Genomic DNA, 56,897 nt, shown 5'->3' on the forward strand with positions numbered 1-56,897 from the left:
ATCCCGGCCTCGCGAAGGGCCACGCCCTCGTCGACGGTCGCGACCGCGAACTGGTCGGCACCGGCCGCGTGCATGATCTTGGCGCAGGGCACGGCCCCGTGGCCATAGGCATCGGCCTTGACGACCGCCATCATGCTCACACCGGGTTCGAGAAGCCCCTTGAGCGTGCGCGTGTTGCGGCGCAACGCCCCTTGGTCGATCTCGACCCAGCTCCAACGCGTGTCAGGACAGTCCTTCTGCGGCATGGCCGCGCCTCCTCGTTGAGGGTTCCTAGGCCTCGTTCTGCTCGTCGGCACCTGCCGCCACGAGGGTCGCGTGCTCCTCGAGGGCATCCACCGCGAGCCCGATGGCATCGATGATGTCACTCGCCATGGCGCCACGGCTCCCGCGCCGCTCGGCCGCGATGGAACCGGCATACCCATGGACCTCGCAGGCGAACGAGCACAGCAGCGGGATGTCCTCCGGGTCGACGGGACGGTGCGCGAGGAACGACGCGATGATGCCGCCCAGGACGTCACCGGAGCCTGCCGTGGCGAGGCTCGCGGGCCCGGGCTTGGGCAGGAGCGCGACCTCGACGCCCACGCAGGCCGTGGCGGTGCCCTTTGCGACGATGCAGAGCTCGCTGCCGCCGTCCGACCAGACGATGCGACGCGAGGCCTCGAGCGCGGACGTGAGCGAGTCGGGCGGCGTGTCGGGAAGTCCCATGAGGCGACCCAGCTCACGCCGGTGCGGCGTGAGCACGAGCGGCGCGGAGCGGCGGATGAGCTCGGGGAAGTTGTCAAGGCGGTTCGAGGTGAGCCGGGCGAGGCAGTTAAGCGCGTCGGCATCGAGGACCAGGGGGATCTTGGTCTCGAGCAAGGCCGACACGATCGAGACCGTGGAGGCGCAGACCCTCATGCCCGGCCCTGCCAGCGTCACGGCGGAGCGCTCCGCGAGCGCGATGAGGTCGGCACGTCCGTCGGGCGAGAAGACCCCCTCCTTCTCGGCGGGAAGCCCCACCACGGGGATCTCGAGGAGGTGGGCCCGTGCGATGGCGGCGACCGGCTCGGGGACGGCCAGGGTCACATAGCCCGCACCGGCACGTGCCGCCGCCTTGGCGGCCATGATGGCAGCCCCGGGGAAGCGGGTCGATCCGCCCACCACGAGGACGCTGCCCCGCGAGAACTTGTCGACGGCACAGGTCGGAGGCTCGATGATGCTCACATAGTCGGACGACTCGCAGCGCCAGGCCACGGGGTCGGCCTCGACCACGAGCTGCTCGGTCTGCTCGGCGAGCGGTGCCACCACGATGGCACCGCAGACGTCGCGTCCCTCGTCGGCCAGAAGGCCCGGCTTCAGGGCGAGCATCGTGAGGGTCTCGTCGGCGACGATGCATGACTGGGCGGCATGGCCGGTCTGGGCGGACAGCCCGCTCGGGACGTCCACCGAGATGACCCGCGTGCCCGAGAGGTTCACCGCATCGATCCAGTTGTCGAACGGGGCGGAAGGCTCGCCATGGAAGCCCGTGCCGAGGATGGCGTCCAGCACGACGTCCGAGCCGAGGAGAAGCTCGTCGAGGTCGTCGCGGGGAGGTGCCACCAGCACCGGCACGCCGGCCGCCACGGCACTCCGCGCCACGACGGGTGCGAGGTCGCCCTTGAGCTCGGCAGGGTCGATCGGTGTGATGACCGTCACATGGACGCCGGACTCGGCCAGGTTCTCGGCTGCGACCCAGCCGTCGCCGCCGTTGTTGCCCACGCCCACGAGCACGACGACACGCTCGACGCCCTCCATGCGAAGGGCCTCCTGCGCCGCCGAGATGCCCGCCCGGTGCATGAGCTCGGACGTGCTCACGCCCACATGGGTGAGCTCGCGCTCGACACGCTTGACATCCTCGATGTTCAGTACAGGCTGCATGTCGATCTACTCCTCATCGGACGTCATGGTGACATCCATTATGCCCTCGGACTCCACGTGGGAGCCCGTCTCCTTGGTCTGGACGCGTTCGAGCTCGTCGATCACCGAACGGGCCTCCTTGAACGAGGCCGCGAGCTCGGCACGCGGGTCCCGCTCCTCCTCAGCGCCGGGGGCGCGCGGCCTCCGTCACCGCGACGGCGTTGGCCACCGCCATCTCGGTCGTGCGCGAGAGCGAGATCTCGACCTCGATGACACCATGGTCCTCCGCGATCCTCGCGGCACGGCCGGCGAGCACGGCCTGGGGACGTCCGTCGGCATCACGCGTCACCGACACGTCACGCACGCCCACGCCCTGCCCGAAGCCACATCCCAGCGCCTTGAGCACGGCCTCCCGAGCAGCGAACCGGCAGGCATAGTGCTCGGCAGGCCGGGCGCTCCTCTCGCAGTAGGCACGCTCGTCGTCCGTGAAGACGCGTCGTGCGAACGACGGGGTCCTCTCGAGCACGCGCTCCATGCGGGCGATCTCAACGATGTCGACTCCCACGCCGGCGACTGCCATGTGACCTGCCCCTACTCCACCGTGACCGACTTGGCGAGGTTCCTGGGCTTGTCCACGTCGCAGCCACGCGCAAGGGCCACGTAGCGAGCGAGCATCTGCAGGTGGACGATGGCCACGATGGGAACGTAGAACTCGGGCGCAGGCGGGATCCAGAGCACGCGCTCCACCTGGGAGGCGATGGCCTCGTCACCATCGGTGGCCACGGCGATGCAGGTGGCTCCGCGAGCGATGACCTCCTGGATGTTCGAGACCGTCTTGTCATGGACGCGGTCGTCGGGGACGATGGCGACCACGGGGAACCCGGGCTCGAGAAGGGCGATGGGCCCGTGCTTCATCTCGCCGGCCGGATAGGCCTCGGCAGGCAGGTAGCTGATCTCCTTGAGCTTCAGGGCACCCTCGGCCGCCGTGGTCGAGTTGACGCCGCGCCCCAGGAACAGGGCAGCCGGGGCATGGACGAAGTCCTCGGCGGCGGCCTTGTCCTGCCAGCTGCGGTCGAGCACGGTGCGGATCATGTCGGGCAGCTTGAGCAGGTCGCGGAAGCGCCTCGAGACCTCGCCGGCACCGAGGGAGCCGTTGCTCTGGCCCAGGAACAGGGCGAGGAGCACCGCAGCCACCATCTGGGCCGTGTAGGCCTTGGTGGATGCCACCGCGATCTCGGGACCTGCCTGCACGTAGAGCACACCGTCGGACTCGCGCGCCGCGCTCGAACCCAGGACGTTGGTGATGGCGAACACCTTCGCTCCGGCCGCATGCATCTTACGGGCCGCCGTCAGGGTGTCAGCCGTCTCGCCCGACTGGGTGATGATGACGCAGAGGGTGTGGTCGCTGACGAGGACGTCCTCGTAGTTGAACTCGCTTGCGGGCTCCACCACCACGGGGATGCGCGCCCAGGTCTCGATGAGGGTACGCGCGATGAGCCCCACGTGGTAGCTCGTGCCGCAGGCGACCACGAAGATGCGGTCGATGGACGAGAGCTCCTCGTGGGTGAGGTCGAGCTCGTCCATGCGGATGCCATGCTCGCCCAGGCGGTCCTTGAGGAGGCGCTCGATGGCCTCGGGCTGCTCGGAGATCTCCTTGGCCATGAAGTCGGGGTAGCCGCCCATCGTGGCCGCGGAGGCGTCCCAGTCGATGTCGATGGTGGTCGGCGTGGCGACAGGCTTGCCCTCCTCGTCGACGACCTTGACGGAGCCATCGGGAGAGAGTCCCGCAAGCTGGCCGTTCTCGAGCTGGATGACGTGGGAGGTGACCCCGGCAAGCGCCGTGATGTCGCTTGCCGCATACGCACCGCCCTCGGTCGAGGCGATGACGAGGGGGCTGCCGTTGCGGGCGAGCGCGATGTGACCGGGGTCGTCGGCACTCGTGGCCGCGATGGACCATGAGCCACGCAGGCGCGAGCAGGCCTGGGTGAGGGCGGCGAGGATGTCGCCCTTGGCGCTCCCTGCCATGGCCTCCTCGACGAGGTGGGCGATGACCTCGGAGTCGGTGTCACTCACGAAGTCATGCCCACGCGAGAGGAGCTCCTCGCGCAGCGCCCTGAAGTTCTCGATGATGCCGTTGTGCACGATCGCGACGCGACCCGTGCAGTCGAGATGGGGATGCGCGTTGATGTCGTTCGGAGCACCATGGGTGGCCCAGCGCGTATGCGCGATGCCGCAGGTCGACGAGAGGTCCTTGTCGGCGCAGCGCTCGACCAGGGTGGCTACGCGACCGGCGCACTTCACGCCGCGAAGGTTGCCATCACGCCCCAGGACCTCGACCCCTGCGGAGTCATACCCGCGATACTCGAGGGTCTTGAGTCCGTCAAGCAGATAGGGAACGGCCTGGGAGCAACCGGTGTATCCAACGATTCCGCACATAGTGTCCTCTCTGTCTGTAAGATACGGCAGCCGTCGATTCTAGCAATGCGGTGTGGAGCCACCACGGTGGGGAGGTTGCCGTTCCGTATCGTGAGCCTAGGCCTTGTAGGGTTCGAGTGCCGCGAGCACGGGCGCGTTGGCCTTCTCGCAGAGCTCCTCCGAGGGGGCCTCGGCAAGCACGCGGACGAGCGGCTCGGTACCACTCGCCCGCACGAGCACGCGACCGTTGCCCTCGAGGACCTTCTCGGCCTCGACGACGGCCGCCTTGACCGGTGCGGCCTCCATGGCGGCCTCCTTGTCGGTCACGGCCACGTTCACGAGCTGCTGGGGGTAGAGGTGCACCGGGCGGCAGAGCTCCGAGAGCTTCTCGCGCTCGGCACGGACGACCTCCATGATGCGCAGGCTCGTCATGATGCCGTCACCCGTGGCCTCGAGGTCGCCGAAGATGATGTGGCCGCTCTGCTCGCCCCCGAGCGAGTAGCCGTTCTCGCGCATGCAGGCGTACACGTTCTTGTCGCCCACGGCGGTCTTCTCGCACTTGATGCCGATCTCGTCGAAGGCCTTGAACAGGCCGAAGTTGCTCATGACGGTGGGGACGACCGTGCTCGAGGCGAGTCGGCCGTGCTTGGCGAGGTACCTGCCGCAGACATAGAGGATGAGGTCGCCATCGACCACATGGCCGCGCTCGTCGACGGCAAGGCAGCGGTCGGCGTCACCGTCATAGGCGAAGCCCACGTCGAGCCCGTTCTCCACGACGAAGCGCTGGAGGCCCGTCATGTGGGTGCTCCCGCAGTTGACGTTGATGTTCAGGCCGTCGGGCGTGTTGTTCATGATGTGGACCTCGGCGCCGAGGGCGTCGAAGACGGGCTTCGCCACGCTCGAGGCGGCGCCGTTGGCGCAGTCGATGCCGATCTTGAACCCCTGGAGCGAGAAGTTCGCGTTGGCGATGAGGCTCGCGATATAGCGGTTGCGTCCCTGCATGTAGTCGACGGTGTAGCCGATGTCGGCGCCCGTGGCGAGCGGCACGTCCACGAGGCCGTCGATGTAGCCCTCGATCTTCTCGAGGACGTCCTCGTCCATCTTGTAGCCCTCGTGGTTCACGAGCTTGATGCCGTTGTCCGTGTAGGGGTTGTGGCTCGCCGTGATCATGATGCCGCAGTCGAAGCCGCCGTCGATCGTCTCGTAGCTCACGCCCGGCGTGGGGATGACGTGGACCATGTATGCCTCGGCACCGCTCGCCACGAGGCCAGCCACGATCGCAGACTCGAACATGTAGCTCGATCGACGCGTGTCCTTGCCGATGAGGATGCGGGCACGCTTGCCCGTGCGGGCGCCATAGTACCAACCCACGTAGCGGCCGATCTTGAAGGCGTGCTCCACGTCGAGACCCTCGTTTGCCTGGCCCCTGAAGCCGTCGGTACCAAAGTACTTCATGCCGCTTCTCCTTCGTCGGGATACGGTCTGGATGAGCAGATAGAGACGGGGCCTGCCGATACGATGTCGACAGGCCCCGTATGAGGAACGGTTGCCACGAAGCCGCGAGGCGTTCGACCTAGCGCTTCGAGAACTGCGGGCGCTTGCGGGCCTTCTTCAGGCCGTACTTCTTGCGCTCGACCGCGCGGGAGTCGCGCGTGAGGAACCCGGCGCTCTTGAGCTCGGCGCGGTACTCGCCGGCGTCGAGGAGGGCACGGGAGATGCCGAGGCGGAGCGCCCCGGACTGGCCGTTGATGCCGCCGCCGTCGCAGTTGGCGATGACGTCGAAGTGGTCGACGGTGTCCGTGACCTTGAAGGGTGCGCAGGCGTTGTCGACGAGCTGCTGGCGACCGAAGTAGTCGAGGGCATCGCGGCCGTTGACGGTGACCTTGCCGGTTCCGGGAACGAGACGGACGCGGGCGACGGCCTCCTTGCGGCGACCGGTGCCGGTGTAGATTGCGGATGTATCAGCCATCGGTTAAGCCTCCAGCTCAATCTTGGTGGGGTTCTGTGCGGCGTGCGGATGCTCGGGGCCTGCGTAGACCTTGAGCTTCATGAACTGCTGATGGCCGAGGGTGGTCTTGGGGATCATGCCACGGACGGCGTGCTCGATGACCCGCGTGGGATGCTTGGCCATGGCCTCCTGGAAGCTCTCCGACTTGCCGCCACCAAGGTAACCGGTGTAGTGCCAGTAGGACTTCTTGTCAGCCTTCATGCCGGTAAGCTGGACCTTAGCGGCGTTGATGACGATGACGTAGTCGCCGGTGTCGGTGTGGGGCGTGTACTGCGGCTTGTTCTTGCCGCGCAGAATCATGGCGACCTGCGTGGCCAGACGGCCGAGGGTGGCGCCGTCAGCATCGATGAGGACCCAGTTGCGGGTGACCTCTCCGGGCTTGGCGTACTGAGTCGACTTCATTTGACTCCTCCATGTGCTGTTTCACGTACGGATGCTTTTGCAAGGTTACGGGGCTCGCAAAGAAGCTTTCTGAGTGTACACCACCTAGGTGCCGAAGCTGCGAGAATGACGAATCTCCATGAGCCGGGCGCAGCGGGTGGCATGCCCTCCCCGCTCGGTCGCCCCTGACGGTAGCATCAACCTGCGAGGGCGGCCCGCACCTGCTCGACCGCTGCAAGACCGGCGGTACGTCCCTGCAGGTAGAGGGTCAGAAGTTCACCACCCTGAGACGGACGTCGCGCTGATGTCCACCGGCTCGGGCGGGGCGACGACCACGGCCGCGCCCTCCCGCTCGAGCTGCCAGATGTGCTCGCGCTGCTCCATGTAGCGCGGCGCCCGGTTGGCCAGCACCTCGAGGTAGTAGGGAAAGTCCGCGTAGCGGACCCTCGCGGCGGCCATGAGCTCGTAGGGTCCCTCCTTGACGTAGCCGCGGTCGCGCGTGAGCACCACGACGAGCCTGGTCGCACCGTCTGCCATGGCCCTCTCCACCGGGACGGAGTCGGTCGTGCCGCCGTCGAGGTAGCGATGCCCGTCGAGGTCCACGATCTTGGAGACCACCGGCAGCGAGGCCGAGGCGCGAACCTTGTCGATGTCCTCGGGGAGCTCGGCCACCTCGAGGTAGTCGGGCGTGCCGAAGGTCACATCGGAGACCACGGCCACCATCCGCATGGGGTTGGCCATGAAGGCATCGCTGTCGAAGGGGTCGAGCCGGTTCTGCACCTCGTCGTAGACGAAGTCCACGCCGGTGAGGTCACCCGTGGTGGCAAGCGAGTAGAGCGACATGAAGCGCTTGTCGTCGCGGTAGGCGAGCGTGTCGCGCATCATGCGACCGTTCTGGCCGGCCTTGAAGTCGGCCGCGTTGATGGCGCCGGCCGAGACCCCATAGGCCACGTCGAACCCCGTGAGCCCCTGCTCGAGGAACACGTCGAGCACGCCTGCCGTGAACTGTCCCCGAAGGCCGCCGCCCTCGAGCACCAACGCAACCTTGCCAGCCATGAGACCCCCTCGTCACGTGCCCGCACCCCTGCGCGAGCGTACACATCGAGCAGGGTTATACCCGAGAAGGGCCTTGAGGGCCTCGACACCGGGCCATATCCGTCAGGCCACGGGAACGACAGAAGGCCGCGAAGCGGTCCGGGTCGAGCCGGAACGTGAGCCCGTCATAACGCCTTCCGCGCACCAGGCGGAACCCTTGCTTGCGGCAGCACTCCACGAACCCCATCCGCTCGGCCACATGGACCATGCGCACGTTGCCCGACCACGTCTGCGTGAGGACGTCCCTCTCGCCCAGACCCATGAGATACCCGACGAATGCGGCAAGCGCCTGGTAGGAGTAGCCATGCCCACGCTCGACGAGCTCCGGGACGCAGATGCCGACGGCAGTCGTACCTGGCCCCTCGACGATGGAATAGTCCCCGTCTACGTGGTACGAGCCGACCCAGCCGATGTGACGGCCCGCCCTCGTGTCGATCTGGAGGTGCGAGCGCGTGACATCGTCCGCAAGCGTCGGGGCAGCCGCCACCCAACCGTTCATCCTCGCCACGTACCGCTCGAGGTCGTCGGCCCTCTCGGCCTCAGAGCGCCCCTCGTAGTCCCAGGGGCCGTCCCAGAGCTGCCACTCCGTCTCCACCGTCTCCCAGCGCACGAAGTCCGCGACGTCCGACTCACGGAAGTCGCGCAGCACGAGGTCGTTCGTCTCGATCGCGTATGGCACGGCGACTCCCCTCCTTCGCGGCCCGCCTCCATGGGAGGCCCTTGCTCGACCCCCGACGCTACCATATGTCCGAGGCGGACGCCCCATGACGAGCCGCATGACATGCCCGGCCGCGTTTGGGTACAATCACCTACGCTCGCAGCAGGCAGCGACTCGCCTGTGCGTCCATTGACAACTCGCATGGTGGCAGTGCCCCAAGCTCACCCGTGGGGGCGACTGGTTTCGACAGGGTGGCTCTGAGACGGGCAGCAGGCCGTGGTCTCCTCGCCACGTTAAACAGGGGTACCGTCAACTGAATTGACGACACTGAGTACAACGGGGCTTACGCCCTTGCTGCTTAACCGCTAAAGGTTGCAGCACGTCAAACCGGGGATTCTCCCGCCCCCGGGGCGACGTCATCTTAGGGAGACGCTCCTGCGGACGTAGCTGGTATGCCGTAGGCTAAGACCGAACCAACTGGGACGGAAGCGCGTGGGTCACCAGAGGCCCTCCGTCCGAGACCAACCTGGTGACTGAGCCTGGAGACACCTATCGGGGAGCCGCTTTGGACCGGAGTTCGATTCTCCGCGCCTCCACCATGTATGTTGCGAGACCCCCGCCGACATCCGTCGACGGGGGTCTCTTTTTCCATCGCGCCTGATCGGCCGCACGCATGCCCCCCAGCCGAGAAGAACGGGCTGGGTCGTAGCTCACAGGCCCCTAGACGGCGCCCTCGAGCTCGTGCATGAGTGCCGGCACCGTGGTCATCTCATGCAGCCGCCAGACGTTCTCGCCGCAGAAGAGCAGGGCCTTGTCCACGTCACCCCGTGCCGCCCGGATGAGCGCGTCGGTGATGCAGTACGGCGCCGTCGTGGGGTTGCAGTGCGTGAGGCAGTTGAAGCAGTGCTCGATGCGCGGACGCTCGCCGGCCGCCGCGAGCGCGTCCTGATGCCTCAGGAAGGCGTTGTCGATGGCACGTCCCGGCATGCCCACGGGGCTCTTGACGATGCGGATGTCATCCTTGGTGGCATCGAGGTAGGCCTGCTTGTAGCGCTGGTCGGCATCACATTCCTCGGTCACGACGAAGCGCGTGGCCATCTGCACGCCGGCACATCCCAGACCCAGGTAATGGCAGATGTCCTCATGCGTGAAGACGCCGCCGGCAAACACCACGGGGATCTTGCGGTCGTACTTCTCCTCGAAGACGTGGACGCGCTCCATGATGTCGGCGATCTGGGCGTCATAGGTGTCGCCCGTCGCAACGGCGTCCTCGGCCTCCTCCTTGCTGTAGCCCAGGTGTCCTCCTGCCGCCGGCCCCTCGATCACGACCATGTCGGCCGTGCGATGGGCATGGCGGTCCCAGAGCTTGAGCAGCGTCGAGACGGCCCGCGGCGGTGAGACGATGGGCGCTATCTTGATGTCCGACCCCTCGACCATCTTGGCGAGGTTCATAGGCAGGCCTGCCCCCGAGATGATGAGGTCGGCTCCGTTGTCGATGCAGCAGCGAACGTACTCCTCGTAGTGGGTGCAGGCGCACATGATGTTGACGCCCACCAGGCCGCCACAGCCCGCCGAGGCCGCCTTGGCCTCGCGGATGTACCTGCCGAGCGCACGCAGGTTCGCGCCGAACGGGTCGGTGCGGAAGTCCTCCTCGAGAAACCCTGGCTGGGCCGCCGAGATGATGCCGACGCCGCCCTCCTTGGCCACGGCTCCCGCCAGTGATGACAGGCTCACGCCCACGCCCATGCCGCCCTGGATGATGGGCACGCGCGCCGAGACGTCGCCGATCCTTAGCTCAGGTAGATCCATTGCAGGTTACCCCCTTGTCCGGCCCGCATCTCGCAGGCATGGGCATCGTCGTCGATATCGTGCATGGAGCCATCGCCCGCAGAGGCCGCCATGATGTCGGCCCGGCCCCGGCCCGGTGCGGGCCCGTCCGACGACCAGGTGAGGCTCACCGAACCCAGGCCCAGGTTCTTCGAGAGGACCGGGCCGCCGTCCTTCACGCGGACGGTGGCGTCGGGGAAGCGCCTGCGCACGGCATAGAACGTCTGGCGGGCCTCCTCGGAGCGGCTCCCGTAGTGCGTGAGGATGAAGTCATGGGCCCCGACCGGGGCCTGGCGGACCATCGCGCGCCCCATGCCGGCGGCCCCGCGCGCCACGCAGACGTCGCGGATGCCGCCCTCGAACAGGCCCATCACGGGATATCGGTCGAGCCAGGTGCCCACCGAGCGACGCATGGCACCGAGGCGCCCGCTCCGCCTGAGCACTGCCAGGTCGGGCACGGAGAAGTAGATCCGCTGCTGCTCGCGAACGTGCGTGAGCGCACCCACCACGCTCGTGAGCGACAGGCCGTCTGACGCGAGCGCCACAGCCGCACGCACCACGGCCTCGAGGCCTCCCGCCGTGCTCCACGAGTCGAACGCGATGACGCGCGGCATCGCGACGGTCGCCGCCGCAGTGCCCATCTCGGCATTGACCTCGGAGGCCGCCGCACTCGCGCTGCGGAACGTCCCCGAGAGCCGCCCCGATATGGTGATGGCGAGCACGTCATAGCCGGCGCGCACGGCGGTGCGGAAGACGTCGGCGAACGCCGAGGGGTAGACGGCCTCGGTCGTGACCACACGGGCAGAGCGGAACACCTGCTCGTAGTCGCCGTTCTCGCCGGTGAAGCCCTCGAGGTAGCGCACGCCGTCCACGAGGTAGCCCATGGGGACCACGGTGACGCCGAGCCTGGCCGCCTCCTCGCGTGAGAGCCCCGAGGTGGAGTCCGTCACGATCCTGAGCATATGTGGTCGCCCCCTATGGCCCTGAAACGCTGGTAGCGTGCCTCGACGAGGTCTGACGGCGAGAGCTCGGAGAGTCCTTCGAGCTCGGCCGAGACGCGCGTCCAGAGGGAGCGTGCGAGCTCGCCGAAGGTGAGGCCACCCTCGTCCACGACGCCATCGATGACGCCGAGCCGCATGAGGTCGGGAGCCGTGAGGCCCAGCGCGTCAGCCGCATCGGCCGCGCGGTCGGCCGTCTTCCAGAGGATCGAGGCGCATCCCTCCGGGCTCACGACCGAGTAGACCGCGCCCGAGAGCATGAGCACGCGGTCGGCCACGGCGAGCGCCAGGGCACCGCCCGAGCCGCCCTCGCCGATGACGCAGGTGACGAGAGGGACCGTGAGGCCCGACATGGCCATGAGGTTCTGCGCGATGGCAGAGCCCTGCCCGCGCTCCTCGGCCCCGATGCCGCAGTAGGCACCAGCCGTGTCCACGAGGCAGACCACGGGCCTGCCGAACCTCTCGGCCTGGCGCATGAGGCGGAGGGCCTTGCGATAGCCCTCGGGATGGGCCGAGCCGAAGTTCCTCTCGATGCGCTCCTTGGTGGAGCGGCCCCGCTCCGTCGCGATGACGGTGACCACGGTGCCGTCCTTCCAGGCGATGCCGCCCACGACGGCCGCGTCCTCGCCGAAGAGCCGGTCGCCATGCAGCTCGACGAACCCGTCGAAGGTTCGCTCGATGAGGTCGGCGGCCGTGGCGCGTGAGGTCGAGCGGGCCGACTTCACGACCTCGTAGGGCTCGGGGGCTGCTGGTGTGGGGTCGGCGTCCTGGTCCTCGTCGTCGCAGGCACCGGTGGTGCGCCGCACGGCTCGTGCGACCTCGCGCACGACCCGTGCGGCCGAGCGCTCGAGGCCGTGGTCGGCACGGGCGACCTCCGCCATGTGGGTCCGCTCGCGGCGGGCCGAGGCGCGGTCGACGAAGCAGACGTCGGGCGCGGAGGCATCGGGGGCCTTGCCCGCATGCAGCGAGAGGAGCTCCGCCAGCACGGGGCCGAGCTCGCCACGGGGCACGATGCGGTCCACGAAGCCGTGGTCGAGCAGGAACTCCGCACGCTGGAAGCCGGCGGGCAGGCGCTTGTGCGTGGTCTGCTCGACCACGCGCGGGCCCGCGAAGGCCACGAGGGCCCCGGGCTCGGCCAGGCAGACGTCGGCATCCATGGCGAAGCTCGCCGTGACGCCGCCGCTCGTGGGGTCGCACAGCACCACGAGGTAGGCGAGCGCCGCCTCGGAGTGCTTCCGGATGGCGCCCGAGACCTTGGCCATCTGCATGAGCGAGGTGGTGCCCTCCTGCATGCGCGCGCCACCCGAGATGGTGAAGCCCACCACGGGCAGGCCCTCCACGGTCGCGCGCTCGAAGCACCGGCAGATCTTCTCGCCCACCACGGCTCCCATCGAGCCCATCATGAACGAGCCGTCCATCACGAACAGGGCGCAAGGCTGGCCGCCGATGGTGGCACGCCCGCAGACCACGGCATCCGACTCGCCCGACGCACGTCGCGCGCGGTCGAGCTTGTCGGGGTATCCCGGGAAGTCGAGGAAGTCGGTGGCGGCAAGGCCTGCGTCCCACTCCTCGAAGGAGCCGGCGTCCACGGTGACCGAGAGACGCCTCCGGGCCCCGATGCGCAGGTGATGGCCACAGCGCGGGCAGACGTCGAGGTTATCGGCGATGAGCTGCGCGTCGACCACACGGCGGCAGGCCGGGCACCGCACGAGCAACGTGCGCTCGGGCACCTCCACGGGGACCTGCGTGACGGGTGCCTCGAGCACGTTCTCGCTCTTGGCACGCCGGGGATCGTTCCGGTCAGTCATAGAGATGCTCCATCAGGTCGGTGTGGTAGGACCCCGAGAGGAACTCGGGGTTCGCGAGGATGTCGAGCTGCAGCTCGGAGTTGTTGTCCACGCCCTCGATGGTGAGCTCGCCCAGGGCGGAGCGCATCTTGCGGATGGCCTCCTCGCGCGTCGCGGCGCGCACGATGAGCTTGCCGAGCATCGAGTCGTAGTACGGGGGCACCACATAGCCCTGGTAGAGGGCAGAGTCCCAACGTACCCAGGGGCCGTTGGGGACATGCAGGGTCGTGACCTCGCCACAGGAGGGCATGAACTCGGGCGTCTCGGCGTTGATGCGGCACTCGAGGGCATGGCCGGCCAGGCGGACGTCCTCCTGCGAGAAGGGCAGCTCGACCCCGGCCGCGACCCTGATCTGCCACTTCACGAGGTCGATGTCCGAGACGAACTCGGTCACCGGATGCTCGACCTGGAGCCGCGTGTTCATCTCCATGAACGAGAAGGTTCCGTCGTCGGCATAGAGGTACTCGATCGTGCCCACGCCCACATAGCCGACGGCACGAGCGAGGTCGCGGGCGGCAGATGCCATGTGCTCGCAGACCTCGTCCGACACGCACGGCGCCGGGCTCTCCTCGAGGAGCTTCTGGTTATGGCGCTGCACCGAGCACTCGCGCTCGCCGAGCGAGACCACATGCCCCTGCGCGTCGGCCAGGATCTGGGCCTCGACGTGGTGGGCGGGGTGGACGAACCGCTCCATGTAGCACTCGCCGTCACCGAAGGCAGCCTCCGCCTCGGACTTCGCGGCAAGGTATGCGGCTGCGGCGTCCTCGGGCGCCTCGACCTTGCGGATGCCGCGACCGCCGCCGCCGGCGCGCGCCTTGATGAGGACGGGGCATCCGATGCGCGTGGCCTCGGCCGTGGCCTGCTCGGGACCAGACAGCAGGTCGCAGCCCTCGACGATGGGGACACCTGCGTCACGGGCGGTGCGACGCGCCGCGTCCTTGTCGCCCATGCGCTCGATGACCTCAGGCGAGGGACCGATGAAGACGAGGCCGCAGTCGCGGCAGGCACGAGCGAAGTCAGCGCTCTCGGAGAGGAACCCGTAGCCAGGATGCACCGCGGTGGCCCCGCTCTCGAGCGCCACCGTGATGATGGCGTCCTGGTTGAGGTAGCTCTCCTGGGGGCGGGGACCACCGATGCAGTAGGCCTCGTCGGCGAGCGTCGCGTGGAGTGCGTCGGCATCGGCCGTGGAATAGACCGCCACGGTCTGGACGCCCATCTCCTTGCAGGCACGGATGACGCGCACGGCGACCTCGCCACGGTTGGCGATGAGGATCTTCTCGAACATGGGGTCTACGCCTTCCCCTCGGGCGGCACGAGCGCGAAGCTCATGTCGGCCTTCGCGCAGAGGTCGTCCCCGACGCGCGCCTCGCCGGTGGCGAAGCGGAAGGGACCGCGCGAGCGCGTGAGCTCGCAGGTGAGCTCCAAGGTGTCGCCGGGACGGACGGGATGCTTGAAGCGGACGTGGTCGAGGCTCGTGTAGTAGGGCGTGGCGCCCTTGGCGGCGGGGTCCTCGGCGAGCAGGACGCAGCAGTTCTGGGCGAGCATCTCACAGAGGATCACGCCGGGTACGACGGGGTTGCCGGGGAAGTGACCCTGGACGAACCACTCGTCGCCGCGCACGCGCACGATGCCGTGCGCCACGCCGTCGACCACCTCGGCCTCGTCGAGCAGCAGCATGGGATCGCGATGGGGAAGCAGGTTCTCGAGTTCCTTGTGATTCACGACAGTCCTTCCGTCCGTGCGCGAGCCGTGCGGCCTGCGCAGCAGGGTCTGAATGACAGGTCCGAGCGAGACAAGGTCCGACGAGCGAGCCCTAGTAGAGCTTCATGAGGCAGCAGCCGTACTCGACGAGCTCGCCGTCCTCGGCGCACACGTCCACGACCTCCCCGTCCGTCTCGGCCGTGACCTCGTTCATGAGCTTCATGGCCTCGATGACGCAGAGGGTGTCGCCGGCATGGACCTTGGAGCCCACGTGCACGAAGGGGTCGGCCCCCGGGCTCGGGGCCGCGTAGAAGACACCCACCATGGGTGCCGAGACGACCTGCACCTTGGCCATGTCGATGGGGGCACCGTCCGCCGAGACGAGCGCCGGCTCGGCAGGGGTCAGTGCGGGTGCCGCCGGGGCCGGGGCCGTGACGGGCGCGGCAGGCGCGGCCGCCGGTGGGGCAGGCGGCGCGGCGACGGGAGCCGACATGCGCTCGAGCTCCACCGCGGAACCGTCCTCGTCCTCCACGCGGATGCGCGAGAGGCCGTGATGCTCCATGAGGTCCGCGACCTCGTCGATGCGCGTGATGTCCATGGCTAGTCCTCCTGCCAGGCGCGGAAGACCAGCGCCGCGTTATGTCCGCCGAATCCGAGCGAGGTCGAGAGCGCCCACGTGAGAGGGACCTCCACGGCCGCACCCGGCGTGTAGTCGAGGTCGCACTCGGGGTCCGGCGTCGTGAGGCCGATGGTGGGCGGTACGACGTCCTCCTCGAGCGCACGGGCGCAGGCCATGGCCTCGACGGCACCCGTCGCCCCCAGCATGTGCCCCGTCATCGACTTGGTGGAGCTCACATGGGCGGCACGGGCCGCGTCCTCGCCAAGCCCCTGCTTGAGGCCACGCGTCTCGGAGCTGTCGTTGGCCTTGGTCGAGGTTCCGTGCGCGTTCACGTAGAGGCCCTGCGAGGCGTCGAGCGACGCCTCGTCGACGGCCAGGCGGATGGCACGGGTGATGCCTGACGCCTCGGGGTCGGGGCTCGTGATGTGGTAGGCGTCGGCCGTGTTGCCATAGCCCGCTACCTCGCAGTAGATGTGGGCACCGCGTGCCTGTGCATGGCCCAGCTCCTCGAGCACGAGGACACAGGCGCCCTCACCCATGACGAAGCCGTCGCGGTCCGCGTCGAAGGGACGGCAGGCCGAGGTGGGGTCAGGGTTTCGCGTGAGCGCGCGGCAGGCCGTGAACCCTGCGATCGACTCGGGTGTGATGGCCGCCTCGGTGCCACCGGCCAGGATGGCGTCGGCATAGCCGTGCCTGATCGCGTGGAAGGCCTCGCCCACGGTGTTCGACGAGGTGGCGCAGGCCGTGACCACGGGAAGCGTCGGACCCATGGCGTGGTGCCTGATCGAGACCCCGCCCGAGGCCATGTTGCCGATCATCATGGGGATCATGAAGGGGTTCGCCTTGCGGGGGCCACCCTCCGCGATGCGGTGGTCGTTGGTCGTGTAAGACTCGATGCCACCCACGCCGGAGCCGATGTAGACGCCCAGGCGCTCATGGTCGACGGCACCCTCCGCATCCAGGCCCGAGTCGGCCATGGCCTGGTCGGAGGCCACGAGCGCGAAGGCGACGTTGCGGTCGTTGCGACGCGCGTCGGCCCTGCCGAGGTAGCTCTCGGCGTCGAAGCCCTTGACCTCGGCCGCCACGCTGACCTTGAAGTCAGCGGTGTCGAAGCGCGTGATCGTGTCGATGCCACACGTGCCTGCCTTGAGGGCCGACCATGTGTCGTCCGCCGTGAGACCCACGGGCGTGACGGCGCCGAGCCCGGTGATGACCACCCTGCGATCCATGTGTTCGCTCCCAACTCGTAGCGTTCGGACCCTGGGCCCGGACGTGTGCCGTATCGACACCCGTTATCTGCAGATTCCGCCGTCCACCCGAATGACCTCGCCGGTCACGTAGCTTGCGCGGTCCGATGCCAGGAAGGCCACCACCTCGGCGACCTCCTCCGGCGCCGCCATGCGGCGCATCGGGATCTGTGCGTCATAGGAGGCACGGACCTTCTCGGGAAGGCCGGCCGTCATGTCCGTCTCGACGAAGCCCGGCGCGACCGCGTTGACCGTGATGCCACGCGGCGCGAGCTCGGCCGCGCACGACTTCGTGAGACCGATGAGACCGGCCTTCGACGCGGCATAGTTGGCCTGGCCGGCGTTGCCCATGATCCCCACGATCGAGCTCATGTTGACGATGCGGCCGCCCTTCTGGCGGAGGAACCCCCGCGTGAGGGCGCGCGTCATGTGGAAGGCACCCTTGAGGTTGACGTCGATCACACGGTCGAAGTCCTCGTCGGACATGCGGGCCATGAGGCCGTCGCGCGTGATGCCGGCATCGTTCACCAGGGCCCAGACGCTCCCCAGCTCGGAGGTCACCTGGTCGCAGCACGCCTTGGCCTCGTCCGAGGACGAGACGTCGCAGCGATACGCCCGTGCGGTGGCACCCGCAGCCTCGAGCGCCGCGACCGTGTCTGCCGCAGCCTCGGCATTGCCCGCATAGACGACGGCGATGTCGAAGCCGTCGCGCGCGAGCGCGAGCGACGAGGCGCGGCCTATCCCGCGTGAGCCTCCGGTGACGAGCGCGACCCGCCTGGTCTGGTCGCGCTCGATGGTACCTGACGCCTCTGCCATCACAGGTCAGTCCCCTCGTCGGTATCGAGCTCGGAGAGCACCTCTCCGAGCTGGTCCATGGTGCCGCAGGGCAGTGCGACCACGCCGTCGAGGGTATGGCGCACGAGCCCGGTCAGGGTGTGGCCCGGACCGACCTCGACGAACGTGTCGATGCCCGAGGCGCGCATGCCCGTGAGCGTGCGCGTCCAGCGGACCGGATGCGAGGCCTGCGCCGAGAGCACGTAGGCCAGGCGGGCTGGGGTGCCCTCGTAGGGGGCCGCCGTGGCGTTGGCCCAGACGGGCATCTCGGGCTGCGTGATGGGATGGTTGTCGAGGTATGCGGACAGGCTCGCCGACACCTCGGTCATGAGCGGGCTGTGGAAGGCGCCCGACACCTTCACGGGGAGGGAGCGGCCTTTCGCCTCGCGCACGAGCACGTCAAGACGGTCGAGCCCATCGGGAAGCCCCGCCACCACGGTCTGGGCTGGGCTGTTGTAGTTCACGGGCCAGCAGTCGCCCGCCTTGGCGGCGAGCTCCTCGACCTTGCCCTCGTCGAGCTTGAGCACGGCCCGCATGCCGCCCGGATGACGCGCCGAGACGTCATCCATGAGCTGTGCGCGCAGGCATACGAACGCCATGGCCTCCACGTCGCTCATCGCACCCGTGAACGCCAGGGCCGCGATCTCGCCGAGCGAGAAGCCCGCGCAGGCGACCGGGCTCACGCCATGTGCCGCCAGGGCACGGGCGCAGGCGAGGTCCGCCGCGAAGACGCAGGGTTGGGTGTTGCGCGTGAGCCTGAGCTCGTCGGCCGTGCCGTGGAGGCACTGCTCGGTGGTGCCGGGGCGCACGCTGTCGGCCATCTCGAAGACGGCGGCCGCGGCCGGCTCGGCCTCGATGAGGTCGGCGCACATGCCGGGCGCCTGGGCCCCCTGTCCTGCGAAGAGAAATGCTACCGCACCCATTGTCCCGCCTTCCCGAGGGTCTTCTCGGCGCCCTCCATGAGGTCGTCGACGATTCTGGCGGCCGGCTGCTCCTCGTGCACCATGCCAGCGACCTGGCCGCACATGTAGTAGCCACCCTCCACGTCGCCATCCTGGGCCGCACGGCGAAGGGCCCCCGAGGTGATGCCCTTGAGCTCGTCATCGGTAGCCGTGAGCTCGAGCTTCGCATAGCCCATGCTGAAGGGGCTCTTGAGCGAGCGCACGGGGTGGCCGTTGCGCCGGCCCGTGACGATGGTCGAGATGTCCTTCGCCTTGAGCACGCGGTCCTTGTAGGCCTGGCTCACGTTGCACTCCTTGGCCACCAGGAAGCGCGTGCCCACCTGGACGCCCTCGGCGCCCAGCATGAAGGCGGCGGCCACCTGACGACCGTCGGCGATGCCTCCCGCGGCGACCACGGGGATGTCCACGGCATCCACGACCTGGGGCACGAGGGCCATCGTCGTGAGGTCGCCCACATGGCCTCCCGACTCGCCACCCTCGGCCACCACGGCCGTGGCACCGGCACGCTCGACCATGCGCGCGAGCGCCACGGAGGCGACCACGGGCACGACCTTGATGCCGGCTGCGTTCCAGGCCCCCATGTACGGCATCGGGTTACCCGCACCCGTGACGGCCACGGGCACCTGCTCGTCGACGAGCAGCTGGGCGACCTCGGCCGCGAACGGGCTCATGAGCATGATGTTGACGCCGAAGGGCTTGTCCGTGCGACGGCGGCACTCATGGATCTGGTCACGCACCCAGGCGGCGTCGGCGTTCATGGCCGAGATGATGCCCAGCCCACCCGCCTCCGAGACGGCAGAGGCCAGGCTCGCGTCAGCGATCCATGCCATGCCGCCCTGGAAGACGGGCTTCTCTATGTCGAGCAGGTCACAGACGGGCGTGCGAATCATGGCTACTTCTCCTGGAGCAGCTTGTCGACCATGTCGACGAACTCGCCGACGGTCTGGGGGTTGGACTCTGCGTCGATCTCGATGTCGAACTCGTCCTCACAGGCCATGACCGCCTCGACGGTGGCCAGCGAGTCAAGACCCACCTCGGCGAGGTTGGTGTCGCGCGTGAGCTCGACGTCCTCGAGGCCGTCCTGGTCCTTGAGGATCTTCACGATGCGGTCGAACGTTGACTCTGCCATGGTGCTCTCCTTTTTCCGGCGCCCGCAGGCGCTGTTTACCAGCTGTTATATAAGCCCGCAGATGCGGGATGGTTCACTGTCAGGCACGCGCGGGCGCCGCTTCCCTCCCGGGTGGTCCCCAGCGCAGGAGGCAGCTCCCGACGTCCAGGCCTGCCCCGAAGCCTACGAGGGCCACGAGGTCGCCGTCAGCAAGCTCCCCCGCCGAGCTCAGCCGGTCGAGCGCGAGCGGGATGCAGGCGCTCGAGATGTTGCCCGTCTCGGCCAGGGTATGGGCCACACGCGCGCCATCGATGCCGAGGCGCGTCACGGCCGCGTCGAGAATCCGACGATTGGCCTGGTGGAAGACGAAGTGGTCGATGTCATCGAGCCCGATGCCGGCCTCCTCGGCCAGACCGCGCGTCGCGTCGACGATCGCGTTCACGCCGAACTTGAAGACGCGCCTCCCTGCCATCGAGAGGAACGGGTCCGTCGCAGGACCCTCGTAGAAGGGGCTCGTGCCGGCGAGCCCTGGCACGTCGAGGGCCGCAGCGTCACCGGAGGTGGCAAGCTTGAGCGCAAGCGGGCTCTCGCCGCCGGCCCCGAGCACCGCGGCCGCCGCGCCGTCGCCGAAGAGGACGCAGGTCGCGCGGTCGGACCAGTCAAGGTAGCGCGAGCAGCGCTCGGCCGAGACCACGAGGATCCGCTCGGCGCGCCCGCGGCAGAAGGTGCCGTCGGCGACATCGAGCGCGAAGACGAACCCCGCACAGGCCGCCGAGATGTCATAGGCAGGGCAGGTGGCCCCGATGCGCTCCTGGATGACGCAGGCCTCGGCCGGCATCAGGTGGTCAGCGCTCGTGGTCGAGCAGATGAGGAGGTCGAGGTCGGACGCCTCGACGCCGGCGTCGGCCAGCGCGCGCTCGGCGGCACCCACCGCGAGGTCGTCGAGGGTCTCTGTGGTGCAGACGCGACGCGCGTGGATGCCGGTGCGCTCGCGGATCCACTCGTCCGACGTGTCGAGGAAGGCCGAGAGCTCGTCGTTGGTGACGGAGCGCGCGGGAAGGTAGCTGCCGGTACCCATGATGTGGAACGACATCGCGCTATGCCTCCCTGGCTTCTGCATAGAAGTGCTCCAGGCGACGGATGCCCTCGAGCAGGATCTCGCGCTCCTCGGACGTCATGTCACCGGCCACGGCCTCGGCCATGTGCTGGTGGAAGATGGCGTGGAGCCTGAAGACCGCCTCGCCCGAGTGCGTGAGCGTGAGGTCGAAGCGACGCCCGTCATGGGCGCTGCGGTGCTTCTCGACCAGGCCCTTGGCGACCATGCGGTTGACCGCCGCGGTGGCCGAGGGGACCCTGATGTCGGCGGCCTCGGCAAGCTGCGAGACCGAGATGGTGCCCGCACCGTGCAGGGTGGCATGGCCGATGGCGTCGAGCAGGTGGCTCTCGCTCACCGAGACGTCGAGGCCGTGGCCACGGTTCAGGAGCTGGCCCTCGAGCACGTCGATCGAGCCATAGGTCGCGGCCAGCAGGTCGTTGAGCTCGGCGGCGAACGAGGGGGTCAGGGGGACTCCGGAGCGGGCACGCTGGGCCATGGCGGCACCGAGCGTGGGCTCCGCCGCCTCGCGACGGCCCCTCTCCTGCTGTCCTGCCATCTGCCCCTCCCCTCCTCGGACGCACGCGACGCGACCGTGCCTCTCGGCATGATTAGTTAGTTAGGCTAACTAACTATATGGACCTAGAGGGGCTTTGGCAAGGGGGAGACCATGCTCCATGGAGCGTTCACAGGAGGCTGTGGGATGTAACGGACCGCCCGGCATCCACGACCCGTGAGCTGCGGTGATATGGACCTATGCCCGGCGGCGACGCAGGCGAAGGGCCAGCACGACCGCCAGGACGAGCCCCACGCCCACGACGAAGCCCACCCAGGCCGCGTCGTTCGAATGGACCCCGGTGGCCACGACGGCGGTCCTGGTGTTGGTGAAGTCGACGCCGGTCATGCCGGCTTTGGTGAACGTCACGGTCGCCAACTTGGTACCCGGGGTCATCGAGACGTACCCGACGCTGCCGTCCCGTTGAGCCATGGAACAGACATAGGGCGTGCTCGAGCTGGACCCGCTCGCCTGCGCATCGGTCTCGATGACGACGCAGGTGGTCGAGAGCTCCAGATTGGTGGCGACGAGGTACTGCCCGTCCGCGAGCGTGAAGGACTTCTCGATGTCCCCGTCAAAGGCGATGTCGCTTCCCACCTGATTGCCGTCCGCGTCGTAGACCCTGCCCGTACAGGCATCAGAGAAGTTCGCCGTGAACGAGAAGGACCTGGTCTTGTCGCCATAGTCGCCGGCCACGGTCTTGCCCACATAGAGGATGCCGGTCTCGGGCGTGTTGGGCAGCGTGTAGGTGGTCGTGCCGGTATCGGCATCGTAGGTGGTCGAGAAGACGTTCACCGTGGTCGTCGACTCGTCGATCTGCGTGAAGACGAACTTGTTGGGGTCGGCTGCCGCCGAGTTCACACAGACCTGCCATTCGCAGGTGGGCGCCGTGAAGCCGGTGGGGGTCGTCACCTCGACGATGCGACCATATCCGTCATCGAGGCCGCCACAGTCGACCAGGCCCGTGGACGTGCTGGTGTAGTCGTTGGTCTTGGTCGCGCTGTTCGGCACGATGGTCCAGTTCGAAGTGTCTGCCGCGAGCTCGGCATCAGTGAGATAGCCCGTCGGCGGCGTACCGCTCCCGATATAGCGGTACAGGTGGAAGGTCGCGCCCGCCAGTGGCAGCCCGTCGGTCGCGGACGTGGTCTTGTAGAACTGTAACTTGGTAGGCGGTTCGAAGTAGACGAACGTGTCGAGGTCGGCGTGGCCCGTCACGCTGTTGGCCCCGATGCCCAGGACGGGGTTGGTGTCATCGAAGAAGTAGCCGACCGAGGCGGCCGCCACCGTGGTGGACTCCGCGCCGCTCGCATACCCCTTGGCGATCGCGTGGTAGGCCACATGCTGGGCAGTAGGCACGGTGACCCCGATGGACGAGCCCGCCGTAAGCGAATCGATGACCTGGATGAGGCCACCGGACGAGAGGCTCACGTTGTTGTCGTCGGTCGTGTCCGCCGAGGCGGTGTTGCCATGGAGCAGGACGAGCCCGGTGACCTTGAGCGCGCCACCATCTGCCACACTCACCGCCCCGGCGCCGCTGGCGGTCCTGCAGTTCTGGACGGCGGCATCCTTGAGCGTGAGGGAGGCCCCGCTCGCGATCGTCACGGTCGAGGAGGCCGCGGTGCTCGCGCCGTCGATGACGAGGTTGTCCATCGTCTCGTAGGCACCAGCCACCGAGAGCATGGTGCCGGCATAGGAGGTGGCACGCGAGACCGCGGCCTCGTCCGACTCGCCGGTCGCCGGCTCGAAGACATGGGCCCCCGTCGCGGTCGCGGTGTCGGTGGGTGCCGTCGTGATGGTCACGCCGGTGACCGTGGAGGGCAGGGTCGCCGCCGAGGTGAGCGTATGGCTCTTGTAGACCTCGATGCGGTCATCGCTCTGGGCCGAGGCACAGGCGTCGGTCAGCGAGGCATAGATGCCGACCAGCTTGCCGTCGCGGATGATCTGGCAGGTCCCCTGTCCCCAGACGACCGCCGAAGCGGTCCCCGAGGCACCAATGAGCGTGATCCCACCCGTCGTGTTCTTGTCGTTGAAGAAGGTGTTCAGGCCAGAGGTGGTGTTGGCCGTCTCGGGCGAGGTGGTCGCGAACTGGACGCCCGACTTGAGCAGGTTGGCGTTTGGCGAGCAGATGCCCACCGAGGCGGCAGCACCCATGTCTCCCACCTTGAGGGACGTCGTGTCATAGACCGCGAGGTCGGCCTTCTCCTCGCTGGTGGTGCCGCCCTTGTAGGTGTTGCCGGTGATGGTGGGGGTCCCAGAGATGTAGAAGATGCCGTGGCTGCCGGCATTGAAGCCGCCGACGGCGCCCACGGTCGACCCTCCCGTGGTCTCGGTGCCGGTGCAGTTGTTCCCTGTGATGACCGGAGAGCCAGATATCGTGACCGTGCTGCTCGTCCGTGCGCTGATGGCCGCGCCGTTGCGCCCGGAGGAGTTCCCGGTGATCTGCGCCGTCCCGCCGACGGACACGGTCCCCACACTCGTGAAGATCGCGCCACCGTCAAACCATGCGCTGCATCCGGAGATGGTGCCACCGGTCATGCTGAAGCTGCCTGTGCTCGAGAAGACGCTCACCGCGCCACCATGTGACCCCTTGCAGTTCTCGATGGTGCCACCGGACATGTTCATCTTCCCGGTACCGGAGACGGAGAACGGGCCGCAGGAATACTCGGAGGAATTTCCGTTTCCGCAGCCGCTCACGGTGGTGCCGGTGAGGTTGATGGTGCCGCTGTCCACATACGCGACGGCACCGCCTCTTATGAAGTCCCTTGGCGCGCTGATGTTGCAGTTTGAGATGGTCCCGCCGGCCAGGTTCAGCGTGGCACCGCCGGTCACGTTGAAGACGGCCCCGGCAGTCTTATTGGCGGTGTCACCGATGCCGGTGATGGTGGTGGTGCCGCCGACGGTGGTGGTGCCGCCGGTGAGCGAGACGAGCGAGGTGGTCCGGTCCGTGGTGCCGGTGAGCGCGCAGTCGGTGAGCGTCGTGGTGCCGGAGGTGGTGATGGAGGCGGCCTTGGCCGTGTCGATGCTGCAGCCGGTGAAGGCGTCCGTGCCCGTGAGGGCGCAGGTGCCACCCGTGAGCTGGATGTCGGTCGCCGACCCCTTGGACCCGGTGACGGTGCACCCGTCGAGGGAGAGGCTGCCGGCGCTCGTGATGTAGCTGGTGCCGTCGATGGTGATGGTGCAGTTCTTGAAGACGAGGCTGCCGCCGCTCGAGCAGTCGAGGTGACTGCCGTTGGTGAGGTTGATGGTCATGTTCTCGAACGTGGTGGTGCCCGTGCCCGAGGCGAACGAGGTCCCATCGAGCGCGAGCGCATAGCTCGTCGTCGGCGTGCCATCCAATGGCGTGCTGCACATGTACTTGCTATAGGTCCCCGCAGAGAAGGACGCCCCCGAGATGCTGCCGTCCGCAAGCATCGCGAATCCGGCGATCGAAGTCCCGTATTCGGAGGATGCCCATTGCGACGCCGCGCCCTTTATGGCTGTCATCGTGGTCTGCGAGCCCTCGACGAACTTGCTGTTGGTGGTGTCCCATGAGACCACGTCCACATCGTCCGTCGCCATGGTCATGAGCCCCTCGTCATCGCTCATGAGCCCCTCGTCATCGCTCATGAGCATGATGCCCGCGTCGGACGAGTCTGCCACCTCGGTGCCTGCTGCGGTGTCGGCGTCGCTGGATGCGCTGGCCTCGGTCGTCGCAGAGGACGCCGAGTCCGGCGAGGTCGCCTGCGCCGTGGTGGATTCGGTCGTGGCAGCCTCGGCAACGGCCGCGGATTCGGTCGCAGCCAGAGGGGTACCTGCCGCACGCGCGGCAGTGGCACGACCACCCGCCACGCCTGTGACGCAGACCAGCAGCACGACGACGAGGGCAAGGGGCAACAGCCCCGTCAGGACCTGCCGGCGGGCAAGGTGCCGAGGGCGATACGGACGTTGGGGCACATGGGTTCCCCGCTGCTTCCTCATGTGCCCCTCCCCTCGCGCTCGGCCCGGGCCCGACAGGCCGACCCGTCGCATCTGCATAATCAAAAGTATTTTACTCCCCTATCGCTTCATCCGTGCAGCTCAAGACAGCGGCACAGCAGAGCGGGCCACCCGCCAGAGGCAGGTGGCCCGCTCGATGGTCCAGACGCACGTTCGGGAAGCTAGTCCTCGACGAGCTCGAACTGGTCAGGACCGACGCCGCACATCGGGCAGACGAAGTCCTCGGGAAGCTCGGGGGTGTCGACGGTGACCTCATAGCCGCAGACGGTGCAACGGAACGTGTACTTCTTCTCGTCAGCCATGCTTTCCTCCTGGGATGTCATGTGTGTTCAGAGGCGCACCCTTCGTGCGCTCACGGCTAGTCTACCCCACACGACGAGCTTCAGACGCTCATATGTTTGTCTGTTCATAGCATTTGCATCGCAGGTCAGTGCTTGACGACGAGCCGCTCATCGAGAGGCTTGTACTCGAGCGGGCCGGGCTCGGCCGTAGGCATGCCGACGACCATCTGGCTGATCAGCCTCCAGCTTGACGGCACGTCGAACTCGGCGGCCACCTGCTCGTCGATGAGCGGGTTGTAGTGCTGGATGTTCGCGCCCAGCCCCTCGGCCTCGAGGGCGCACCAGACGGCATGCTGCACCATGCCGCTCGCCTGCTGCGACCAGAGCGGGAAGTTGTCGGCATAGGTGGGGAACTGCGCCTGCAGCGCCTCCACGGTCTCCTGCTCCTCGAAGAAGAGGAGCGTCGCGTGGCCCGCAGCGAATCCCTTGAGCTTGGCTTCCGTACTGCCGAACCTCTCAGGCGGCACGCGGGCGCGCAAGGTGTCCTCCACGATCTTCCACAGGCGGGCATGGGACTCTCCGAAGAGGGCCACCACGCGGGCGGTCTCGCTGTGGAAGGCCGACGGGACATAGGTGAGGCAATGTCCGATGATCTTCTCGATCTGCCCATCCGAGATGGGAGACGTGTCATCCAACATGTAGTAGCTCCGACGATGCTGGATAGCGTCCAGGTATTCCATGGGTCTCTCCTTGTCTTGGCACCACAGGCGCCCCGTATATGTGACTTGTCTTGTCGTATATACCCACTCGGGCAGCGTCCACTCCCCCGCGCCGTTCGTCTGTCGATGCATTTCCTTGTGTTTCTCGCTATTTAGCGGATATTATTCCGCTAGGGAATGCATCGACAGACGCTGCGGGCAAGACAGATGGAGCAAACGAGACCGACGCCGAGAAGAACCCTCGGGCCGCCGTCCCAACCTCGCAGCAGTGGGCCTCTGGCCAAAAGGGCGGCGACGCCACCGAGGTGACGCCGCCGCAGGCCGCACGTTATATCGGACGCATCGCCGAGCTAGTCGACCTTCTCGAACTTGTCGGGGCCGACGCCACAGAGCGGGCAGGTGAAGTCCGCAGGGAGCTCCTCGTCGGGAGTCTCGTAGACGTAGCCGCACACGGTGCAGCGGAAGTGGTGGAGCGCCCCGCCCGCGGTGGCTGCCGCCGGCTGCTCGGAGGCGTCGGCGCCTTCCACGTAGGCGCTGGCCTTGGGCGGGGTCTTGCCGCGCAGGACCGTGTGGTAGTAGTCGTACGTCATGGGCTTGTCGTTCGAGAGGACCTTGGCCTCGCAGACCTCGCCCACGAAGACGATGTGCGTGCCGACGTCCAACGTGTTCACCACGGCGCACGACATGACGGCGCAGGCGTTCTGCGGACAGTACGGGTCGAACAGGGTCGAGGTGTCGACCTCGAGGCCGTCGTACTTGTCCACCGTCTCGGACGACTTGAAGCCGAAGGTGCCCACATAGTCCATCGTGGCCTTCTCGGACAAGACCGTGAGGGCGAAGTGGCCGGCGTTCTGGATGACGCTCGCCGTGAAGTTCTCCTTGTTGACGCAGACCATGACCTGGTAGGGGTCGCTCGTGAGCTGGCAGCCGGTGTTGACCAGGCATGCCCCCACATGCTCGCCGTCGTCCGCCGAGACGACGTAGACGCCGTAGCTGAACTTGAAGAACGCGGTCTTGTCCATGAGAACCTCCCTGTAAGGCCTGTGCCGCGCGGCTTACCGGTTGTGCTCCTTGAGGGCACGCGCGATGTCGCGCTGCGCGTCACGCTTGGCCATGTCATCGCGCTTGTCGTACAGCTTCTTACCCTTTGCGAGGCCGATGATGAGCTTCACTCGGTTGTGGTCGTCAAAGAACAGCTCGAGCGGCACCAGCGCCATGCCCTTGGTGCGGAGCTTGCCGTCGAGGTAGTCGATCTGGTGGCGGTGCAGGAGCAGGCGCCGCTTGCGGTCGGGGTCGCCGTTGGCGATGTTGCCATGGCTGAACGGCGGGATGTGGACCCCATGGAGCCAGCACTGGCCGCCGCGGACGAGGCAGAACGCGTCCGTGATCTGGCAGGCACGCTCGCGTAGGCTCCTGACCTCGGTCCCCGTGAGCTCGATGCCCGCCTCGAACGTCTCGTCGATGAAGTACTCGTGCCGGGCGGACCGGTTGCGCGCGATGGTCTTGCGCTCACGCCTGGGCATGGGGGTCGCCTCCTGCGGGGGACGTGCCGTCGTCCGCATCGCCATCGACAGCGAGGTCGGCGTCGCTCGCATGGATGAGCTGCACCAACGCCTCGGCGGCAGGTGCCCCCACGAGGTCGCGTGCCCTGAGCGTGAGCGAGGTGGCCAGGTTGGTGTCACCGTCCTCCGCGGCATCGGTGGCACACATGAGCAGGCAGATGGCCACGTCGGCGTTGGCCCCCGACGCGATGCCCTCACCGCCGAGAAGCTCCTCCGCCTTCTCGTCGGTGATGCCTGCGGGATCGGCCTCTCCCCCACGCGCCGCATCGGCGAGCTGCGTCAGCTCGTCGTCCGACACCCCGAGCCTGAGCCCGCAGCGCAGGGCAGCCGCCTCGAGGTCATACCGCTTGGTGTCGGCATACCACCGCGCGAAGTTGGCATAGGCGCGTGCGAGGTGACGCACGTCGCTCGCGCGCTCGAACACCGAGAAGGACAGCGCGAGCCACTCCTGGACGTCATCCGTGGCGCGACACAGCTCCGCCAGGTCAAGACGATAGCCACACCCCATGGGGTTCCAGCGGATGGCGTGCTTCAGGGCCTCGATGGCAGAATCGTAGTCGCCCTCGTGCACGTTGGCGAAGGCCAGGTCGGCATAGAGCCGGTCGAAGGGCTCGCCCACGTCCTTGAGCTCACGCGGGTCCTTCTCGACGCGTCGATAGCACAGGCGCTCGAAGATGGTGGGGAAGCTGAACCACTGGACGTCCTCGGAGGTGGGGCAGTTGCGGTCCACGTACTCCTCGGCATCCTCGGCGAGGCGCGCGAGGTACGTCTGCGCCTCGGCGCTCTGTCCCGAGGCCATGAGGGCCTCCGCATGGACGAGCTGGTCGGTCAGCTGGGTCTGGTTCTCTTGCATGGTGCTCCTTTGCACAGGTCAGGTATGACGCGACGGAATCGGTACGGGCACGGTCGCGGGTGCCGCCTGCGACGTCCGTTCGCGGGATGGTTCGAGGTGGGCCCTAGTGTGCCACACTCACGCCTTCTTGTACCCATGGGCGAGCGTGAAGTCGATCTGGCCGCGCACGGGCTTGCATCCGGCGACCGTCACGCGGATGCGCTGGCCCACACGCCAGACGTCGCCGCTCGACTCGCCCGTGAGGCTCATCCTCTCCTCGTCGTACGAGAACCACTCCTCGCCGAGGCCGCGCACGGGGAGGAGCCCCTCGGCGCAGGTGTCGTCGAGGCGCACGAAGAGGCCGAAACGCTCGCAACCCACCACGAGGCCGTCCGCGTCCTCTCCCACGTGCTCGAGATAGAGCTCGGCCATCTTGACCTTCTGCGAGGCACGCTCGGCGGCGTCCGCGATGCGCTCGCGGTCCGAGCAGGTGCGGCAGAGCTGCGGGAGCAGCCCCTGGCAGCCGTCCTCACCCGGCGTCAAGGCCTTTCCGGCGAGAAGGGCCTTCAGGGCGCGGTGCACGATGACGTCCGGATAGCGCCTGATGGGCGAGGTGAAGTGGCAGTATGCGTCGGCGCCCAGGGCATAGTGGCCGTCGTTGTGTGGCAGGTAGATGGCACGTTTCATGGAGCGGAGCAGCAGGGTCGATGCCACGTACTCGCCCGGCGTCCCCTTGGCGCGCGCGAGCACGCCCTGGATCGCCTGGGCATTGCCCGCATGCACGCGCTCCAGCTCGTCCCCGCTCGCGAGGTCGAGCTCCCGGAGCAGCGGGAGGATGGAGGCGAGGGCATCGGGGCTCGGCGCCTCGTGCACGCGGAACGCGGCCGGGTACTGGGCCTCGTCGAGCATCTCCGCCACCGCCTCGTTGGCCAGCAGCATCGCCTCCTCCACGAGGGAGGTCGCCCGCGTCTGGCTGCGGACCACGACGCCGGTGGGATGCCCGCCCTCGCCGAGCGTGACCTTGGCCTCCTGCGAGTCGAAGTCGATGGAGCCGCGCTCGTGACGGATCGCACGACGCTTGGCGGCCAGCTCGTCCGCCGCGGCAAGCTCCTCGGCAAGCGCATCTGCGAACCCCTCGTCGCACGGCAGGTCGGAAGGCGTCGCCTTGCCCTCGAGCAGCCGGTCGACGAGGTCATAGTCGAGACGGGCATGCGAGCGGATGACGGATGGGGTCGCATGCGCATAGGCGACCTCGCCGGCCTCGGTGAGGCGCAGCGTCACGCTCATCGCCAGGCGGTCCTCGCCTGGCACGAGCGAGCACAGGTCGCACGAGAGGCGCTCGGGAAGCATGGGAATCACGCGGTCTGCCAGGTAGACCGAGCAGGTACGGGCACGTGCCTCGTCGTCCATGGGGGTGTCCCATGCGAGGTAGTGGGTCACGTCCGCGATATGGACGCCCAGCTCGTAGCCGCCGTGCGCGAGGTGACGGCAAGATATGGCGTCATCGAAGTCGCGCGCCGTCGCCGGGTCGATGGTGACGCACGGCACGTCGCGCAGGTCTGCACGGCCCTTCTCCGCGAGCGCCGACCTCAGGTCCGACGTAAGCCCAGAGGCTTGCTCGAGCACGCGGTCGGGGAAGGCCGTGGGGAGGTCATATGAGGCGATGACGCCCTCGACGCCCATGTCGAGCTCGGTCGACGAACCCACCCGCCGCTCGACCGTGGCCACGCCTGCCTCGCGTCGCTTGGGATAGCACTCGATGCGGGCCACGACCACGTCGCCCTCGGCCACGTCATGGCGTGCCGGCGAGGTGTCCTCGGGCAGGACGAAGAAGTCGCGACGGATTCGCTCGTCAAGGGGCACGCAGACGCCGAGGGGGCCAGCCACGCCGAAGGTGGCCAGGAAGGTCGTGACCGCCCGTTGCAGCACGGACTGCACGTAGGCCTGCGGTTCCTCTCCGCGCTGGCGCGTGATGCTCACACCCACCACGTCGCCGTTCATCCCCTCGCGAAGGCCGCCGCGCGCGATGCGGTAGGTGCCCTCGGGGGTCTCGACCGTGGCCGAGTCGGCACGTTGCACGTGGAGCGTGCCCGTGAGGGTCATGCTCCCGGTACGCACCTTATGACCGGGTCCTCCGCCCTGGTGCGACCTGCCATGTCCCGTACCCCTGCGTCGATGTGACATGGTCTGCCTCCAGACGAAGCGGGGCACCGCGGACGTAGCCGCGATGCCCCGATGGCGTTACCGTGTGCCTTGAGCCTACTACACCTTGAGGTAGCGCCTCATGGCGATGGCGGAACCGAAGAAGCCGATGACGAGGCCGATGACGATGAGCAGCCCGTAGGTGATGAGCATCGTCGAGGTCGAGAGCTCGAACGAGAGGAACTGCAGGCTGTTGGCGAGCCTCGGCAGCAGGAGCTGACGGATGAGCTCGATGCCCACGATGGCCAGGACCGCGCCGAAGAGGGCCTCGAGCACGCCCTCCATGATGAAGGGCCCGCGGATGAAGCTGTTGGACGCGCCGACCAGGCGCTCGATGGCGATCTCGCGACGACGTGCCGTGATGGCCAGGCGGATCGTGTTGTTGATGAACACGAAGGCCACGAAGGTGAGGAGAAGCACGAGCACGACCGCGATGATGCGGATGTAGTTGGTCACGCTGAAGAGCTTCTCGACGGTCTGCTGGCCGTACTGCACGGAGGAGCTGAGGTCGTTCGCGTCATCGGCGACCTTGGCGAAGCCGTCGTCGTCGATGAGCTTGTTGGCCACGGACTCGACCTGCTGGGGATCGTTGAGCTTGATGACGAGCGAAGCAGGAACGGGGTTCTGCCCGTCGAGCGCAGCGACGGCGTCGGACGCGTTCTTGTTCGACATCGTCTCCTTGTACTCCTCGAGGGCCTCGTCCTTGCTCTTGTAGGTGACGGACTCGACGTTGTTCCAGCCCTCGACCTCTGACTGGAGGTTGTCGACGTCGGACTGGGCCGCGTCGTCGGAGAGGAACGCCTGGATGGTGACCTGGTCCTCGACGCCGCTCACCATGCTGTTGATGAGGGCCGAGGCCATGATGAAGAGCCCGATGATGAACAGTGACAGGAAGATCGTGACCACCGCGCCGAAGAAGGTGCCGAAGTTGCGGTGGAAGTGATGCCCCGCCTCGCGGAGCGAGTAGCCGAAATTAGAGGGCGCCATAGTAGCCGTAGCCTCCCTTCTCCTGGTCGCGGACCACGTGACCGGCCTCGAGCGCGATGACGCGCTTGCGCATGGAGTCGACCATCTCGCGGTCGTGCGTGGCCATGATCACGGTGGTACCGGTACGGTTGATGCGCTCGAGCAGCTTCATGATGCCGAGCGAGATGGCAGGGTCGAGGTTGCCCGTGGGCTCGTCGCAGACGAGCAGCGGCGGACGGTTCACCATGGCACGGGCCACGGAGACACGCTGCTGCTCGCCGCCAGAGAGCTGGTCGGGGAACACGTCGAGCTTGTCACCCAGTCCGACGAGGCGGAGCGCCTCGGGGACCTGGGCCTTGATGACCGAGCGAGGCTTGCCGATGCACTCGAGGGCGAAGGCGACGTTCTCGTAGATGGTCTTGTCCTGGAGGAGCTTGAAGTCCTGGAAGACGGAGCCGATCTGGCGACGCAGGAACGGGACCTTGCTGTTGCGCATCTTGGTGAGGTCCTTGCCAGCGACGATGACCTCGCCCTTGGTGGCCTTGACCTCACGGGTGAGGAGCTTCAGGAAGGTCGACTTGCCCGAGCCCGAGTGGCCCACGAGGAACACGAACTCGCCGGCATAGATGTCGACGGCGACGTCCTGGAGGGCGGGCTTGTTGGGCTGCGCGGGATAGACCATGGTGACGTCGCGCAGCGAGATGGTGGGCCGACCGTCACGGGCGACCGGCTGAGAGTCGTCGGAGAGGGGTGCGAAGACGCTCGTGTACCCGGGCTGGGTCGTAGGGTCAGCCGGGACGGAGGCGGTCGTGGGCACGACGGCCTGGGCACCTGCGAACGGGTCCGCGTCAGGCGTGGGGGCGGCGGGTGCCATGGGATCGGGGATGGACGAGGTGCGTGCCGGCTGGGAGGTCATCGTCTGCTCGACGGGAGCCTCGGGGACGGCAGGTACGTCCTGGGCAGGGGTGGGGTCATCTGCGACCGGTGCCTCGGCCATGATCTGGTCAACGAGGGAATCTGGGACGGAGGATGCCTGTGCCTCATCTGATGTCGATGACGGCTGCTCCTCCTGGGGCGGCATGTCGGCCGTCTCGTCCTGTCGCTCGCTGCTGCGGAAGTGGTTGGCCACTTAATGCTCCTTTTTTTCGCGCGATAGGCGGACAGTTCGCCCGATATCATACCAAACGAGCTGCGGCATCATATGAATCCCACGTTATAGCAGGCCTATGCCGCATCGCATGGCCGCGCCCGGGCAGGAGGCGACAGGATGGGGGCCGCCGCGCAACGACCGCGCGACGACCCCCATCGAAGACGTCCAGGTCCCAGCCTCTATGCCAGGAAGTCCTTGACCTGCTTGGCGATGCCGGCACCGTCGAGGCCGAAGTGCTCGAGAAGCACGTCTGCCGGCGCGGAGGTACCGAAGGTCCGCATGCCCACCATGCGCATCGGCAGCGGGGCCTTGGTCGAGAGGAGCTCGGCCACCGCGGCCCCCATGCCCGTAGCCACGGAGTGCTCCTCGCAGGTGACGACATGCCCGGTCTTGGCCGCGCTCGCGAGGATGACGTCCTCGTCCAGCGGCTCGACGGAGAACACGTCGACGACCTCGGCGGAGATGCCCTCGGCCGCGAGCAGCTCGGCAGCGTCCATCGCGCAGGCGACCTCCACGCCACAGGCGGCGAGCGTGACGTCGGTGCCTTCGCGGAGCACGCCCGCATAGGGCAGGCCGCCCTTGAAGTCGGAGCCATAGACCTCGGGCACCTTATGGCGCCCCATGCGCACGTAGACCGGTCCCGGCGTGGTCGCGGCCAGGCGGATCGCGGCCTTGGCGGCGTTGAAGTCGGCGGGCACGAGCACCCTCATGCCGGGGAGCCCGCGCATGAGCCCGATGTCCTCGAGCATCTCGTGGGTGGCACCGTCCTCGCCCACCGTGATGCCGGCATGCGTGGGGCATACCTTCACGTTGAGGCCGGAGTCGACCACGGTGTTCCTGATCTGGTCATAGTTGCGGCCGGTGCCGAAGACGGCGAAGCTGCCGGTGAACGCGATGCGTCCCGTGAGGGACAGGCCCGCGGCCACGTCCATCATGTCCTGCTCGGCGATGCCGACGTCGACGAGACGGTCGGGATAGGCCTTGCCGAGCACTGCCGTCTTGGTGGAGCCGGCAAGGTCGGCGTCGACCGCCACCACGTCCAGGCCCTCCTCGACGAGCTCGACGAGCGTCTCGCCATAGGCCTCACGCGTAGCCCTCTTAGCCATTGTCGACCTCCTTCTCGAGCTCTTCCAACTGGGCGTCGAGCTCGGCTATCGCTGCGGCGGCCTGGTCGTGGTCGGGGGCCACGCCGTGCCAGCCCTGCTGGTCCTCCATGAACGAGACGCCCTTGCCCTTGATGGTGTCGCACACCACGATGGAGGGGTTGCCCGTATGGGCGAGCGCCGCCGACGTGGCCGCCTCGATGGCGTCGACGTCGTGGCCGTCGATGTGCTGGACGCTCCAGCCGAAGGCGGTGAGCTTGGCATCGACGTCGCCCAGGGTGCAGACGTCGGTGACATGACCGTCGATCTGCAGGTTGTTGAGGTCGAGGAAGGCCACGATGTTGTCGAGCCCGCGCGACGCCGCGAACATGAGGGCCTCCCAGTTGGAGCCCTCCTGCATCTCGCCGTCACCGAGGACGCAGAACACGTGGTGGGGGTCGGTGCCATCGCGCTTGGCATCCATCTTGAGCCCGAGGGCGATGCCGGTCGAGACCGAGAGCCCCTGGCCGAGGCTGCCCGAGCAGACCTCGACGCCGGGGCAGGCGTGGGCGTCCGGATGGCCCTGCAGCTTGGAGCCGAGCTGGCGCAGGGTCAGCATGTCGTCGTCCGTGAGCCAGCCGAGCTGGTGAAACGCGGCATAGAGGACCGGTGCCGCGTGGCCCTTCGAGAGGATGAAGTGGTCCTGCGAGTGGTCGTCAGGCTGCTTGGGGTCGTACTTCATGAGTCCCGAGAAGAACAGCGTGGCCACGATGTCGGCGGCAGAGAGGCTTCCACCGGGATGCCCCGACTTGGAGGCCTCGAGCTCGGTGATGACGTCGTGCCGCATCGCGTTGGCGATGAGCCTGATCTGCCCAGGCGAGCACGGTGGTTGGGTAGTGTTCATGTGTCTCCCGTCTATGGTGAGAGGTACGCGTCGAGAAGGACGGCGCAAGGCGCAGGTGCGCGACAAGCGCCGTCCATGATATCCCAGCTAGATGGCATTGTCAGCAAGCAAAATGGCACACCTGCGACGCCGGTCGGGAACCTGCGAGGAGCAAGACGTTTTACCCCTCGACGACCTTCTTCCAGTCGGCGTCGAACCTCTCGAGACCCTGGTCGGTGAGCGGGTGCTTGATGCACTTGCCGAGGGCGCCGAACGGGACGGTGGCGATGTCGGCACCCATGAGGGCGGCCTGCGTGACATGGTTGGGGGTGCGCACGGAGGCGGTGATGATCTCGACCTCGTGCCCGAAGTCATAGTTGTGGATGCACTGCACGATGGTGGCGAGCTCCTCGATGCCGTCCTCGCCGATGTCATCGAAGCGGCCGACGAACGGGCTCACGTAGCGGGCACCGGCACGAGCCGCGAGCAGGGCCTGGGGTGCCGAGAAGACCAGCGTCATGTTGACGGGGATGCCCTCCTGGGCGAGCGCGTGCGTGGCAGCGAGGCCATCGGTGCAGACCGGCAGCTTGACGACGATGTTGGGGGCGATCTCGTGCAGGTGCTCGCCCTCGGCGATCATGGCCTTGGCGGTCTTGGCGGTGGACTCGGCCGAGACGGGAAGTCCCTCGCAGATCTTGCAGATCTTGCCCATGTGAGCCTCGAAGTCGGCCAGCTTGCCGCCCGTCTTGCAGTACAGGCTCGGGTTGGTGGTGACGCCTGAGAGGACACCCCAGCTCATGGCCTCCGAGATCTCATCAAGGTCTGCCGTGTCAATGAAGAACTTCATGACGTGCTCCTCTCGGCCGCGGGATGCACCCACGGCATCGACGTGCTTCTGGCGTACCTTCTGCATCTTACCAAGCTAAAACGTTTTAGCTCAATGGCTTCACAGAAATCACCTGTGAGCGGTCGGGCTTTCCTGGCAGACGGGAACAGGCCGAGGGAACTCCATAGTCGCACGACGGCACCAGAGTTACCGGTTTGCCGTGGCCTTCACGGACCACGCGACACGCTCCCTAGGCAACACACGTTGCAGATGCCAGTACCTCGTCAAATGCGGCGTCGATCCGACGCCTTACGAAGGTAGATGCGAAGCCCGCGTCATCACGCCAGGCCTCACTCCCCGTATACCAGAACTCTGCGACATAACGACGGACCCCCATACGAGCAAGCTCCAGGAGAGAGCCCTCGTAATCAGTGGTCCCCGTCCCATAGGGGACCTCTCGATAGCGTCCTTCGCTCGTCTCCTTGCAGTGAGCCGCAAAGATGTGACCAGCGCCCTTTCGGATGTCCTTGGCAACAGACTCCCCCGTAGCCAAGCAGGCGTTCGAGACGTTGCCGAGATCGGGGTAGACCCCCAGATATGGACTGTCGACAAGGTCCACGTAGTGCATGGCCTTACCTACCGTGTCCATGAAGGGCGTCTCCATGGTCTCGAAACCAAGCGACACGCCTGCGTAGGCCGCCATGTCCACTGCCCGCGAGAGCGTCTGCAGGAAGCGAACGCGCGTCTCGTCGCTCGCCTTCTCGTAATACACGTCATAGCCGGGAATCATGATGATCCTGATACCAAGGTCAGAAGCCAGGTTGATGGTGTCCCCCATGACCTTGAGGCTTCGGTACCTCACGTCCTTGTCCGGGTGCCCAAAGGGGAAGCGCCGGAGGCCAGACAGGCAGATCGAGCCGACGGGCACCCCCGTCTCGTCCATCATATGGGTAAGGTCACGCCTCTGCGTAATGCTCCAGTCAAGACGCGTCAGCCGTTCATCGGTCTCGTCGATGCTCATCTCGACATAGTCAAACCCGGCCTTACGAGCTTCCGAAAGACGCTCCGACCACCCAAGCTCGGCTGGGAGCGCCTTCTCATACATGCCGAGAAGATACTGTTCGCTCATGCACGCTCCTCCCATGGATTCGCCTTCCCTACCTCTGGCCGTAGTACGCATCAGGCCCGTGCTTGCGCAGGTAGTGCTTGTCCTGGAGCTCCTGCGGCGCCGGCTTCACGCGGGGGTTGATGGTCTCGGTCTTGCAGGCCATCTCGGCCACGCGCTCGAGGACCACGGCGTGGTAGACGGCCTCGGCGGGGTCGGCGCCCCAGGCGAAGGGGCCGTGGTTCTTGCAGAGCACGGCCGGCACCGCCACGTGGTCGTAGCCGCCCTCGCCGAACAGCTCGGCGATCAGCACGCCCGTGTTCCTCTCGTAGGCCTCGTCGATCTCGGCCTTGGTGAGGTTGCGGGCGCAGGGGATGTCACCGTAGAAGTAGTCGGCGTGCGTGGTGCCGTAGCACGGGATGGCGCGCCCCGCCTGCGCCCAGGACGTGGCCCAGGGCGAGTGCGTGTGGACGATGCCGCCCACGTCGCCGAACGCCTGGTAGAGCACGGCATGGGTCGCCGTGTCCGAGCTCGGGTTGAGGTCCCCCTCCACGCGGTTGCCGTCGAGGTCGCACACCACCATCATGTCGGGCGTCAGCTCGTCGTAGGCGACGCCGGAGGGCTTGATCACGAAGAGGCCCCGCTCGCGGTCGACGCCGGACACGTTGCCCCACGTGAACGTGACCAGCCCGTGGGCCGGCAGGTCCATGTTCGCCTCGTAGACGGCCTGCTTGAGTTCCTCCAGCATGAGTGCCTCCTAGAGGACCGAGCGGAACGGCACGTTGGGCTCGTAGTCGAAGCAGTCATGGAAGCCACGGTCATGGTGATAGGCCATCCTGTCCTTGTCGGCAGGATAGGTGTAGTGACCACCCGGCTCCCAGAAGAAGGGATGGAACTGGTAGTCGAGCCGATCCTTGCGCATCTCCCAGAGCACCTTGATCTCGTTCACGTCGGCCTGGAAGTTGGTCCAGACGTCATAGTGGATGGGGATGACGACCTTGGCCTGGAGCGCCTCGGCCATACGCAGGATGTCGGTGGCCTCCATCTTGTCCTGGAGCCCGACGGGGTTGCAGCCATACGAGCCAAAGCACACGTCGACGCCGCCGTACTTCTTGGCGATGTCCTTGCCGTGCTTGGCGAAGTAGATCGAATAGTGCGAGTCGCCGCTGTGGTAGATGTTGCCGCCAGGGGTGCGGATGAGGTAGTTCACGGCCTTCTCGTCCATGTCCATCGGGCACTTGCCCCAGAGGTCCTCACGGTCGGGACCGGTGGAGTCGGTCGTGGTGATGCAGGTGCGGTCGAACGAGTCCATCGCGATGATCTCGAGGTCCTTGATCTTGATGGTGTCGCCCGGCTTCACGACGATGCAGCGGTCCTCGGGCACGCCCCACTTGACCCAGAAGTCGACGGACTTCTGGGGGCCGATGAACGGCACGGGGATCTCGTGGCCGTCCTTGTCGGTGGTGGTCATGCCGGACTGGATCACGTGGGCTGCGAACTCCTTGCTCATATGGTCCTGGTGATAGTGGGTCGCGAGCACCGCATCGACATGCTTGACCTCGAACGGGTCGATGAGGAAGGGGATGTTGCGCAGGTTGGGCTGCATGGCGCGGACGCCGGCCATGTTGGCCATCTGGTGGCCGACCTTCATCTTGCCGTCCCCGTGGGTGCGCTTACCGTTGCCGGCCCAGAGGTCGATGGTGATGTTGGCATCGCCTGGGGTCTTGATCCACATCCCCGTGCAGCCCAACCACCACATCTCGACGGACCCTGGCTCCACCTTGGTGTTCTCGATCTCCTCGTTGAGCCATGTGCCCCACTCGGGGAACGTGCTCTTGATCCACTTGTCCTTGGTCATCTCCGAAATCTCGGACATGGTGACCTCCTTCTGTGTTGTGTTGGGTTAGTCCTGGACGGCCTCGTAGAGCGCGACCTCGTCGGTCTCACGGTTGGCCGCAACGATGGTGTCGTGGTCGCCGTTGCCATAGACCCAGACGTTCGTGGGGCCGAAGTCGTGGTCTATGACCTCGACGTGATAGGTGCCCTGCTCTAACCAGATACGGAGCAGGTCACGGTCACCCTTGCGATGACCTACAATCGCGCAGGGATTCCCGTTGAGCGAGCCGCCCCAGATGGCATGCATGAAGGGACGCTTCTCTGGATCCGTCCAGACACACCGATAGGTCCCGGCGTCATCGAGATGCCAGACGCTGATCGTGTCGCCATGGAAGGGAGAGAGGCATAGCAGCTCGTCCTTCCCATCTCCGTCGAGGTCGACGAGCGTGATGTCACTCGTGGGCTCGGTGGTGATGTGGTCGATCTGCCACTCACCGTCCGGGGTCATGGGCGGGGTGTAGCGAAAGACCCCGTCATCGGTCGAGACGAGCGCGAAAGTGCGGTCGGGTGCGGTATAGAACCCGTGGTTCTTGAGCTGGGTCTCACGAAGCGTCGTGAGGGCAAGCTGGCTCTGCTTGCCATAGCGCTCGAGGTCTCCCGTGAGCGGTGCCGCGAAGACCTTACCAGGGAAGCGCCAGTCCTCCTTGTAGGCACAGGCACTCTTGATGGTGCAGGCCAGAAGCCAGAGAGTCTTGTCCTCACCCTTGAGGATGCCGAAGCGATGGACGTAGGGCAGATCGCAGAGGGTCGCACTCGACCAGGCGCCATCGTCCGCCTTGGTATAGGTGGAGATGTGCGCATCGTCACCGCCGCAGTTAGGCGAGAAGAACTCGGTGGTGGAGAGGAACTGGTCCGCACGCCCCGGAACCTGCACCATGGTCATGACGCCACCAGGACCCGCCGTGACCGTCTCCAGAGGGGTGCCGTCGAGGGCAAAGCGCCTCGTGGGACCTTCCTTCTCGACCCCAATGAGGAAGCTCTTGGCATCCGTACCATCGAACATCGCGATTGCATAGCATTTGGGCATGGAGGCGATGCTGCGCTTCTCGAACTTCATGGTTGACCTTCCGTTCCAGGCTCTTCGCTAGTTGCTGAACTTCTCTGCGGCGCCGGTCGCCTTGAGCTTCTCCTCGACCTCGGCGTCAGAGAGAACGTTGCGCAGGCCGATGACGTTTACACCCGCCTTCACGGCGTCGTCGTACATGTTCAGGAAGTTGAGCGGTGCGAAGACGATGTCATACTGGCGAGCGCTTGAGACACCCTCCGAGAGGGCACAGTGATGGATGTCAGAGACGTTCATCCCGAGCTTCTGGGCGACGCGCTCGACCGTCATCTTCATCATGAGCGAGGTGCCGGCACCGTTCGCGCATGCGACCAGGATCTTTGCTGATGCTGCCATTGAGACCACTCCTTTGGTTGGGGGCAGATTCGTCCATTCCTTGGTGCGCCGCCCGATCTGCCCGACCGAGCGGCGCACCAGAGTCCGATCGAAGCTAGGCCGCCTTTTCCTTACCTGCAGCCGCTGCCGCTTCCGCCGCCTGCTTGGCACGGATGTCCTTGCACTTCTGGTAGTCCTCGGTCTCCATGAAGTAGGTGTCCTTATGGGCACGGTACTGGAGCTGCGGGATGATCAGCAGCGCGGCGACGACGATGGCGAATCCGGCGTAGCTCAGGTACTTCATGACCACCGTGAAGATCGGCCACACGACGGCCCAGTCCCACATACCGAGGTAGCCGCCATAGGCCGCCATACCGACCCAGCTGGCGATGAACGCGGAGCCGAAGACCTGGAGCAGGCCCGAGATGAACGGGAAGAGCATGCAGGCCTTGATGCCACCCTTGTTGTTGGCATAGACGCCGATGGTGGCATTGTCGAAGAACAGCGGCACGAAGCCAGCGACCACGATGACGGGGCTCTGGAGCACAAGCAGGGTGCCGATGGCGAGGAACTGTCCGGCAGCGCCGAAGAGGAAGCCGATGGTCACGGCGTTGGGGGAACCGAAGCCATAGGTGACGGCGCAGTCGACACCAGGGACGGAGCCGTGGAGCAGCTTGCTCGAGATGCCCTGGAAGGAGTTGGTGAGCTCGGTCACGAACGTACGGACGCCGAGCTGCAGGATCGAGAGGTAGACGGCGAACGAGAAGCAGGTCGTGAGGATGTAGAAGAAGAAGTCCTGGCTCTCCGTGAGGAAGCCTTGCTCGACCAGGAAGTCCTTACCAAGGATGACAAGGATGACGCCAAAGAACGCGGTCATGAGGATGGCCGTGGCCACGAGGTTCTCGTTGAAGATCTTGAGGAAACCGGGGAGCTTGATGTCCTCGATACGCTTGGATGCCTTCTTGGCATGCTTGTTCATGCGCTCAGCAAGCTTGGATGTGACATAGATGCCAAACATCTGCTGGTGAGCGACGGAGAAGCCGGCACCATCCGTGAGGTCCTGCGTGGGACCTACGCAGAGGTTGGTACCAACAGCCCAGTACAGTCCCAGAAGTATCGTCATCACGATGAGGACCGCCGTGTTGTCGAGCTGGGGGAAGCAGAACAGGATGAGCCAGAATGCGGTGGCTGCCTGCTGGACCTGGACATGGCCGGTCGTGAAGATCGAGCGGCACTTGGTGTACTTCTTCAGGGCCACGAGCACGATGTTCAGAATGAAGGCGAACAGGAGCAGGAGCATGACCTGCGAGAAGGACCGCCCAAGGATGAACGAGGGAGCGTTGGCATCCTCGAGGCCAGCCTGCACGGCGTTCTGGCCGAAGTAGGGATCGATGACCATGGCCGAGAGGTTGAAGCGGGTCTTGAGGCCCACGAGGACGGGACGGAACGCGGAGACCAGGCCACTCGAGCCCACGAGCAGGATCTGGTAGCCGACGACGGCCTTGATGAAGCCTGCGAGGACATCGTACCAGGGCTTCTTGAGCAGTGCATAACCTATGACGACGATGACGCCGATAAAGTAGGCTGGCTGCGTCAGGATGTTGGCTGCGAAATAGTCCCAGACCGCCATGATTGCATCGAGCATCTTCTACCTCCTTGTGGGCCTCTCAGGCCCAATCGCTTGTTGCCGTGCTAGCCGTCGTTGACGATCTTGTCGATCTCAAGCAGGTCCTCGGGAGCCTGTACGGCCTTGAGCCTCTCGATGGCCTCGTCGTTGGAGAGGACCGCATAGAGCTTGGTCATGTTTGCCAGGTGCGCATCGGGATCCGTGTCGCAGAGGGTGAAGAAGACCTGCGCGTCCTTCTCAGGGTTGCCTTCTTCGAAGTGAACCGGGGTGGCGCACCGCATGAATCCGATGGCCGTCTTGTTGCAGCCCTTCGCGTTCTCGGTGGAGTGCGGCATGGCCACACCCGGTATCAGGACGATGTACGGACCATGCTTCTCGACACAGGCAATGATCTCGTCAGCGTAGACGGGGTCGACGGTACCGTCGGCCTCGAGCGGCTTGCAACACTCGCGAATGGCATCCTGCCATGAGAACGGACCATCCGTGAGGGTGTAGTGCTTGCTCTCGTAGATCTCCCTAAGCAGCATTTCTGCTTCCTCTCCTTTCCCTATCCCCATCTTGTTCATACCGTTCATAACGTTCGTATTTAATGAATGGTATGTACTTTCTAGCAACGGTTTAACATAGATCCCTGGAATTCGTTGGAGGAATAGCATATTGACCACTCGCGGTCGAATTGATACCGTTCATATTCATTAACTATCGTTCATATCGTTCATATCGCATCGTCGGTAGTCTATACTCAATGTCCAGTCGCCCAAACAGGGTTGGCCACGACGGAAGGGAGCGGCCCATGCGCAACAGTAGAGCCTTCGTCGCACAACGCCGCGAGGCGATTGCCTCGTTCCTTGAATCGCACGGAAGTGCCGAGGTGAACGACCTGGCTGAGCGGTTCCAGGTATCCCCTCTCACCATCAGGCGAGACCTTGACTCCCTAGCCGAACAGGGCATCCTCGAACGTGGTTACGGCACCGCCACCTTGAAGGATCCCCTCGGCAACGAGCTCGCCTCGAACCAGGTACGTGCAAAGCAGGCCATCGCACGGGAGGCCGCCAGGCTCGTGAGCGACGGTGACACCATCTTCATAAACACGAGCTCGACCGCGCTACGTATGATCGAGTTCATCACCGCGGAGAACGTCACCGTCATCACCAACAATGGCAAGGCCCTCGAGACCCCGCTCTCACCCACCATGACGGTGCTGCTCACAGGAGGGGAGATCAGGGTTCCCAAGTGGTCCATGTCGGGACCGTTCGCGCTCTCCAACATAGGGAGGGTCACGGCCGTGAGGTGCTTCATGGGTTGCAACGGTATCTCCGCAGAAGGTGGCATCGCCACGATGTCATCGCAGGAAGCGCCCGTCAACTCCCTCATGGTCGAGCGAGCTGACCAGTGCGTCATGCTGGCGGACCACACCAAGATCGGTGTGACGGCGAGCTTCTGCTATGGAACATGTGACCAGACGGACCTGCTCATAACCGATGAGGCCGCAGACGATGAGGCCCTCGCGGTGTTGAGGCAGTGCGGCATCCATGCGATCAAGAAGGTGCCGCTCACAAAGTCGTGACCGCCTACCGCACGCTGCCGCCCTGGACGAGCCTCGGGGCCAGAAGCTCCTGCCGCGGCTCGGTCCGGCCGTCGACCAGCCGCTCGCGCAGCATCGAGACCGCATGCTCGGCCAGCATCACCACGTCCTGGTCCACGGCCGCGAGCGTAGGCTCGAAGAGCGTGTCGGCCACCGAGTTGTCGTAGCTCACGATGGAGTAGTCCTCGGGGACCCGCATCCCCTGTTCGTGCAGGTACTTGAGGAGTCCCAGCGCGATGTTGTCGCTCGAGGCGAAGACGGCCGTGGCGTCCGTGCCCATGAGGGTCGCCCCCGCCGCATACCCGCTGGGGATGTGATAGTCGGCCTCGATCACGTACTCGGGCGCCACGGGGAGGTCGGCCTCGCGCATGGCGCGCCGGTATCCCGCCAGGCGCTCGCGACCGCTCCGGGAGCCCGTCGCGTTCACCACGGCAGCCACCCGCTTGTGGCCGCATTCGATGAGGTAGTGGCAGGCGAGGTAGGCCCCCAGCTCGTTGTCGAACTGCACACGGTCGCATGGGACGCCGTCGAGCACGCGGTCCACCAGCACGGCGGGCACCGAGAGCTCCGAGATGGCCCGGACCAGCTCGTCGTTCTCGCCGACCTCGCTCGAGACCACGAGGAACAGGCCGTCCACGCCACGCTCCACGAGCATGCGTATGAGCTCGAGGTCGCTCTCGGAGCGGTCGTTGGAGTTGGTGATGAAGAGGGCGTAGCCGTCCTGGCGGCACCGCTCCTCCAGGCTCTTGGCCAGGCTCGCGAAGAAGCGGCTCTCGATGTTGGGGACCACGAGGCCCAGGGTGTGGGTCTGCCGCATGACGAGGCTGCGCGCGATCTGGTTGGGCACATAGTGCAGGCGCGTGGCGCACTCGCGGATGCGGTCCTTGCTCGCCGGCGAGAGACGGCAGGGCTTGTCGTTCAGCACGAGCGAGACGGACGTGATGGACAGCCCCACCTCGTCGGCGATGTCCCGCAGCGTGACCTTGTCTGACACCGTGGTCATCCTCCCTCAGGAACCTATCTGCCGGAACCCCTCGCCGAATGCCTCGTGGACCTCGGATATCACCACGACGGCATCGGGATCTATGTCGGAGACGATCGTCTTCAGCATCCCGATCTCTCCCCTGCTGAGAATAACGTACAACATCGGGCGGTCATTGCCCGACCAGACGCCGCGCGCCTGGATCTCGGTGCAGCCACGGCCCATCTCGTACATGACGTCGTTGGCGATGCGCTCGTGCTCGTTCGAGATGACCCAGGCTGCCCGCTCCGTGCGGGGGCCGTCGATGACCATGTCGATGAGCCGGCCCGTGATGAACATGCACACGGCAGCGTACAGGGCGTTGTCCAGCGAGAAGACGGGGATCGAGATGACCACGATCACCACGTCGCACACCATGGAGAGCGTGCCCACCGGAGCCGACGTCCGCTTGGAGAGGAGCTGGGCGATGATGTCGGTCCCGCCGGTGTTGCCACCGGAGCGGAAGACGAGCCCCAGTCCGAATCCCGAGACGAGGCCGCCGTAGAGGGCGCACAGCAGCAGGTCGCCGCCACCGAGCACGGGAAGCACCGGTGCCAGGGCATCGGTGAAGACGGCCGAGGCGATGATCCCTGCCAGCGTCCGTGTGGCGTAGCGCAGGCCGCCCGAGCGGATCACGGGAATCATGAGCAGGGCGTTCATGGCAAGGGTCTGGAGGCCGATGGGGAGGTCGATGCCCGAGGGCGCCACGGCGGCGCGGATCACGGTCGCAAGGCCTGTGACCCCGCCGGCAGCGAGCCCATTGGGCACCTGGAAGCAGTCGATGCCCACTGCGAAGACGAACGACCCCACGCAGATGAGGATCGCATCGCGCAGGACGCCCCTTCTGGACCTCCCCTGTTCCATGACCACCCTCCGCCCGACTCCAGACCGACGCCCCCCAAGGGTCACCCGACGGTGACCTCACAACAAGCGCGAAGCCGTCACTCGGCGTTCGCGGCAGGCCTCTGACCACCCACGACCCAGCGATGATATCCCACGATGAAGTCGTCGAGGTCGCCGTCCTTGAGCACGGCGTCGACGTTGCCCGTCTCGATGCCGGTGCGCGGGTCCTTGACGAGCTGGAAGGGATAGAGCACGTAGTTCCTGATCTGGTTGCCGAAGCTGATTTCGTGCTTGGGACCACGGAGCTCGTCAATCTCGGCCTCGCGCTTGGCCTTCTCCTGCTCGTACAGGCGCGCCCGGAGGATCTTCATGGCCGAGGCCTTGTTCTGGATCTGGCTGCGCTCGTTCTGACAGGTGACCACCGTGTTGGTGGGGATGTGCGTGATGCGCACCGCGGAGTCCGTGGTGTTCACGCCCTGGCCACCGGGGCCGCTCGAGTGGTAGACGTCGACGCGCAGGTCGGAGGGGTCGATGTCGACCTCGACGTCGTCGGGCAGCACGGGCAGCACCTCCACGCCGGCAAAGGTGGTCTGACGCCGCTTCTTGGCATCGGTGGGGCTGATGCGCACGAGGCGGTGGACGCCCTGCTCGGCCCGGAGCATGCCGTAGGCGTTCTTGCCGCCCACGGTGAAGGTGGCGCGGTCGATGCCGATGACGTCAGCCACCGGGGCGTCGTTCACCTCGACCTTCCAGCCGCGACGTTCGCAGTAGCGCAGGTACATGTGGAAGAGCATGTCGCACCAGTCCTGGGCCTCCAAGCCGCCCTGGCCAGGTGTGATGGTGACGATGGCGTCGCCGTGGTCCATGTCGTCGGTGAACCAGCTCGAGAGCTCGAGCTCGGAGAGGTCATGCGTGAGCGAGGCTGCCATCGCCTCGGCCTCGTCGAGAAGGGACTCGTCACCGGTCTCCTCGCCGAGCTCGAAGGCCGCCTCGGCGTCGTCGAACTTGGAGCGGGCGGCCTCGATGTCGGCCACGTCGCCCCGCGCCCGCGCGAGCCGCTCCATGGTGGCGCTTGCCGCGTCGGCATCGTCCCAGAAGCCCGGGGCGGCGCTTGTCGCCTCGAGCTCGGAGACGAGCGCACGCCTGTCATCGACGTGCAGGTATCCCTCCACCTCGTCAAGGCGGGCAGCGAGGGTGTCAAGGTCCGCCTTGGTGATCTCTGCCACTAGCGGTTCCTGCCGTGGCAGTTCTTGAACTTCTTGCCGCTGCCGCAGGGGCAGGGGTCGTTGCGGCCCACGCCCACGTAGGGGTCGGGGTCGTCGGCCTTGCGGTAGGTCTGCGGCTTGTCGGGGGCCGCCTGGGGGGCCGCCGTCGCGACGCGCTCGCCACGGGCCGCCGCGGGCGCGGACGCCGCCTGGGAGCGCAGCGTGGAGTTGGCCCCCTGGTCGCCGTCGACGTCGTGCGGGCCCGAGTAGCTGGCGCCGGAAAGACCGGTGTCTGCGGGCTCGGGCTGGGGGGCACGTGCCAGCTCGATGCGAAGGATGGTGCGGAGGAAGTCCTCGTACATCGTGTTGACGAGCTCGGTGAAGGCCCGGTAGGCCTCCTGCTTGTACTCCACGAGCGGGTCGCGCTGGCCGAAGCCACGGAGCCCGATGCCCGTCTTGAGGTAGTCCATCTCCTGCAGGTAGCTCATCCAGCGGGTGTCGATGACGCGGAGCATGACCTGGGCGGAGAGCTCGTCCATGATGGGCTTGCCCAGGCGCTCCTCCTTCTGCGAGAAGCACGTGTCCACGAAGTCGTCCACGCGCTCCACCACGGCCTGCTCGTCGTCGTCCTCGTCGATGCTCGGGACGTCCGGACGGCCGGTGAGCTCGGAGAGCCACTTCTTGAGGCCCTTCTCGTCCCAGTCCTCGGGAAGCTGGTCGTCGGAGCAGTACTGCGAGACCTCGCGGTCGCAGGTGTCGTACGTGACGTCGGCGATGTGGGCCATGAGGTCCTTGCCGTCGAGGATCTTGTTGCGCTCCTCGTAGATGACCTGACGCTGACGGTTCATGACGTCGTCGTAGTCGAGGACGTTCTTACGCATGGAGAAGTTGATCTCCTCGACCTTGCGCTGGGCGCTCTCGACGGCCTTCGAGACCATCTTGGCCTGGATGGGCATGTCGGCGGGCATGTCGTACTTCTGCATCATGGTGCTGATGCGGTCCATGCGGTCGCCGCCGAACAGGCGCATGAGGTCGTCCTCGAGGCTGAGGTAGAACTGCGTCTCGCCCGGGTCTCCCTGACGACCGGCGCGGCCACGGAGCTGGTTGTCGATACGCCGCGACTCGTGGCGCTCGGTGCCGATGACGCAGAGGCCACCGGCGGCGATGACGTGCTCCTTCTCGGTGGCGCAGATCTGCTTGGCCTCGGCGATGGCGGCCTCGCGCTGCTCTGGCGTGGGAGCCTGCCCCCCCTCGTCGGCATCGTCGGACTCGCCGGCCACGGTGGCGTCGGTGGGGTCGAGGTCGGGGTCGAGCCCCTGCTCGCGCAGCATGTCCTCGGCGAGCACGTCAGGGTTGCCGCCGAGCAGGATGTCCGTGCCACGGCCGGCCATGTTGGTGGCGATGGTGACCGCGCCCTCGCGGCCCGCCTGGGCCACGATCTGGGCCTCGCGCTCATGGAACTTGGCGTTCAGGACCTCGTGGTCGATGCCACGCTTGTCGAGGATGCGGCTGAGGCGCTCGGAGCTCTCGATGGAGACGGTGCCCACCAGGCAGGGCTGGCCGGCCGCATGGCGCTCGGCGACGTCGTCGGCCACGGCGTTGAACTTGTACTCGACGTTGCGGTAGATGCGGTCCTCGTGGTCCTCGCGGATGACGGGCTTGTTGGACGGGATCGCCTGCACGGGGAGGTTGTAGATCTCGCGGAACTCGGCGTCCTCGGTCATGGCCGTACCGGTCATGCCCGAGAGCTTGTCGTACAGGCGGAAGTAGTTCTGGAGCGTGATCGTGGCGAGCGTCTGGTTCTCCTCGCGTACGAGCACGCCTTCCTTTGCCTCTATGGCCTGGTGCAGGCCCTCGGAGTAGCGCCTGCCCTCCATGATGCGGCCCGTGAACTCGTCGACGATCTTGACCTCGCCGTCCACGACCACGTACTGCTGGTCGCGGTGGAACATGTACTCCGCCTTCAGGGCCTGCTGCAGGTGGTTGACGAGCTGGCCGGACATGTCGCCGTAGATGTCGATGTTGAGCGCGCGCTCGATCTTGGAGAGGCCGGAGTCGGTGGTGGCGATGGTGTGCTTGGCCTCGTCCATCTCGAAGTCGACGTCAGCGGTGAGGCCACGCACGGCGCGGGCGAAGTCCTTGTAGGTGCTCGCCGACTTGGTCCCGGCGCCCGAGATGATGAGGGGCGTCCTGGCCTCGTCGATGAGGATGGAGTCGACCTCGTCGACGATGGCGTAGCTGTGCCCGCGCTGCACGCGCATCGAGGCACGCGAGACCATGTTGTCGCGCAGGTAGTCGAAGCCGAACTCGGAGTTGGTGCCATACGTGACGTCCGCCTGGTAGGCAGGGCCCTTGGCGTCGAGCTTCATGCCGTTCTGGATGAGGCCCACGCGCATGCCCAGGAAGCGGTAGATCTGGCCCATCCACTCGGAGTCGCGCTTGGCGAGGTAGTCGTTCACGGTGACGATGTGGACCCCCTCGCCCGACAGGGCGTTGAGGTAGCCGGCGAGCGTTGAGACGAGCGTCTTGCCCTCGCCCGTCTTCATCTCGGCGATCATGCCGCGATGGAGTGCGATGCCACCGATGACCTGCACGTCGAAGTGACGCATCCCGAGCGTGCGGGCCGAGGCCTCGCGCACGCACGCGAACGCCTCGGGGAGAAGGTCGTCGAGCGACTCGCCGTTCGCCACGCGCTCCTTGAAGGCCGGCGTGCAGGCGGCGAGCTCCTCGTCATCCATCTTCTCGAAGGTGGGTCCGCAGTCGTTCACGCGCGCGGCAAGCTTCTCGAAGTCCTTGAGCTCCTTGTCGGAGCCGACGGAGAGAATCTTTGAGAACAGGTTGGGCATACGTGTACCTCTGTATTCTTCAGGCGCGCCTCAGGTGCGCCAAGCGGTTGCCCTTCCACTCTAGCAACCAGCCGCGATGCGCTTGCCCGTCCTTGGCCCCCATCACAATATGCGCAACCCAGGGAGACGAGAGGAACGGGCGGGCCGGGGCCGTGTCTCGCCACGTGCGGCAGCCGCCGCCCCAGCACCTCCCTCAGGACTGTGGGACGAGGCCTCCCAGCGCGAGGTCGACGGTATAGCCGCCGGCGTCCTCCGGCCTCTGGCCCTTGCTGAGCAGCTGCGCGACGAACGAGCGCATCCGCGGGGAGGGAGGTCTCCCCACGTCGGTGATGACCCTCAGGGAGTGCTGCTCGTAGACCGTGCCCACCTCGCAGGCGCGTCCCGTGGCAGCGAGCGCCCTCATGTAGCTCATGGCCATGTCCTCGCGCCCCTCCGACCCGGGCCACGCCTCGTCGGCGAACCAGAGCGCCTCCGCATGGCGTCCGAGCCTCTCGGCTGCCTCGACGCCCAGCACCATCGCGTCGACGTAGCGCTTCCTCAGCTCGTTCCTCCTGCTCGTGAAGAAGCCCGACCCGACGCCTGGCGGCACGTAGAGGTCGCCACGGTAGAGCGACTGGACCTCGTGGCAGCGCTCCACGACCTCGACGTCCGACGGCCCCGACGAGGCGAGGGACCGGACGAGCTCCTCGAAGGCGTCGACGTCGCACGACACGCGCTCGGGGTTCAGGGACAGGCTGCCCTGGAGCGACTCGATGAAGCGGCACCCCTTGCCTCCCAGGGCCGTGCGCGCCGAGGCGGCAGCCGTGTACAGGCGGTCCTTCCCCACCATGAGGTCGATGCCGGGCCAGATGATCGAGATGATGCGATGGCGGGGCATGATGTGCCCCCGTTCCGTGGCGAGCAGCGCCACGAGCAGGCCCGCCGACCTCCTCTGCCACGATCCCGACAGGAGCGTCCTGGGCCCTGCCTGGACGACGTAGTCTCCCAGCAGCCGTATCCGCGCCTCCTCGACCACCCTGGACGGGCCGTCTGACGGCACGCGCGGGACGGGACCGGGCTCCCTGGCAGCCCCCATGCTCACGTCCGGCTGTCCGACGGCCTCGGGGACACGCGTGCTTCGCGCCTGCTCGAGCGCCTTCGCCCAGGGGATCCCCAGCGTGGCCGCGACGCCCCTGGACACCTTGTCGTCCCCTCCCGCCACGAGGAGCAGGAGCGGCCGCAGCACGGCGGTGCAGGGCTGGCTGCCGAGGCGCGCCGAGACGCGCTCGGCCTCGGATTCCCGCCCGGCGCCGACCGCGCGGACGAGCCGTGCGAGAAGGTCGACCGCCCGGGCCGACCCGACCCTCTCGAAGGCAGGCGAGAGGTCCTGGGCGGCAGCCCACTCGCCGAGGTTCCCCTGCGAGAGGGCGTCGACCAGGCTCGCGACGGACCAGAGGTACCCGGCCCCCGCACGCAGGGCGCACCTCTGCGCACGCATCACATAGACATGTGCGTTGGCCCAGAGGCCCTCGCAGGCTGCGGCATACCCCTGGACCACGAGGATGCAGGCCTGGATGACCGTGTCCTTGCGACGTGATGCCCGCGAGAGCCCCCGCTGCGCCCCCTCGACGTCGAGGGCCCTGCCGGAGAGGAGCGAGCAGGCGTCCCTCACGAGGCCACGGTATGCCCTGAGGTCGCACAGGCCCCTCCGCTCGAGGAGCCGGGCACATCGCACGGAGGACGACAGGTCCAGGGGACTCGCCGCACGCCCCATGAGCGCGGAGGCAAGCTCGTAGTCGCAGCACAGGAGCATCGCCGTGAGGGTGGACCCATCACGTGACTCCCAGGAGCCCGCCAGCTCGGCATAGGCGTCAGCGGGGTTGCCGTCCATGAGCTCGCGCGCGACGCGCAGGTGGAGCGCGAGGCCCCTCACGATCCCGTCCTCGGACGCCCTCGCCCTCTCGAGCACGAGGTCGAGGGCAGGGCACCCCGCACCTCTCGCATCGGCCCTATGCCCGATCCTCCGGACCGCCCCCATGAGCTCGGCCTGGAGCGCCATCGTCGCCTCACGGGACGACCCCTCGCGCACGATGGGACCGGAGGCCTGCGCGCCGTCCGCGTCCGTGCCCCCGAAGGCCGCGTGCACGCATGACCAGGAACGGGAGCAGTCCCGACGCTCGCTGACGAGCGCGTCACAGGCGACCTGCGCGACGGCAAGGCCGAGGTCACCTTCCGCCCCGTCTTGGGCACCCTTCCGGACGAGGGTCACGAAGCCGGCATCCACGAGCTCCATGGGCCACTCGGCCACGAGGCCCGGAAGCTCCTCGCTCGGGAGGCAGCTGCTCGCGATGCCCGCCCCTTGGCAGAAGCGCCCGTCCTGCATGAGGAGGTCGACCTCGGCCCGCAGCACCTTCGGATGGTCGGTGGCGAACGGCCTCACGATCCGCCCCGTCTCCTCCGCGGGGAGCGTGACGCACGAGAAGGTCCCCCGCTCGACGTCGATGCCGAACAGCGGGGCATCGCGCGCGATGCCGCACACGACGTCCGCCTCGACACGGAGCCCGAGTCCCGATACCTGCTCGAACGTCCCGCTCCCCAGCACCAGCATGGCGGCACGCAGCGAGCGCTCCTCCTCCATGAGGCCGGGACGGAGGGCGTCCTCGGTGAGCCGACGGAGCGCGGTGCGCCACGGCTCCCCCTCGAGCGGGGCCCCTGGCCCCAACGGCTCGTCGGAGTCACGCAACGCCGCGACGAGCGAGGCGATCCCATGCGAGGCCTGGAGCAGCCACCTGTGCGGCACGTCCACGAACCGTGGGCCCCAGGAGCGCAGCTCGTGCCTGCCCACCACGAGGTCCTCGGCATGCAGGGAGACGCATCCGGGGAGCTCCTCCACGAGGGTCTCCCCCTCGGGATGCATCGTCACCATGATGCTGACGCCGCACCTCTCGAGCCTCCTGAGGACGCTCGCCACCGTCTCGAGCGGCGGACCCTCGAGGAAGGGCATCTCCATGAGGCCGAGCGTGACCGCGGACCCCTGCGCGACGCCGTCCTCGCAACCAGGGACCAGGCCGGCCACGATCGTGGCCGCCTCATCGGCGGACAGCCCTCCGAGGTCGGCCCTGAGGGCAATCCCCCCATGGTCCGAACGGCTCGAGAGCTCCGCCTCGACGAGCCCGCGCCTTCCGACGCCCATCTCGCCCACGAGTGCCACGAGCTGGGACTCCTCGAGCGCGTCATGCAGGAGCGCCATGGCCGCCACCCTCGTGACGCGCACGCCGTCCGGGGTGCTCTCACCGCCCATGCGGAGGCTCCTCGACACCCTACCGAGACGACCGGACACCTCGCGTGCTTCGACCATCCTGGCTCCCTTCCTGCGCTCAGGGACGACGCCACGCCGTCTCGCGCGGCGGAGCCGAATCGTATCACGCACGGGGCCCTTGTTACTGGCTCTTTTCAAGTGCTCTTCAGTAACCTCGCCATGACCTCAAGCTATGTTATATTTAAATATTTATTCTCGATGACATATCAGGCACGGGAGCGTCGAACTGCCTGGTCCGCATATGTACGTTAATAGCATCGGGCGGCAGTCGTCCCACCGGCTTCATCACCCGCCCACAACGGTCGCCGCACGTGACGCCATTCGCAGGCCATGGCGTCCCGTTCGCCTTTGGCGAGAATCCCGCCCTGCTGATACCAGTCGGACAACGTGCTGCTCAGATTGGACGTCAGGGAAACTTGCGAGGGATGCGCATCGGCAGGCGGCGGGCGGCAGGCAGCTGCGTCCCGGGAGGCCATCGAGGACCCCTGGCCGTGCCTTTGCTATACTCAGGCCCGCGTCCCCATCGTCTAGCGGTTAGGACATCGCCCTTTCAAGGCGACGACACGAGTTCGAATCTCGTTGGGGGCACCATCTTGCGTCCATGGCCGCGGCCTCACGCCTCTGGCGAGGGACCCTTGCGGCCGTCAGGCCCTCCCATGACACCGAGTATGTGCGCGCGGGCCTCCGCGCGGCCCTCCCCCGTGAGGAGCGGGACGCCACAGACGTAGTCACAGCTCACGTCATCAGGACGCACGACCGTGGCCACCAGCAGGTCGGCATCGGCACACTCGGCAGGGGCCTTGTTGACGGGGCACTGGACCAGCTGGTAGTCGCCGGCATACCCCGCCTCGTCGAGCAGGTCGCTGATGCGAGCCGCGATGGCCGTCGAGCAGGCGATGCCCGTTCCGCACGCGACGACGATCTTCCTCATGAGCTCCCCTTTATGACCCGCCCCGCAAGGGACGACCCCGCCTGCAGGCGAAGCCGAGATGACAAGGGGCGAGCTTAGCCCTTGGATGCCACCCGGTCAAGCACCGAGCGGGCGATGGACTCCGCATCGAGCCCGGCACGGCGGCGCAGCGCAGGGGGATAGTCGGCCTCGGGATAGGCATCAGGGCAGCCCAGACGGAGCAGGGGCACAGGCGCCGACGGGGCGTCCGGACCCAGGCCGAAGGACGAGGCCCACTCCGCCATGGCACCACCGAGACCACCGAGCACGCTGTGCTCCTCGACCGTCACGAGGAGCGACGAGGCCTTGGCGACCTCCCGCATCGTCTGAGCGTCGAGGGGCTTGATGCGTTGGGCCTCCACCACGCGAGCCGACACCCCCCGGTCGCGCAGGATGGCGGCTGCGGCAAGCACCTCTCGCGTGATGGTGCCACAGGTGACGAGGGTCACGTCCGCGGGCTCGCCGGCATCGGGGCCATCGAGCACGTAGGCATCCCCATGGGCAGGGAGCGGGCCCTCGGGATGTGCCAGGAACCCCGCCTCCCCGCAGGTGATTCTCACATAGGCCGGGCGGGGGGACGCGGCGAGCTCGGCCAGCGTCTGCGCAAGCTCGACGTTGTCGGCAGGGCAGAAGACGCTCACGCCGGGGATCGTCCGCATGATGGCGATGTCCTCGAGGGCCATGTGCGTGGCACCGAGGTGCCCGCCACCGTAGCCGGCCGAGAGGCCCACGATGACCGCAGGCGCGCCCATGAGGCCGAGGTGCACCCGTACCTGGTCGAGCGCCCGTCCGGTCACGAAGGGGGCGTAGCCGGGCACGAAGACATGGAAGCCCTCGTTGGCCAGCGCGGATGCGACCTCGATCTGGTTCTGCTCGGCAATGCCCACCTGCACGAACTTGTCGGGTGACGTCTGGCGCAGATGGTCGAGCGAGAGGCGCCGACCGTAGTCGGACACCACCACGGTGAGCAGGTCATCCGTGGCCGCGAGGCCATCCATGACCTCACCGAAGGCCTGCTTCACGTCGAGGGCGGCGAGGTGTGCGCGTGCCTCGCTAGACGGCTGCTGCATCCCTGATCGCCTCCTCGGCATCGTCGAGCTCGGCACATGCCACGCGATACTGCTCGTCGGTCAGGGCATGGTCGTGCCACTCGACGCGGTTCTCGACGAAGGACAGGCCGCGTCCCTTGACGGTATGGCAGATGACGGCGCGCGGCCGTGACGTGCGGGGAAGGAGCGCGTCCCGCACGGCCATGACGTCGTGGCCGTCCACGTCGGACGTCTCGAACCCGAAGGCCGAGAGGCGGTCCGCGAGCGTCCCCGTGTCGAGGATCTCGGCACAGGGCCCGTCAAGCTGCAGGCCGTTGGCATCCACGATGAGCGTGAGCCCATCGAGGGCGTTATGGCCGACGAAGGCGGCGGACTCCCAGATGGAGCCCTCGTTGCACTCGCCGTCGCCCACCATGCAGAAGACGCGACCGGGAAGGTGGCGGCGCCGGTTCGCGAGCGCCAGGCCGGCGGCATAGCCGAGCCCCATCCCGAGGCTGCCGCCCGAGGTCTCGATCCCCCGGTCGACGTCGCGGCGGGGATGCCTGAAGAGCACGGCATCGGGACCGGTGAGCCCGGCCGACAGGTCGTCCTCGGAGAGGAGTCCCACCTGGGAGAGGGCGATGTAGAGGGCGAGGGCCGCGTGGGCCTTCGAGAGGACGAAGCGGTCGCGGTCGCGCCAGGCGGTGCCGTCCACGCCCGTGTGCATGACGCTCCCGTACAGGGCCGCGAGGACGTCAGCCGCCGAGAGGCTCCCTCCCACATGGAAGGGATGCGCCGGATCGGAGTGGGCGAACCCCACCACTCCCCGCCTGATCCCGAGCGCACGCAGCTCGAGGTCACGCCTCACGGCTGCGTCGCCGCGGGATGCCGAGGCAGAGAGGTCGGGCATGGTAGGCGCGCTTGGCATGACGGCTCGATCCCCTTCGGGCGCCTCGGCCCGGCTCGCGGTTCATCAGACACTAGCCAGTATAGAGACTCACGCGCCCGCCGACGCAGAAGCCCAGAGCAACGCCATAGATGGCGATGCGAACGAGTTGGTAGGGGCGGTGGGACTCGAACCCACAAGCCTTGCGGCCAGGGTTTTTAAGACCCCTGCGTCTGCCAGTTCCGCCACGCCCCCGTTGCGCGCCCCGACACCCGGCGCGCGGACATGCCTAGCCTAACGCAACGAGCTCCGGGGCCCACCCCACAGGTGACGCATCCCCGTCAGCGGTCGCCGCGGCCACGAGCGCGAGCCCCACGAGAAGGTCCGACTCGCTCACGGTGAGGCCGTCCATGGACGTCGCGTCCATGAGCGCCTGGATCACGACGGACCCCCCGAGGATGACGGGCGCCCGTTTGGCCTCGAGGCCCACGAGGCAGGCACGCTCCTCGAGCGTGAGATGGGCGAGCTCGGACGTGAGGCGGTCGAGCGTGGGACGGCCCAGCTCATGGAGGTGCACGTAGGTGGAGTCGTAGGGGTCGAGCGCCGCATCGATGGCCACGAGCGAGGTCACCGTGCCCCCCACGCAGACGAGGGCCTCGGGCGCAGGCCCGGACGGGGCGGACGAGAGGTCGGCCGCGAGGGCCGAGCGGGCGAAGTCGCGGGCGGCCGCCACGTCGGAGGACGACGGCGGGTCGTCGTTCGAGAGGTAGAGCTCGCTCACGCGCCGGCATCCCACGTCGACCGAGCGGACCCACTCGAGCGCGAGGCTGCCGGGGCCGGACTCCGTGCGGGGACCCAGGGTGCCGATGGCGAGCTCGGTCGAGCCGCCGCCCGAGTCGGCAACGAGGATCCGCCGTCCGGGGAAGTCCTGGGCCACGCCGAGGAACGTGAGCGACCCCTCGACGGCGCCCGGGATGACCTGGGGGTCGATCCCGAGGTCAGAGAGCGGGCCGAGAAGGGCCTGCGCGTTGGAGGCATCCCTGGCCGCGCTCGTGAGTGTGCAGCAGGCCGAGGTGGCCCCTGCGGCACGGGCGCCGTCGAGGTAGCCGGACACGCATGAGAGGACACGCCCGCAGGCCGCGTCGCAGAGGCGACCGGTCCTGGCCACGTCCTCGCCGAGGTTGCAGATCGTGGACGTCTTGGTCCGGCGGAGGACCTTGCCGCAGGAGACGTCGGCGACCCCCAGCCGGGCCGTCACGGTGCCGATGTCGATCACGGCGACGCGCCGGGAGTCGGACATCCTAGGAGACCCCCTGGTACTGGAAGAGCACGTCGAGCGCCGAGACGTACCACGGCAGGTCGCGTGAGGATGCGGTCGCGAGGTCGTCGCTGGTCACCGCCGCGGAGGTGTCCGTGCCGGTGTCCTCGGCGCCGTCCATCGTGACGGCCGTCTCGCCGCTCGAGACGTAGCCGCGCCGGCGCGCCTCGTCCTCGATGCCCTCGCGGGTCTCGAGCGACGACACGTCGT

At 67.0% G+C, this 56,897-nt stretch carries 50 protein-coding genes, 2 tRNA genes, 1 other RNA gene and 2 pseudogenes (2 of these 55 running past the window's edge); 3 read left to right on the forward strand and 52 right to left on the reverse strand.

Annotated elements, in window-relative coordinates; all coding sequences use genetic code 11:
- From alr to LKE50_01045, 9 genes and pseudogenes are all read right to left on the reverse strand, one after another.
- Positions 1–245: the beginning of an alanine racemase gene (gene alr / locus LKE50_01005; protein MCH3967222.1), read on the reverse strand. Its footprint begins 916 nt before the window's first position; only the first 245 of its 1,161 coding nucleotides appear in the window; its start codon is at positions 243–245; its stop codon lies beyond the left edge, outside the window.
- 25 nt (positions 246–270) lie between these two features.
- Positions 271–1,896, reverse strand: coding sequence for an NAD(P)H-hydrate dehydratase (locus LKE50_01010; protein ID MCH3967223.1), 1,626 nt, complete (start codon positions 1,894–1,896; stop codon positions 271–273).
- Positions 1,897–1,902: 6 nt separating this feature from the next.
- A pseudogene (gene acpS, locus LKE50_01015) lies at positions 1,903–2,455 on the reverse strand (holo-ACP synthase).
- An 11-nt stretch (positions 2,456–2,466) separates the two neighbouring features.
- Complete coding sequence (glmS, locus tag LKE50_01020) at positions 2,467–4,311, reverse strand: glutamine--fructose-6-phosphate transaminase (isomerizing) (GenBank protein MCH3967224.1); 1,845 nt, start codon at positions 4,309–4,311, stop codon at positions 2,467–2,469.
- 96 nt (positions 4,312–4,407) lie between these two features.
- A complete protein-coding gene (gene glmM, locus LKE50_01025; GenBank protein ID MCH3967225.1) occupies positions 4,408–5,745 on the reverse strand; it encodes a phosphoglucosamine mutase in 1,338 nt (445 codons plus the stop codon).
- A 118-nt stretch (positions 5,746–5,863) separates the two neighbouring features.
- Positions 5,864–6,259 (reverse strand): 30S ribosomal protein S9, encoded by a 396-nt coding sequence (gene rpsI, locus LKE50_01030; GenBank protein MCH3967226.1) that lies wholly within the window; start codon positions 6,257–6,259, stop codon positions 5,864–5,866.
- 3 nt (positions 6,260–6,262) lie between these two features.
- Positions 6,263–6,700, reverse strand: coding sequence for a 50S ribosomal protein L13 (gene rplM, locus LKE50_01035; GenBank protein MCH3967227.1), 438 nt, complete (start codon positions 6,698–6,700; stop codon positions 6,263–6,265).
- Between the two features lie 176 nt (positions 6,701–6,876).
- Positions 6,877–7,735, reverse strand: a pseudogene (locus tag LKE50_01040) (patatin family protein).
- Positions 7,736–7,790: 55 nt separating this feature from the next.
- Positions 7,791–8,453: a GNAT family N-acetyltransferase gene (locus tag LKE50_01045; GenBank protein MCH3967228.1), complete on the reverse strand. Its 663-nt coding sequence runs from the start codon at positions 8,451–8,453 to the stop codon at positions 7,791–7,793.
- A gap of 208 nt (positions 8,454–8,661) precedes the next feature.
- On the opposite strand from LKE50_01045, the gene ssrA reads away from it, so the two are divergent.
- Positions 8,662–9,031: a transfer-messenger RNA gene (gene ssrA / locus LKE50_01050) on the forward strand.
- A 121-nt stretch (positions 9,032–9,152) separates the two neighbouring features.
- Here ssrA and LKE50_01055 read toward each other — a convergent pair.
- The 32 genes from LKE50_01055 to LKE50_01210 all read right to left on the reverse strand — a co-directional run bounded on the left by LKE50_01055 (position 9,153) and on the right by LKE50_01210 (position 42,235).
- Complete coding sequence (locus tag LKE50_01055) at positions 9,153–10,241, reverse strand: nitronate monooxygenase (protein ID MCH3967229.1); 1,089 nt, start codon at positions 10,239–10,241, stop codon at positions 9,153–9,155.
- Positions 10,223–11,221, reverse strand: coding sequence for a DegV family EDD domain-containing protein (locus LKE50_01060; protein ID MCH3967230.1), 999 nt, complete (start codon positions 11,219–11,221; stop codon positions 10,223–10,225). Before LKE50_01060 ends, LKE50_01055 begins: the two co-directional genes overlap by 19 nt.
- Complete coding sequence (accA, locus tag LKE50_01065) at positions 11,206–13,065, reverse strand: acetyl-CoA carboxylase carboxyl transferase subunit alpha (GenBank protein MCH3967231.1); 1,860 nt, start codon at positions 13,063–13,065, stop codon at positions 11,206–11,208. The genes LKE50_01060 and accA overlap by 16 nt, the downstream gene beginning before the upstream one ends.
- A complete protein-coding gene (locus tag LKE50_01070; protein MCH3967232.1) occupies positions 13,058–14,389 on the reverse strand; it encodes an acetyl-CoA carboxylase biotin carboxylase subunit in 1,332 nt (443 codons plus the stop codon). The genes accA and LKE50_01070 overlap by 8 nt, the downstream gene beginning before the upstream one ends.
- 5 nt (positions 14,390–14,394) lie before the next feature.
- Entirely contained in the window at positions 14,395–14,826 is a 432-nt protein-coding gene (fabZ, locus tag LKE50_01075) for a 3-hydroxyacyl-ACP dehydratase FabZ (protein ID MCH3967233.1), read from the reverse strand.
- 91 nt (positions 14,827–14,917) lie between these two features.
- Positions 14,918–15,403, reverse strand: a complete 486-nt coding sequence (accB, locus tag LKE50_01080; GenBank protein MCH3967234.1) for an acetyl-CoA carboxylase biotin carboxyl carrier protein — start codon at positions 15,401–15,403, stop codon at positions 14,918–14,920.
- Positions 15,404–15,405: 2 nt separating this feature from the next.
- Positions 15,406–16,653, reverse strand: a complete 1,248-nt coding sequence (gene fabF / locus LKE50_01085) for a beta-ketoacyl-ACP synthase II (protein MCH3967235.1) — start codon at positions 16,651–16,653, stop codon at positions 15,406–15,408.
- A gap of 63 nt (positions 16,654–16,716) precedes the next feature.
- Complete coding sequence (gene fabG / locus LKE50_01090) at positions 16,717–17,487, reverse strand: 3-oxoacyl-[acyl-carrier-protein] reductase (protein MCH3967236.1); 771 nt, start codon at positions 17,485–17,487, stop codon at positions 16,717–16,719.
- Positions 17,487–18,428 carry an ACP S-malonyltransferase gene (locus LKE50_01095; GenBank protein ID MCH3967237.1) on the reverse strand — a complete coding sequence of 314 codons (942 nt, stop codon included), beginning with the start codon at positions 18,426–18,428 and terminating at the stop codon, positions 17,487–17,489. Before LKE50_01095 ends, fabG begins: the two co-directional genes overlap by 1 nt.
- Positions 18,416–19,357 carry a nitronate monooxygenase gene (locus LKE50_01100; protein MCH3967238.1) on the reverse strand — a complete coding sequence of 314 codons (942 nt, stop codon included), beginning with the start codon at positions 19,355–19,357 and terminating at the stop codon, positions 18,416–18,418. Before LKE50_01100 ends, LKE50_01095 begins: the two co-directional genes overlap by 13 nt.
- A 2-nt stretch (positions 19,358–19,359) precedes the next feature.
- Positions 19,360–19,596 carry a phosphopantetheine-binding protein gene (locus tag LKE50_01105; protein MCH3967239.1) on the reverse strand — a complete coding sequence of 79 codons (237 nt, stop codon included), beginning with the start codon at positions 19,594–19,596 and terminating at the stop codon, positions 19,360–19,362.
- Positions 19,597–19,675: 79 nt separating this feature from the next.
- A complete protein-coding gene (locus tag LKE50_01110; protein ID MCH3967240.1) occupies positions 19,676–20,668 on the reverse strand; it encodes a beta-ketoacyl-ACP synthase 3 in 993 nt (330 codons plus the stop codon).
- A 4-nt stretch (positions 20,669–20,672) separates the two neighbouring features.
- Positions 20,673–21,227 (reverse strand): MarR family transcriptional regulator, encoded by a 555-nt coding sequence (locus LKE50_01115; protein MCH3967241.1) that lies wholly within the window; start codon positions 21,225–21,227, stop codon positions 20,673–20,675.
- A gap of 195 nt (positions 21,228–21,422) precedes the next feature.
- Positions 21,423–25,181 carry a hypothetical protein gene (locus LKE50_01120; protein MCH3967242.1) on the reverse strand — a complete coding sequence of 1,253 codons (3,759 nt, stop codon included), beginning with the start codon at positions 25,179–25,181 and terminating at the stop codon, positions 21,423–21,425.
- A 179-nt stretch (positions 25,182–25,360) separates the two neighbouring features.
- On the reverse strand, positions 25,361–25,501 hold the full coding sequence (locus tag LKE50_01125; GenBank protein ID MCH3967243.1) for a rubredoxin: 141 nt from the start codon (positions 25,499–25,501) through the stop codon (positions 25,361–25,363).
- Positions 25,502–25,626: 125 nt separating this feature from the next.
- Positions 25,627–26,220 carry a nitroreductase family protein gene (locus LKE50_01130; protein ID MCH3967244.1) on the reverse strand — a complete coding sequence of 198 codons (594 nt, stop codon included), beginning with the start codon at positions 26,218–26,220 and terminating at the stop codon, positions 25,627–25,629.
- Positions 26,221–26,549: 329 nt separating this feature from the next.
- Positions 26,550–27,221 carry a flavin reductase gene (locus LKE50_01135; protein MCH3967245.1) on the reverse strand — a complete coding sequence of 224 codons (672 nt, stop codon included), beginning with the start codon at positions 27,219–27,221 and terminating at the stop codon, positions 26,550–26,552.
- 33 nt (positions 27,222–27,254) lie between these two features.
- A complete protein-coding gene (smpB, locus tag LKE50_01140) occupies positions 27,255–27,722 on the reverse strand; it encodes an SsrA-binding protein SmpB (GenBank protein ID MCH3967246.1) in 468 nt (155 codons plus the stop codon).
- Positions 27,709–28,614: a hypothetical protein gene (locus LKE50_01145; protein MCH3967247.1), complete on the reverse strand. Its 906-nt coding sequence runs from the start codon at positions 28,612–28,614 to the stop codon at positions 27,709–27,711. Before LKE50_01145 ends, smpB begins: the two co-directional genes overlap by 14 nt.
- Before the next feature lie 117 nt (positions 28,615–28,731).
- Positions 28,732–30,696 (reverse strand): ribonuclease R, encoded by a 1,965-nt coding sequence (rnr, locus tag LKE50_01150; GenBank protein MCH3967248.1) that lies wholly within the window; start codon positions 30,694–30,696, stop codon positions 28,732–28,734.
- 159 nt (positions 30,697–30,855) lie between these two features.
- Positions 30,856–31,782: a permease-like cell division protein FtsX gene (ftsX, locus tag LKE50_01155; GenBank protein MCH3967249.1), complete on the reverse strand. Its 927-nt coding sequence runs from the start codon at positions 31,780–31,782 to the stop codon at positions 30,856–30,858.
- Positions 31,769–32,890: a cell division ATP-binding protein FtsE gene (gene ftsE / locus LKE50_01160; GenBank protein ID MCH3967250.1), complete on the reverse strand. Its 1,122-nt coding sequence runs from the start codon at positions 32,888–32,890 to the stop codon at positions 31,769–31,771. Before ftsE ends, ftsX begins: the two co-directional genes overlap by 14 nt.
- A gap of 200 nt (positions 32,891–33,090) precedes the next feature.
- Positions 33,091–34,017: a transketolase family protein gene (locus tag LKE50_01165; GenBank protein ID MCH3967251.1), complete on the reverse strand. Its 927-nt coding sequence runs from the start codon at positions 34,015–34,017 to the stop codon at positions 33,091–33,093.
- Positions 34,010–34,897: a transketolase gene (locus tag LKE50_01170; GenBank protein ID MCH3967252.1), complete on the reverse strand. Its 888-nt coding sequence runs from the start codon at positions 34,895–34,897 to the stop codon at positions 34,010–34,012. The genes LKE50_01165 and LKE50_01170 overlap by 8 nt, the downstream gene beginning before the upstream one ends.
- A 160-nt stretch (positions 34,898–35,057) precedes the next feature.
- The gene (gene fsa / locus LKE50_01175; protein MCH3967253.1) at positions 35,058–35,723 is read right to left on the reverse strand and encodes a fructose-6-phosphate aldolase; all 666 of its coding nucleotides are present in this window, start codon (positions 35,721–35,723) and stop codon (positions 35,058–35,060) included.
- A gap of 229 nt (positions 35,724–35,952) precedes the next feature.
- Positions 35,953–36,882 carry an L-ribulose-5-phosphate 3-epimerase gene (locus LKE50_01180; protein ID MCH3967254.1) on the reverse strand — a complete coding sequence of 310 codons (930 nt, stop codon included), beginning with the start codon at positions 36,880–36,882 and terminating at the stop codon, positions 35,953–35,955.
- Positions 36,860–37,555 (reverse strand): L-ribulose-5-phosphate 4-epimerase, encoded by a 696-nt coding sequence (locus tag LKE50_01185; GenBank protein ID MCH3967255.1) that lies wholly within the window; start codon positions 37,553–37,555, stop codon positions 36,860–36,862. Before LKE50_01185 ends, LKE50_01180 begins: the two co-directional genes overlap by 23 nt.
- 9 nt (positions 37,556–37,564) lie before the next feature.
- The gene (gene ulaG, locus LKE50_01190) at positions 37,565–38,683 is read right to left on the reverse strand and encodes an L-ascorbate 6-phosphate lactonase (protein ID MCH3967256.1); all 1,119 of its coding nucleotides are present in this window, start codon (positions 38,681–38,683) and stop codon (positions 37,565–37,567) included.
- Between the two features lie 27 nt (positions 38,684–38,710).
- Positions 38,711–39,760: a hypothetical protein gene (locus tag LKE50_01195; protein ID MCH3967257.1), complete on the reverse strand. Its 1,050-nt coding sequence runs from the start codon at positions 39,758–39,760 to the stop codon at positions 38,711–38,713.
- 27 nt (positions 39,761–39,787) lie between these two features.
- Complete coding sequence (locus tag LKE50_01200) at positions 39,788–40,102, reverse strand: PTS sugar transporter subunit IIB (protein ID MCH3967258.1); 315 nt, start codon at positions 40,100–40,102, stop codon at positions 39,788–39,790.
- 94 nt (positions 40,103–40,196) lie between these two features.
- On the reverse strand, positions 40,197–41,726 hold the full coding sequence (locus LKE50_01205) for a PTS ascorbate transporter subunit IIC (GenBank protein ID MCH3967259.1): 1,530 nt from the start codon (positions 41,724–41,726) through the stop codon (positions 40,197–40,199).
- Positions 41,727–41,773: 47 nt separating this feature from the next.
- A complete protein-coding gene (locus LKE50_01210; protein MCH3967260.1) occupies positions 41,774–42,235 on the reverse strand; it encodes a PTS sugar transporter subunit IIA in 462 nt (153 codons plus the stop codon).
- 266 nt (positions 42,236–42,501) lie between these two features.
- Between LKE50_01210 and LKE50_01215 the strand changes: the two genes are divergently transcribed.
- Complete coding sequence (locus LKE50_01215) at positions 42,502–43,275, forward strand: DeoR/GlpR family DNA-binding transcription regulator (protein MCH3967261.1); 774 nt, start codon at positions 42,502–42,504, stop codon at positions 43,273–43,275.
- Between the two features lie 4 nt (positions 43,276–43,279).
- Here the strand turns inward: LKE50_01215 and LKE50_01220 are convergent, their stop codons facing one another.
- The 5 genes from LKE50_01220 to LKE50_01240 form a co-directional block, all read right to left on the reverse strand.
- Positions 43,280–44,287, reverse strand: a complete 1,008-nt coding sequence (locus LKE50_01220; GenBank protein MCH3967262.1) for a LacI family transcriptional regulator — start codon at positions 44,285–44,287, stop codon at positions 43,280–43,282.
- Positions 44,288–44,302: 15 nt separating this feature from the next.
- Positions 44,303–45,178 carry a YitT family protein gene (locus LKE50_01225; GenBank protein ID MCH3967263.1) on the reverse strand — a complete coding sequence of 292 codons (876 nt, stop codon included), beginning with the start codon at positions 45,176–45,178 and terminating at the stop codon, positions 44,303–44,305.
- Positions 45,179–45,255: 77 nt separating this feature from the next.
- Positions 45,256–46,383 carry a peptide chain release factor 2 gene (prfB, locus tag LKE50_01230; GenBank protein MCH3967264.1) on the reverse strand — a complete coding sequence of 376 codons (1,128 nt, stop codon included), beginning with the start codon at positions 46,381–46,383 and terminating at the stop codon, positions 45,256–45,258.
- Positions 46,383–49,208, reverse strand: coding sequence for a preprotein translocase subunit SecA (secA, locus tag LKE50_01235; GenBank protein MCH3967265.1), 2,826 nt, complete (start codon positions 49,206–49,208; stop codon positions 46,383–46,385). Before secA ends, prfB begins: the two co-directional genes overlap by 1 nt.
- A gap of 193 nt (positions 49,209–49,401) precedes the next feature.
- On the reverse strand, positions 49,402–52,488 hold the full coding sequence (locus tag LKE50_01240) for a bacterial transcriptional activator domain-containing protein (protein ID MCH3967266.1): 3,087 nt from the start codon (positions 52,486–52,488) through the stop codon (positions 49,402–49,404).
- Between the two features lie 534 nt (positions 52,489–53,022).
- On the opposite strand from LKE50_01240, the gene LKE50_01245 reads away from it, so the two are divergent.
- Positions 53,023–53,097: transfer RNA gene (locus LKE50_01245), tRNA-Glu, on the forward strand.
- A 22-nt stretch (positions 53,098–53,119) separates the two neighbouring features.
- Here the strand turns inward: LKE50_01245 and LKE50_01250 are convergent.
- The 6 genes from LKE50_01250 to LKE50_01275 form a co-directional block, all read right to left on the reverse strand.
- Positions 53,120–53,437 (reverse strand): PTS galactitol transporter subunit IIB, encoded by a 318-nt coding sequence (locus LKE50_01250; protein MCH3967267.1) that lies wholly within the window; start codon positions 53,435–53,437, stop codon positions 53,120–53,122.
- Positions 53,438–53,511: 74 nt separating this feature from the next.
- Complete coding sequence (locus tag LKE50_01255) at positions 53,512–54,525, reverse strand: hypothetical protein (protein ID MCH3967268.1); 1,014 nt, start codon at positions 54,523–54,525, stop codon at positions 53,512–53,514.
- Positions 54,509–55,411 carry a thiamine pyrophosphate-dependent enzyme gene (locus LKE50_01260; protein ID MCH3967269.1) on the reverse strand — a complete coding sequence of 301 codons (903 nt, stop codon included), beginning with the start codon at positions 55,409–55,411 and terminating at the stop codon, positions 54,509–54,511. The genes LKE50_01255 and LKE50_01260 overlap by 17 nt, the downstream gene beginning before the upstream one ends.
- 128 nt (positions 55,412–55,539) lie before the next feature.
- Positions 55,540–55,624 (reverse strand) — tRNA-Leu (locus LKE50_01265).
- Positions 55,625–55,658: 34 nt separating this feature from the next.
- Positions 55,659–56,669: a phosphatase gene (locus tag LKE50_01270; GenBank protein MCH3967270.1), complete on the reverse strand. Its 1,011-nt coding sequence runs from the start codon at positions 56,667–56,669 to the stop codon at positions 55,659–55,661.
- Between the two features lies 1 nt (position 56,670).
- Positions 56,671–56,897: the 3' portion of a septum formation initiator family protein gene (locus tag LKE50_01275; protein ID MCH3967271.1), read on the reverse strand. 616 nt of this gene lie beyond the right edge of the window; the window shows 227 of its 843 coding nt (coding positions 617–843); the start codon falls outside the window, past its right edge — the gene reads right to left on this strand; the stop codon is at positions 56,671–56,673.

This window comes from Atopobiaceae bacterium (genome assembly GCA_022483015.1).
Lineage (GTDB): Bacteria > Actinomycetota > Coriobacteriia > Coriobacteriales > Atopobiaceae > JALCUE01.

Excerpts from the sequence above, each read along its gene's own strand:
- LKE50_01010 (MCH3967223.1), bottom strand. The coding sequence starts at position 1,896 with ATGCAGCCTGTACTGAACATCGAGGATGTCAAGCGTGTCGAGCGCGAG.
- glmS (MCH3967224.1), bottom strand. The coding sequence starts at position 4,311 with ATGTGCGGAATCGTTGGATACACCGGTTGCTCCCAGGCCGTTCCCTAT.
- glmM (MCH3967225.1), bottom strand. The coding sequence starts at position 5,745 with ATGAAGTACTTTGGTACCGACGGCTTCAGGGGCCAGGCAAACGAGGGT.
- rpsI (MCH3967226.1), bottom strand. The coding sequence starts at position 6,259 with ATGGCTGATACATCCGCAATCTACACCGGCACCGGTCGCCGCAAGGAG.
- rplM (MCH3967227.1), bottom strand. The coding sequence starts at position 6,700 with ATGAAGTCGACTCAGTACGCCAAGCCCGGAGAGGTCACCCGCAACTGG.
- LKE50_01055 (MCH3967229.1), bottom strand. The coding sequence starts at position 10,241 with ATGGATCTACCTGAGCTAAGGATCGGCGACGTCTCGGCGCGCGTGCCC.
- LKE50_01060 (MCH3967230.1), bottom strand. The coding sequence starts at position 11,221 with ATGCTCAGGATCGTGACGGACTCCACCTCGGGGCTCTCACGCGAGGAG.
- accA (MCH3967231.1), bottom strand. The coding sequence starts at position 13,065 with ATGACTGACCGGAACGATCCCCGGCGTGCCAAGAGCGAGAACGTGCTC.
- LKE50_01070 (MCH3967232.1), bottom strand. The coding sequence starts at position 14,389 with ATGTTCGAGAAGATCCTCATCGCCAACCGTGGCGAGGTCGCCGTGCGC.
- accB (MCH3967234.1), bottom strand. The coding sequence starts at position 15,403 with ATGGACATCACGCGCATCGACGAGGTCGCGGACCTCATGGAGCATCAC.
- fabF (MCH3967235.1), bottom strand. The coding sequence starts at position 16,653 with ATGGATCGCAGGGTGGTCATCACCGGGCTCGGCGCCGTCACGCCCGTG.
- fabG (MCH3967236.1), bottom strand. The coding sequence starts at position 17,487 with ATGGCAGAGGCGTCAGGTACCATCGAGCGCGACCAGACCAGGCGGGTC.
- LKE50_01095 (MCH3967237.1), bottom strand. The coding sequence starts at position 18,428 with ATGGGTGCGGTAGCATTTCTCTTCGCAGGACAGGGGGCCCAGGCGCCC.
- LKE50_01100 (MCH3967238.1), bottom strand. The coding sequence starts at position 19,357 with ATGATTCGCACGCCCGTCTGTGACCTGCTCGACATAGAGAAGCCCGTC.
- LKE50_01105 (MCH3967239.1), bottom strand. The coding sequence starts at position 19,596 with ATGGCAGAGTCAACGTTCGACCGCATCGTGAAGATCCTCAAGGACCAG.
- LKE50_01110 (MCH3967240.1), bottom strand. The coding sequence starts at position 20,668 with ATGTCGTTCCACATCATGGGTACCGGCAGCTACCTTCCCGCGCGCTCC.
- LKE50_01115 (MCH3967241.1), bottom strand. The coding sequence starts at position 21,227 with ATGGCAGGACAGCAGGAGAGGGGCCGTCGCGAGGCGGCGGAGCCCACG.
- LKE50_01120 (MCH3967242.1), bottom strand. The coding sequence starts at position 25,181 with ATGAGGAAGCAGCGGGGAACCCATGTGCCCCAACGTCCGTATCGCCCT.
- LKE50_01125 (MCH3967243.1), bottom strand. The coding sequence starts at position 25,501 with ATGGCTGACGAGAAGAAGTACACGTTCCGTTGCACCGTCTGCGGCTAT.
- LKE50_01130 (MCH3967244.1), bottom strand. The coding sequence starts at position 26,220 with ATGGAATACCTGGACGCTATCCAGCATCGTCGGAGCTACTACATGTTG.
- LKE50_01135 (MCH3967245.1), bottom strand. The coding sequence starts at position 27,221 with ATGGACAAGACCGCGTTCTTCAAGTTCAGCTACGGCGTCTACGTCGTC.
- smpB (MCH3967246.1), bottom strand. The coding sequence starts at position 27,722 with ATGCCCAGGCGTGAGCGCAAGACCATCGCGCGCAACCGGTCCGCCCGG.
- LKE50_01145 (MCH3967247.1), bottom strand. The coding sequence starts at position 28,614 with ATGCAAGAGAACCAGACCCAGCTGACCGACCAGCTCGTCCATGCGGAG.
- rnr (MCH3967248.1), bottom strand. The coding sequence starts at position 30,696 with ATGACCCTCACGGGCACGCTCCACGTGCAACGTGCCGACTCGGCCACG.
- ftsX (MCH3967249.1), bottom strand. The coding sequence starts at position 31,782 with ATGGCGCCCTCTAATTTCGGCTACTCGCTCCGCGAGGCGGGGCATCAC.
- LKE50_01165 (MCH3967251.1), bottom strand. The coding sequence starts at position 34,017 with ATGGCTAAGAGGGCTACGCGTGAGGCCTATGGCGAGACGCTCGTCGAG.
- LKE50_01170 (MCH3967252.1), bottom strand. The coding sequence starts at position 34,897 with ATGAACACTACCCAACCACCGTGCTCGCCTGGGCAGATCAGGCTCATC.
- fsa (MCH3967253.1), bottom strand. The coding sequence starts at position 35,723 with ATGAAGTTCTTCATTGACACGGCAGACCTTGATGAGATCTCGGAGGCC.
- LKE50_01180 (MCH3967254.1), bottom strand. The coding sequence starts at position 36,882 with ATGCGTACTACGGCCAGAGGTAGGGAAGGCGAATCCATGGGAGGAGCG.
- LKE50_01185 (MCH3967255.1), bottom strand. The coding sequence starts at position 37,555 with ATGCTGGAGGAACTCAAGCAGGCCGTCTACGAGGCGAACATGGACCTG.
- ulaG (MCH3967256.1), bottom strand. The coding sequence starts at position 38,683 with ATGTCCGAGATTTCGGAGATGACCAAGGACAAGTGGATCAAGAGCACG.
- LKE50_01195 (MCH3967257.1), bottom strand. The coding sequence starts at position 39,760 with ATGAAGTTCGAGAAGCGCAGCATCGCCTCCATGCCCAAATGCTATGCA.
- LKE50_01200 (MCH3967258.1), bottom strand. The coding sequence starts at position 40,102 with ATGGCAGCATCAGCAAAGATCCTGGTCGCATGCGCGAACGGTGCCGGC.
- LKE50_01205 (MCH3967259.1), bottom strand. The coding sequence starts at position 41,726 with ATGCTCGATGCAATCATGGCGGTCTGGGACTATTTCGCAGCCAACATC.
- LKE50_01210 (MCH3967260.1), bottom strand. The coding sequence starts at position 42,235 with ATGCTGCTTAGGGAGATCTACGAGAGCAAGCACTACACCCTCACGGAT.
- LKE50_01215 (MCH3967261.1), top strand. The coding sequence starts at position 42,502 with ATGCGCAACAGTAGAGCCTTCGTCGCACAACGCCGCGAGGCGATTGCC.
- LKE50_01225 (MCH3967263.1), bottom strand. The coding sequence starts at position 45,178 with ATGGAACAGGGGAGGTCCAGAAGGGGCGTCCTGCGCGATGCGATCCTC.
- secA (MCH3967265.1), bottom strand. The coding sequence starts at position 49,208 with ATGCCCAACCTGTTCTCAAAGATTCTCTCCGTCGGCTCCGACAAGGAG.
- LKE50_01240 (MCH3967266.1), bottom strand. The coding sequence starts at position 52,488 with ATGGGCGGTGAGAGCACCCCGGACGGCGTGCGCGTCACGAGGGTGGCG.
- LKE50_01250 (MCH3967267.1), bottom strand. The coding sequence starts at position 53,437 with ATGAGGAAGATCGTCGTCGCGTGCGGAACGGGCATCGCCTGCTCGACG.
- LKE50_01255 (MCH3967268.1), bottom strand. The coding sequence starts at position 54,525 with ATGCAGCAGCCGTCTAGCGAGGCACGCGCACACCTCGCCGCCCTCGAC.
- LKE50_01260 (MCH3967269.1), bottom strand. The coding sequence starts at position 55,411 with ATGCCAAGCGCGCCTACCATGCCCGACCTCTCTGCCTCGGCATCCCGC.
- LKE50_01270 (MCH3967270.1), bottom strand. The coding sequence starts at position 56,669 with ATGTCCGACTCCCGGCGCGTCGCCGTGATCGACATCGGCACCGTGACG.